Raw genomic sequence first — 57,671 nt, 5'->3', positions numbered from 1 at the left:
ATTAGGATCATATCCGCAATTTTTCAACTTTGAGCAACATCATTACTTAGGATCACAGACGATGAGAGATCACCGTCCCCAAACTACCGGGGATCTTTTAGAGCAAACTGGGCTTAATAATATTCAACAACGAGCTATCGCATTAAGCCAGTTAAATACCGCGGTAAAGCAGCATATCAATTGTGCTGAACATTGCCGTGTGAGTAATTATCGTCAAGGTATTTTAATTGTAGAAACTGAATCTGCAGCTTGGTCGATGCGTCTTAATTACGAACGCCACACTTTGATGATGAAGTTACGAGAAACGCTATTGCCTAAGTTGCAAGATATTGAAATAAAAGTGAACCCTTCTCTTGCTGCAGTACAGAAGCAGCAACAAGAAAAAATACCCGATATTATACAAAAGCCCATCACAGAAGTTGCTGCTCAGCACCTCTTAGCAACGGCCGCAACCGCGCCAGAAAAAGTAAAAAAACGCTTAGAACGCCTTGCTTTATTAGCACAAAAACAAAAACGTTAGTGTAAATAAAACCAGATACAAAAACGCCGAGCAACTGCTCGGCGTTTTTTAATTCTTTTCGCATTTGGTATTAAGCAAGAACCATTCCTGGTTGAGCAAAAGTAACCGGTACCTGCTGCTCATCTTCAAAAGTGGACCATTCATAGGCTTCTTGATCAGCAAGTACTGCACGTAATAACTGGTTGTTTAATGCATGTCCTGATTTATAAGCACGCATTTCACCAATAATGTTATGACCACACATGTAGAGATCACCAATGGCATCCAATACTTTATGAGTCACTAACTCATTGTCAAAACGCAAACCATCATCATTAAGAATACGATAATCATCCAGTACAATAGCGTTATCGAAACTACCACCTAAACATAAGTTTTGTGATTGTAAGTATTCGATATCACGCATGAAACCAAAGGTTCGAGCGCGACTGATATTTTTAACAAAAGACTTACTTGAAAAATCTAACACTAGACGCTGCTGATCTGATTCAATCGCAGGGTGGTTAAACTCGATAGCAAAATCCAGACGGAAACCGTTATAAGGAACGAGCTCCGCCCATTTGTCGCCATCTTCAATGCGAACAGGTTTTTTGATACGTAAAAAACGCTTAGGCGCATTCAACGTTTCAATGCCTGCAGATTGAAGCAGGTAGATAAATGGGCTCGCGCTACCATCCATAATAGGAATTTCAGGTGCGTTAACTTCGATAATCACGTTATCGATACCCATACCTGCTAGTGCTGCATTCAAGTGCTCAACCGTTGAAATACGCACGCCCTCTTCATTTACAAGAGCTGTACATAACATGGTATCACGCACAGAATCTGCATTTGCAGGAAAATCCACAGGAGGATTTAAATCTGTACGACGATAAATCACGCCTGTATTAGCGGCTGCAGGACGCAGAATAAGCGTCACTTTACGTCCAGAGTGGAGACCCACACCAGTCGTTTGCACAATGCTTTTAAGTGTACGTTGTCTGATCATCTGCTCATATCTCAACTGTTAAACAAACTTTTGTCACAAGCAACAAGGCTAAATAACACCCATTATCAGGCACAATTACGCGAAATGGGCATAAATAATACCATAAGCTACTAAATATCCAAAATAATTTGACATAGGCTAAGTGAGTGCCTTTAAACTAATCGTTAAAGGCACTAATAAGTTACTGATTATGTTGCGATAAAACCAAATATTTCAATACCGATATATTTAGTCTCATTGAGTTTTTATATACTCAATCAGCATCACCTATTAACTATAGATATTAGTCAGCTTGTTTACGCAAAAATGCAGGAATATCTAAGTAATCATGATCAGCTTGTGGCTTAGCTGCCGTCGCTTGACCATCATTATTAGTTACTGTCTTTTCTTCAGCAACAACTGTTTTTTCTTGTGCTACTGTCGCTTGAACAGGCTTAGATGAAGTCACTAGCGTAATATCCGCTTTCACTTCTTTACCAATACCTGTAGCAACAACTGTTACACGTAGTTCATCAGTCATATCTGGATCTAAAGATGTACCGATAACAACCGTTGCGTTATCAGAAGCGAATGCTTTCACTGTGTTACCCACAGTTTCGAATTCGTCTAGACGCATGTCCATACCTGCAGTGATGTTAACAAGAACACCACGTGCACCAGCTAGATCGATATCTTCTAGTAATGGACTAGAAATTGCCATTTCAGCCGCTTCTTCAGCACGGTCGTCGCCAGAAGCAACACCGCTACCCATCATCGCATGACCCATTTCAGACATTACTGTACGTACGTCAGCAAAGTCGACGTTGATCATACCAGGGCGTGTGATTAGCTCAGCAATACCTTGAACAGCGTTCTTAAGCACGTCGTTTGCTTTAGCAAAAGCGTCAAGCAATGTGATTCCACGACCAAGTACTTTTAGTAGCTTTTCGTTTGGAATCGTAATCAATGAATCAACATGCTTAGAAAGCTCATCGATACCTTGCTCAGCAAAAGCCATACGCTTCTTACCTTCGAAGCTAAATGGTTTAGTCACCACCGCAACAGTAAGAATACCTAGCTCTTTTGCCACTTCAGCAATGATTGGAGCAGCACCTGTACCAGTACCACCACCCATACCAGCAGCAATGAAGATCATATCAGAGCCTTCTAGCTCTTTTTTGATTGCTTCACGGTCTTCTAGTGCAGAATCACGACCTACTTGTGGGTTAGCACCCGCACCCAAACCTTTAGTGATATCACCACCGATTTGAATAACTGTACTTACGCTTGTTTTACGTAGTGCTTGTGCATCAGTGTTAACACTAATGAACTGCACGCCTTCGATAGATTCACGTACCATGTGATCGACAGCATTACCGCCGCCGCCGCCAACGCCAATGACCTTAATTACCGCTTCATCAGACATTTCCATCATCGGTTCAAACATGTGTTCTCTCCGTTATCCTGTTCGCATCAGGTTTAAAATTCTTTTTTTAACCAACCACTAATTCGTGAAAATAAACCAGTAACTGAACGTTTCGGTTCTAATTCATTTTCATCAAATGATTGACTGTCCTTTCCGTAATGCAGTAAGCCTACTGCAGTTGCATAAGTTGGGGCCTGAACATAGTCAGTTAAACCACTTAACTCTAAAGGTTGGCCAATACGCACTTGGTGACGGAACACCCGTTCTGCACATTCTGTCAAACCTTCCATTTGTGCAGCGCCCCCGGTTAGGACGATGCCCGCAGCTAAGTGGTGTTTAACACCCGCTTCACGCAACTGTTCTTGTACTGTTAACAGCTTTTGATTAACCAGCCCCAGCAATTCGCTGTAACGAGGCTCTATCACTTCTGCTAGTGTTTGGCTTTGTAAGCTACGAGATGGTCGACCTCCAACACTTGGGACATCAACCTTAGCATCTTTACTCACCAATTCACTCAGCGCACAGCCGTATTTCACTTTAATATCTTCAGCGTCACCCGGCGGTGTACCAAATGCATAAGCAATATCACTGGTTACTACATTACCCGCATACGGAATTACTGCCGCATGTCGTAATGCACCACCAGACCAAATAGCAAGATCCATCGTACCGCCGCCGATATCGACAACACATACGCCGAGCTCTCGCTCATCCGGTGTCAGTACAGCATAGCTTGATGCTAATCCTGAAAAAATCAGATGATCAACTTTCAAGTCACAACGCTCTACTGCTTTAACGATGTTTTTCGCCATGTCATTGTGACACGTGATCAAATGAACACTGGCTTCCATACGAACTCCTGATAAACCAACAGGGTTTTTAATCCCCTCTTGATAATCAATAGCAAACTCCTGAGGAATTACATGTAAAGTTCGTTGTTCATCGCTTAATTTTACTGACTTCGCCGTATGAATAACATTATCGACGTCGTCTTGTGTCACTTCTTTTTCAGAAATTGGCACCATGCCTTTTTCTGTTTGGCAACTAATATGTTTACCTGATAACGACAAGTACACGGAACTGATTTGGCATTCAGCCATTAATTCAGCTTTATCAACGGCTCGTTGTACTGATTTAACAACAGATTCAAGGTCATTGACCCCGCCTTTGTCCATTCCGCGTGACGGACTGCTTCCCATTCCGATAACATTCACCGTGTTATCGGGCAGCACTTCCCCAACCAAAGCCGTAACTTCGGATGTGCCGATATCAAGACCTACGATAAGTTTTTGATCTGCAGCCTTAGTCATTAACACACGCTCTTATTTGGTATCCGATACATGAGCATCATGTTCCGGTATTGTTTTCCAACCCACAGCTGCGCCAGTATCATAACGCAAATCCACATATTTTATCGGTTTATTCAGTTTTACTAATTCTGGATAAATTTCGATAAAACGCTTAAGACGCTCCATTCGAGCCTCTCGGCCCAAGTCAAGCGTAATGCCATTGGCTAATAAGATTCGCCAAGCTCGACGTTCATTTAATGATAACGACGCGATACTTAAGCCAGCGTTCTTCAGTAAGGGACGCATTTCTCGCAATGCAGCTAATACTTCTTCACTGCTAGCCTCAGGGCCAGAGAGGTTAGTAAGGTTTAAATCTGCAACTTGCTCAGCAGGCGCTTTAAATACTTGGCCCTCTTTATTAACCAAATATTTATGATCCCATTGCGCTACTGGTTGGTTTTCTACAATGAAAACTTTGATCGTATCAGGCCATTGTTTTCGTACTGCAGCATGAGCAACCCACGGCAGTGCCTCTACATGAGCCTGAATAGTATTAACATCTTGGGTCATGAAAGTACCAAGATGATCAATTGTTAATATCGTCTGGCGTACATTGTCTTTGGTTAGATAATGCAATTGTCCTTGAATCACTAATTGTGACAAGGGCAGTCGGTTAGTATCTGTCATCCAGCTTTTTGTTGCACTGAATAACCAAACCGTAAAACCAATGACAAAGAGGAAAAACGCCAATCCACCCCAGCGCGACCACTTTTTTGGCGATGGGTGTATATACTCTTGGTCTACGACTTCTTCAGTCATTGTTTACTCTTCGCTTTACTCATTCAGCTTCACCTTACCATATAGGTATAAATTAGCTGACAGCTATCTCAGATGTTATAAGCAAAGTTAAACGATTATACCGAGCAACTCGACCCACTCCAACACTCATGAGGCGTTTTATGTACACAACCTGAGAATAATTTTGTATATATCTACCAAAATATCGAAAAAAACAAAATAACTGGCTATTGTCTACACAATCTATAGCCAGCTATTATCATTTTCGACGTATACATGTTGCCATATACTAATTTATACGTCTTTTTTCATCGTCTCGATATTCAACTTCATTTCTGCTAGCTGACGCGCTATTTTGCCGACATCACCTGCACCTTGTGTCAAAACTAAATCATCATTTTGAATAATATTTGCAAGAATGGCTGGCAACTCTTCGGCTTCAGGTACGAAAATAGGATCAATTTTGCCACGAGAGCGAATAGTACGACATAACGCTCGACCATCAGCTCCAGCAATAGGTGCTTCACCAGCAGAATAAACATCAAGCATCACTAATACATCCACTTGATCGAGGACGTTTGCAAAATCATCATAGAGATCACGAGTACGACTATAACGGTGAGGCTGGAAAATCATCACTAAGCGTTTATCCGCCCACCCAGCACGTGCAGCTTGAATCGTTACATCCACTTCGCTTGGGTGATGACCATAATCATCCACCAGCATTACGTTACCATTGCCCGTTTCAAACTCCCCTAAATGATCAAAACGTCGACCCGTCCCCTCAAACTCAATTAACGCGCGCATGATAGCATCATCATCAACGCCTTCTTCTGTAGCAACAGCAATCGCTGCCGTTGCATTTAAAGCATTATGCTTACCGGGTATATTTAAGGTGATATTAAGCGCTGGTTTATCTTTGCGTAATACAGTGAAATGACCTTGCTGTCCTGTTTGCGTATAATTTGTAATGCGAACACCTGCGTCTTCTGCAAAACCATAAGTTAGCATTGGACGACCCACACGCGGCAGTAATTCACGTACCACAGGATCATCAATACACATTACCGCCAACCCGTAAAATGGTAGGTTATGTAGGAAATCAATGAAGGTTTGCTTTAATACTTCAAAATCGCCGCCATAAGTATCCATATGATCAGCTTCAATGTTAGTGACCACACACACCATAGGTTGAAGATGCAAGAAAGAGGCATCACTTTCATCTGCTTCTGCGATTAAATAACGACTGCAACCTAAACGTGCATTAGTACCTGCACTTTTTACTAAGCCACCATTAACAAACGTTGGATCTAAGCCAGCTTCAGAATAAATCTGTGTCGTTAATGCTGTCGTTGTTGTCTTACCGTGCGTACCAGCAATAGCGATACCATGACGATAGCGCATTAGTTCTGCTAACATTTCAGCACGGCGTACAACAGGAATTCGCAATTCAGTCGCCGCCATCAGCTCAGGGTTTTCTTTGCTAATTGCCGTAGAAGCAACAACAACGCTAGCACCTTGAATATTTTCAGCTGAATGACCAAAAAAGATCTCTGCACCTTTCGCTGTCAAACGGTTTGTTACAGCATTCGGCGCAATGTCAGAACCACTAATACGGTAGCCTTCGTTTACAAGTACTTCAGCAATACCGCTCATACCTGCACCACCAATGCCAACAAAGTGAATTCGCTCAACACGGCGCATCTCTGGCACCATTGTACGAATTTTTGCTAATTGCTGGTTATCCAGTTTATTCATCACTTTGTTCCCGTATTAATTTTTTACTAGTGATTTAATCACGTTAGCTACTCGTTCATCGGCATCGATAATAGCAGCTTCTCGTGCAGCACACGCCATTGTTTCAAGCGTATGACGATCTAATTGTTGAATTTCATTCGCTAAACTTGACGCCGTCAAATCCATTTGCTCAATCATTTTTGCAGCGCCACATTGCACCAAATGATCGGCATTGAGTGCTTGTTGACGATCTTTGTGCATAAATGGAATAAAGATGGCACCAACACCGGCAGCAGACAATTCAGAAACTGTTAGCGCCCCAGAGCGACAAACCACTAAATCAGCCCAACTATAAGCGGCAGCAACATCATCAATAAACTCAGTAACTTTGTGAGGTGTGGTGGTTTGTTCGTTATAAGCTTGTTCTGTTGATTGCTGGCTACCTTTACCTGCTTGGTGCCAAATGGTAACGCTATCGCCTAACACCTTTGCCACTTCAGGCATGGTTTGGTTCAAAATACGTGCACCCTGACTGCCGCCCATCACCAAAATACGAATCGGCCCTGTACGCTCTGAAAATCGTTCTGCAGGAGCTGGTAGAACTGTCACATCATGGCGAACAGGATTGCCCACAACGTCTTTATTTGGAAATGCTCCTGGAAATGCTTGTAGTACTTTAGCGGCAATTTTTGACAGCCACTGATTCGTTAAACCTGCTACGGCATTTTGCTCATGCAATACAACAGGAACACCTGATAACCAAGCCGCAACACCGCCAGGACCGCTAACATAACCTCCCATGCCAAGTACAACATCAGGCTGCCATGCTTTAATATATTTACGGGCTTGTAAAATAGCCCCCACAATCTTAAATGGTGCAGTCAGTAAACGCAGTACACCTTGACCACGTAACCCTTTCACTTTGATGAAATCGATTTCAATGCCATGCTTAGGCACTAAATCGGCTTCCATACGATCTGCGGTACCTAACCAGCGGATCTCCCACCCCTGTTGTTGCAATTTTTGTGCAACAGCAAGACCAGGAAAAACATGACCGCCAGTACCACCCGCCATTACTAATAAACGTTTATTCTTTGCCATGAGCGTCTTTTTTATCATTATTTAATTGAGTAGGCTCACTAAGTAAAGCCTCAGGATCGATAGCAACTTGCTGCACCGCTCCGTCCATATTATCAAGCGCTTCATCATCAATTTCAGCCGGCTCTGCTGACTCAAATTTCTCCGCGACGCGCTGCTCAAAATCAATACGAATCAGAATGGCAACCGCAGCTGCCATAATAAATAAACTGGAACCACCGTAACTGATAAGTGGTAGCGTTAGACCTTTAGTTGGAACAATACCTGCAGCAGCACCAACGTTAACAAGGGTTTGGAATGCAAACCAAAAGCCAAAGCCAAATGCCAGAAATCCACCAAACAGCAAACCACTTTCAAGACATTTACGACCAATCATTAAGGCCTTGTAAACCAGCGCAAACAGTAAACACAGTACAACAATAACGCCAGCTAAGCCTAACTCTTCAGCTAATACCGCAAATACAAAGTCTGTGTGCGCTTCAGGAAGATAAGCCAACTTTTGAATTGAATTACCTAAGCCTTGTCCAAACCATTCACCACGACCAAATGCCATTAATGACTGAGTGAGCTGATAACCACTACCGTAAGGATCTTGCCATGGGTTAAGAAATGACGTTACGCGGCGCATACGATAGGGTTCTAAAACGATCAGAAAGGCAATACCCACAAGAGCGGTACCTAGCATCATCAAAAATTGCCAAAGTTTTGCACCAGCGATAAATAGCATACCGATAGTGGTAACGAACATTACTACCGATGAACCTAAATCGGGCTGCATCAGCAATAGCACACAAAGAATCCCCAAGACGGCAAGCGGTTTTAAGAAGCCAATGAAGCTACCGCGCACTTGGTTATATTGTCTGACGAGGTAACCTGCAAGAAATATGAATAAAGAGAGCTTGGCAACCTCGGCAGGCTGAAGGTTAAATATGCCTAATGGGATCCAACGTGCAGCACCATTAACTGAACGACCAATGATTAACACAACTGCAAGTAAAATTATGGATACCAACAACATCGGGAAACTATATTGCTTCCATTTAGCTAATGGTATTTGCAATACAATGGCAGCAATAAAAATTGCACCACAAAGAAAAAACGCATGACGATAGGCAAAATAAAATGGAATACCTGTAAGGCGTGTCGCAACAGGAATAGAAGCCGATGTCACCATCACCAGGCCTGTGATCATCAATGCAATAGCGATCCAAACCAATTGGCGGTCATACAAACAGGGCTTACTAGGCTTAATAAACCAGCCCCCCACAGCGGCAAATCCATTACGGATCATTTTTAACATCAAATATTTCCTGAAACCGAATCTTGTAACTGAATCGCTTGTTCAACAAAAGCATCACCACGTGCCATGAAGTTGGCAAATTGATCCCAACTAGCACAAGCAGGCGATAATAAAACCATATCTCCAGATTGAACGGTGCGGCTAATACAGACCATAGCTTCACTCATGGTTTCAACACTGATGGCGTTATCAACAACATCGTTAAATAAGTGTCGATCACGACCAAAGCTATACAACTGTACGTTTAAGTCAGCTAAAACCGGTTTTAGTTCACTGAACTCGGCTCCTTTACTATCGCCGCCCATCAATAGATGCAATTTGCCCTCAAGTTGCAAACCATTCAGCGCAGCTAACGTGCTTGCAAGATTCGTGGCTTTTGAATCATTAACCCATCGAACACCATGACGATTAACCGCAAGTTGGCAACGATGCGCAAGGCCGGTATAACGTTGCATTGCACGACATGCTGCATCACGCGGGATCCCTGCCGCATCAGCAAGTGCAAGTGCTGCTAAACAGTTGGCAACATTGTGGCGGCCAACTAAAGCAATATCAGCCACAGCCATTACAGCTTCACCGTTCACCGCTAGCCACTCTTTGCCATTCACGAAGACAATGCCATAGTCTTGATCATCAAAACCAAAGCTTGTCATTGCACCACTAAATTGAGTCGGTTTGGTTGCTAAATCATCACGATTGAAAACAGTCAGCTTTGCGTGATCAAAAATACGCATCTTTGCTTGGCTATATTGTGCTAAACCGCCAGGGTAGCGATCCATGTGATCTTCTGAAAGATTTAAGTAAACAGCGGCTGTTAACTCAAGAGAAGTCGTCGTTTCTAACTGGAAGCTCGAAAGCTCTAATACATAAAGTGCATGTTGTTGCGCCAGCATATCAAGGGCTGCAAAGCCAATATTACCGCCAACACCGACATCAATACCGGCTTCTTTCGCCATTTCACCGACTAAGCTCGTTACGGTACTCTTACCATTTGAGCCAGTAATTGCCACAACAGGTTTATCAACTTCACGCGCAAACAGCTCAATGTCACCAACAATTTCAACACCGGCTTCAGCTGCAACGACAAGCTCTGGCGTTGCTAGTGCAATACCAGGGCTTGTAACGATCAAATCCGCAGACAATAACCATTCACTATTCCATTGACCGCTACATAGCTCAACAGAATCTGGCAATTGATCTTGGCCGGGCGGATTGTCACGAGTATCAATGACTTTAATGGTCAGTGACTGTGGTAGACGCATTAAATGATTGACAACAGATAACCCTGTCATACCTAGACCGATAACAACGATCGTATTCACACCAGCCAAGCCTTTCATTTTTAACGAACCTTAAGCGTTGCTAACGCAATCAATACCAACATCAGTGTAATAATCCAAAAGCGCACAATAACACGTGGCTCTGGCCAGCCTTTTAATTCGTAATGGTGATGGATAGGCGCCATACGGAAGATACGTTGGCCACGTAGTTTGTATGATCCTACTTGTAGAATTACCGATACGGTTTCCATTACAAACACACCACCCATGATCACAAGTAGTAGCTCTTGGCGAACAAGCACAGCAATCGTACCCAGTGCGCCACCCAGTGCTAATGAGCCCACATCGCCCATAAAGACTTGGGCTGGGTAAGTGTTAAACCATAAGAAACCAAGACCGGCACCAACGATAGCAGTACATACAATCACTAGCTCGCCAGCATCTTTGATATACGGAATATGAAGATATTCGGCGTAGTTAAAGTTACCTGTTGCCCATGCAATAAAAGCCAGGCCTGCCGATACCATGACGGTCGGCATGATCGCCAAGCCATCAAGACCATCAGTTAAGTTAACGGCGTTACTGGTACCGACAATCACAAAGTAAGTCATAACGATGTAGAACAAACCAAGCTGTGGCATGACATCTTTAAAGAAAGGCACCACAAGCTGAGTCGCAGCCGTGTCTTTACCGTATGCATATAGTGCAAATGCGACAACAAGTGCAATCGCCGATTGCCAGAAGTACTTCCAGCGCGCAATCAAACCGTCCGTGTTTTTACGAACAACTTTACGGTAATCATCAACAAAACCGACTGCACCATAACCCAACATGACAACCAATACAGCCCAGACATAAGGGTTAGTTAAGTCACACCAAAGCAATACAGTAAACGTTATTGCTGCTAGAATCATGATGCCGCCCATCGTTGGAGTACCACGCTTGCTAAAGTGTGATTCAGGCCCTTCATTACGTACGACTTGACCAATTTGCAACATTTGCAAACGGGCAATCATCCGAGGCCCCATCCATAACGAAAACAGCAATGCTGTTAGAATACTCATGATCGCTCGGAATGTTAGGTATTCGAACAATCGGAAAAAAGGGAGTGTTGACTGAAATTGTTCAGCTAACCAGTAAATCATTATTTATCTTCCTGCAAGGCTGCAATTACGTCTTCCATCTTTGAACTTCTTGCACCTTTTACTAGCACAGTGACAGTCTCAACATCAGGTTGACGAGAATATTGTTGTAATTGTTGTTTCAGTGACATGATTAGCGAATCTTTATCACTGAAGTGTTGTCCTTGATTGAGCTCACTAACCACAGCGCTTGAGTGACCAAACGTCATCACACAATCAAGCTGTTTTTCTAGAGCATATTCGCCCACTTCTCGGTGTAGATTATCACTTTCTTCACCCAGTTCAGCCATATCGCCAAAAATGAAGTAGCGCTTACCTTCAAAGCTTGCTAACACATCAATCGCAGCTTTTACCGCAGCAACACTGGCGTTATAGGTATCATCAATCAGACGTAACCCTGCATGAGGCTCTGTAATATCAAGACGACCTTTTACATTCGCCATGGTTTCTAGCCCAGCTTTAACATCAGCTAATGTCGCCCCTAAGGAGACGGTTAACGCCGCAGCAGCTAATGCATTTGACACATTATGCATGCCCGCAAGTGCTAAATTAATCTCGATCTTGCCGATTGGGGTGCACATTGTAAAACAGGCTAACCCTTGAGTGGTAATCTTTATCTTCTCGGCAAAATAATCCGCTTGATGCGAGTCTGTCGAGAATGTTAATACTTGATGATCTGCTAATAGTGGCTGCCATAACGCTAAATCATTCGATTCGAGATTAATAATCGCAGTACCGTTTTCTAACAACCCTTCGAAGATTTCACCTTTGGCTTTTGCTACACCTTGTAACGAGCCGAAGCCTTCTAAATGCGCAGCTGCAATATTATTAATCAACGCTACATTAGGCTTAACTAAATTTGTGGTATACGAGATTTCATTTTGATGATTAGCACCAAGCTCAATCACTGCATATTGATATTCAGGCGTTAAACGCAATAACGTCAGTGGCGCACCAATGTCATTATTAAAATTACCAGCGGTTGCTAAGACTTGACCTTTATTAGCCAAAATCGCAGCAGACATTTCTTTTACCGTTGTTTTACCGCAACTTCCAGTTAATGCTAATGTCTTTAAGCCATACTTTTCAGTCATTTGTGCTTTAAGCCATGCACCCATCATTCCTAAAGCAATGCGTGTATCACTAACCACTAACTGTGGTAATTCAACCGGTAAGGGCTTACTTACCAACAGCGCTTTTGCACCATTATCCTTCGCTGTTTGACAAAAATCATGAGCATCAAAACGCTCACCTTTTAACGCGATAAATAACGTTTCTGATGGGATATTACGTGTATCTGTCGATACTGCAGCAATTGCAACATCAGCGCCAATTAACTCGGCATTTAATGCCGATGCAAGCTGACTTAGTTGAACGTCAATCATGCCAACTCCTTTAATAATGCAGCTACCGTTTCGCGGTCAGAATAATGAATAGTGCGATCAGCGAGAATTTGATAATCCTCATGCCCTTTACCTGCCACTAAGATAATATCTTGGCAAGAAGCGTGAGTAAGTGCATGACGACAAGCCGTTTCACGATCATGAATAATAGTCGCGGATTCTGGAGAAATAAGACCAGCAAGCATATCGTCAACAATATCTTTAGGATCTTCACTGCGAGGATTATCGTCAGTCAGAATAATTTGATCTGCAAGGCGCTCGGCAACTTCAGCCATCATAGGGCGTTTACCGCTATCACGATCACCACCACAACCAAAAATACACCATAACTTACCGTCACAATGCACACGTAGTGCTTGCAATGCTTTCTCTAACGCATCCGGCGTATGAGCATAATCGACCACCATCATAGCTTTGTCAGTGTCTTGAAAAACTTCCATGCGTCCAATTACTGCTTGTAATTGGGGGGCTTTTTCAAGTAAATCCGCCATTGAATGGTTTGTCGCGAGTAATGTGGCTAATGCTAACAACAAGTTGGTGGCATTAAATGAACCAACCAAAGGCGCAGTAAACTTACCTTGTCCCCAACTCGAGTCAAACTCAATGGTCACACCTTGGGTGCTGAACTGCACTCCTGTTGCCCACAGCTTTAGCCCTGCATGGTTGACAACCGCTTGTGGATCAATCGCTACCGCCACCGCATTCGGTATATCTTTAAGCCATGACGCCCCGACAGCATCATCTGCATTGATGATCGCAATGCCACTTTGGTGTTCAGTGAACAATGACTTTTTAGCGTCAGCATAATTTTGCATGTTGCCATGATAATCTAAGTGATCACGACTTAAATTGGTAAAGATGCTCGCTTTGAAATGAAGATCACGGATACGACCTTGAACCAATCCATGCGATGAAACCTCCATCGCAGCAAAGTCGGCCCCTTGCTCTACCAGTTGAGCTAAGGTTTGTTGAATTTCAATCGCGCTACCTGTGGTATTAGCAGCAGGTTTTAAATCAACCAACAAACCATTTCCGGTCGTCCCCATCACACCCGCTTTGTAGCCAACAAGGTTCGCCCATTGGGCTAATAATTGACTGATGGTGGTTTTACCATTGGTTCCCGTGACGGCATACAGTGCCAGCTTTTGATCGGGATGATCAAAGAAACGTCCAGCAATTGCGGAAAGCTTATGATTAAGATCCTGAAGGTAAACAATATACACGCCATCTTTAAGTGCTATATCGCCTTCATTAGCGATCCCATCAGCCTCTGCAATAATCGCGCTTGCACCCGCCTTTATCGCCATATCAATAAATCGACGACCGTCAACAGTATGTCCATTCACCGCTGTAAATAAACTTCCTGCGGTGACTTCTCTACTGTCTAATGTTATCGCGTCAATCTGGCTTTCTGTAAGTTCAAGAGGCAACTTATCAATTGCAAGCCATGGTGATAACAGCGCCCCTAATTTCATCACACTCTTCGACGATGCCATTATTTAGACTCCCTTATCCAGATCAACTTTATGTAACGTATCGGCATCTGGCGGCACATTTAAAATCTGTAAAGCGCTGCCTAATACTTTAGATAGAATTGGCGCAGCAACAGCACCGCCATAGAAAACTTTACCTTTCGGCTCATTAACCATAACGACGATCGCTAAACGTGGTTTACTGATCGGTGCAACACCGACAGTATAGGAGAAATAATCATCACCATAACCACCAGCAATCGCTTTTTTCGCGGTACCCGTCTTCACACCAACACGGTAACCAGGAACTGCTGCACGCCAACCACCGCCACCACCTTTTTTATCGGTGACTGACTCAATCATTAACAAGACTTTTTTAACAATCGCTGGATCGAGCACTTGCTCACCCGGTACGACTCTTTCAGTCTTTAGTATTGATAGTGGTCGCTTAATGCCATACGCACCCAACGTTGTGTAAGCATGCAGCAACTGAATCGGTGTTAACGATAAACCATAACCGTACGCTAACGTCGCACGTTCAATATCAGACCAACGGTAACGGTTAGGGAAGTGGCCTGTTGTTTCACCAATCAAGTTAATACCAGATGGCTCATCAAAACCGACTTTACGATACGTATCAAGGATGTAGTCAACAGGCATTGCGAGTGACAACTTGGTCACCCCGATGTTACTCGATTTTTGTAGAATGCGCTGTACCGTCGCTAACGGTTCAACACGTGAAACATCGGTTATAACCTTACTACCAACACGGAAATGCTTACTTTGAGGGATCGCAATTAAGGTATGTTCATTCGCAATACCGTGTTTCATCGCGGTATACACGACAAATGGCTTAACCGTAGAGCCCGGTTCAAAAGTATCGGTAATGACGCGGTTACGCATCTTATAGGGTTGACGATCATTGCGATTATTTGGGTTAAACGACGGCGCATTAACCATCGCCAAAATTTCCCCCGTACGCACATCAGATATAGCGATGCTAACTGACGTTGCAGGAATATCCATCACGCCTTCTTTTGCCGCTCGATACGCGACAGCCTGAATTCTCTGATCAATACTGAGCTGTAATGGCTTACCCGGTTGACGCTTTTGTTGAGATATATTTTCAACCACGCGGCCGTAACGGTCTTTACGTACGGTACGTCGACCCGGCTCACCCGTTAACCAACCATCATAGGTTTTCTCCACACCATCAAGACCATGGCCATCAATACCGGTAAAACCTAATAAGTGTGCACTAACTTCACCTGAAGGGTAAAAACGACGAGATTCATCTTTTAAGCCAATACCGGGAAGTTTTAATTTATGGACGTAATTTGCCATTGCAGGACTAACTTGACGAGCAAGATAAATAAAGCGGCGATTTTTCTTTGTTTCTAATTCATGTAATAGCCAAGTGCGATCGAGATCCAGTACATCAGCTAATGCATGCCATCGCTCTACATCACTTAAGCCACCATGCTTAAATATTTCTGCAGGGTTTGCGAATACAGCTTGAACAGGCACACTAACAGCCAGCTGTTCACCGTTACGATCAGAGATAATACCGCGCGCAGAAGGCATCAACTTAGTACGTAAAGAACGCGCATCACCTTCTTGAATAAGGCGACCCGGTTCCAGTACCTGAATATAAGCGGCACGAGCAATTAAGCCGAAAAATCCTAACAGGATAAAAATACAAACAACAGTAAAGCGCCATTTAATAAATGGTTTCGCTTTCTTGGTTACGCTATTTTTCGACGTCGAACGATTGAATAATTTCATGTTTATTGGATAACAATTTCACTATCAGCGGATGGTCGTTGCATTTTGAGTTCAGTCTCAGCTAATCGTTCAATACGACTGTGCTCTGCAAGCGAATTTTCTTCGAGGATCTGATTTCGCCATTCCACATCATATCCTTCACGTTCAGTTAACAATTGTTCTTGTTTCACAATTTGCTGGCGTGTGTCATGGGTGATGTACACCACTGACAATGCTGATGCGAGAATAATAAAAGAAAGAATGAGAGGAACAAGCCCGACAGTGACGAGATCACGTCCAATCAGGCGAGCCAGATTCAATGATGATTCTGTAGGTTGCTTCATAGACGCTCAGCCAACCTTAGTACAGAGCTACGCGCTCGTGTGTTGTACCCTAATTCATCTTGAGAAGGTTTGATGGCTTTGCCTACCGTTTTAAGTGCAGCGCTACCTAAAGCTTTAATTTGTTCTTCAGTAAGCGGTAAACCTGCTGGAACTTCAGGTCCTTTGCTCTGTTTACGAATAAAGCGTTTTACCATACGATCTTCCAATGAGTGGAAACTGATCACTGATAAACGACCTTCAGGAGCTAAAATATTCACCGCACCGTTTAGCGCTGTTTCAATTTCATCTAACTCACTGTTAATGTAAATACGAATCGCTTGAAAACTACGTGTTGCTGGGTGTTTGTGCTTATCTTTAAACGGCGATACCGCCGCAATTAAGCTCGCTAATTCACGGGTACGTGTTAGTGGCTCTTTTTCTGGGTTTTCACGGTGCTCAACAATACCGCGAGCAATACGCTTGGCAAAGCGCTCTTCACCAAACTCTTTTAGTACCCATGCAATATCATCCGCTTCCGCTTCAGCCAACCATTCAGCAGCTGACTGACCCGATGTCGGATCCATACGCATATCAAGCGGGCCATCTCGCATAAAGCTAAAGCCGCGTTCTGCATCATCTAATTGCGGTGATGACACACCTAAATCCAGTAACACACCATCAACACGACCAATTAAATCACGCTCTTCCATGTATTTTTCCATGCCAGAGAATGGGCCATGGATAATTTCGAAGCGAGGATCATCAATCTTCTGAGCTTCAGCAATCGCTTGAGGATCTCGGTCAATGCTGTATAGACGACCATTCTCACCTAAGTGAGAGAGAATAAGGCGACTGTGTCCCCCACGGCCAAAGGTACCATCGATATAAATACCGTCGGGTTTAATTGCTAATCCGTCTACAGATTCATTCAGTAAAACGGAAACGTGCTCAAATTGTTCAGACATAAATATAAGTTCAGCTAAAGTGAAAGCTCACTAAGGCGCGATGACTGTGCTATCGCATCCTCAGCCTGAAGGTTGATATCGTGTTCAATTTGCTGTTGCCACAAAGATTCAGACCAAATTTCAAATTTATTGAATTGGCCTACAAGCATGATCTTATCTTGTAAGTGCGCGTATTGTCGTAAGGTAGCAGGAAGTAGAATTCGTCCCTGCCCATCCATATCACATTCACTAGCGTGGCCGAGTAACAAACGTTGAATTCGACGCTCCGCAGGATGAAGGCTTGATAATGTCGCTAACTTCGCTTCAATGTGTACCCATTCATTCATGGGATAGAGCAACAAGCAAGAAAACTGGTGATCAATAGTGCATACGAATAAGCCGTCACAATGATTTGTTACCTCTGCACGATAACGCTTAGGGATCGCAATGCGTCCTTTGTTATCGAGCGATATAACCGTTGCGCCTCTTAACATTCACATGCCCATTCAATGATACTAAAAATCAGCCGTAGTAACCGACTTTAGCAGAATTAAAAACAAAGAGAATGCGACTGCACCACTTTTCCCCACAAATTCCCACCATAAAGTGTACGTATGAGACAAAAACGATGTCAAGCGTCTGACAGTAATTCAAACAGAGTTCTAACATACTCTGTAGTCATCAAGCGAAAGTTATGTTTATGCGGGAATAAGACGAAAAAAAGGTGGTGTTTGTTATCCAAACACCACCTTCTCTAAATGTAGGGAGTCGGTCGATAAGCCGGGTTTTGTTCCGCTTGCGCGGCGGCAATCATTCGTCTAGGTCTGCAATCGCTCACAGACTCAAGCAACCTACCCGTCCCCAACGCGGGCCGCGCCATTAGGGACCTATTTGGTCTTGCTCCGGGTGGAGTTTACCCTGCCACAAACTATTACTAGCTGCGCGGTGCGCTCTTACCGCACCCTTTCACCCTTACCTGTGCACTATTGCAAGCAATAGGCCATCGGCGGTTTGCTCTCTGCTGCACTTGTCGTGGGCTTGCGCCCCCCAGACGTTATCTGGCACCCTGCCCTGTGGAGCCCGGACTTTCCTCCCCTTCATCAGTCTCCCAAAGGACATCAATGAAGCAGCGATTACCTGACCAACTCCGGCACGGATTGTATAAGACAACGATCACAGTTGCTAGCGAAAAACGAAACAAAATTACAGCCTGACTAAAAAAACAGCAAAAAAAGCTAATTCCCACCAAATCTAGTCATACAGCCCACAAAAAAATTAGCAGCCGTTAATTTTATTTTTAGCCTAGGTTTTCTAACCCCCACTTATACAGCGCATTCTTTTTCGCACCGTGAATTTCCGCTGTTAGTGCAGCCGCTTTTTTCAATGGTAATTCTTTGACTAACAAGCCCAGTGTACGTAATGATTCTGCTGATAGTTCTTCTTTTTGCGCGCGATGACCGGCGACTAAAACCACCATCTCACCACGAACACGATTACTGTCTTCAGCAAGCCACTCAATTAACTCTCCTAATGGCGCACCATGGATTGTTTCATAAGTTTTTGTTAACTCACGCGCTAATACTACTTGGCGTTCAGCACCAAGCACGGCTAACATATCACTCAGGGAATCATTAATACGATGTGGCGATTCGTAAAAAATTAACGTACGCTCATCGTTTGCTAACGCTTGAAAACAGTCACGGCGACCTTTACTTTTGGGTGGCAAAAAGCCCTCAAAGCTAAATCGGTCAGACGGTAAGCCTGCACCACTCAAGGCAGTGATCACTGCACATGGGCCTGGTAATGGCACAACTTTTACCCCCGCTTGACGACAGCGATTAACAAGATGATACCCTGGATCACTGATCAGCGGCGTACCAGCATCTGATACCAACGCAATACTGGTACCTGACTGAAGCTTTTCAATCAAGAAGTCAGCTTTTTGCTGCTCGTTATGATCATGAAGCGCAAAGGTGCGGGTTGAGATAGAGAAATGGGATAACAAGCGTGATGTATGGCGAGTATCTTCAGCAGCAATCAAATCTACATTTGCTAACACGTCTAATGCTCGTTGTGTTATATCAGCCAAATTACCGATGGGTGTAGGTACGATGTATAACGTAGCAACATCAACCATGCTTGAATTGGTTTCACTCATTTGTCTTAGATCTCATCTGCAATTAATATCAAGAGTAATTTGTCACAGTTGAATGAATTCAATGCCCAATTTTACCCATAAGCGTAAAAGTGTATCACGACTAATGGCGCCTGTAGCCCTTGCTGTTATTTTAGCAGGCTGTAGCACGCCAAACCTGTACAATCAGCAGGCTCCATTAACGGATATCACTGCGGCAGCCGCTCAAAGCTCAGCCGCCTACCTCAGTAAAGCTCAAGCCAGTAAGGGTGCAGAGCGTATTAACTGGGAAATATTAGCCCTTAAAGCAATGATAGAAGAAGGTAAATGGCAGCAAGCTGACCAACAAGTTACCAAACTATCACAACAATCTATGAGCCCTTTGCAAATTGCTGAATGGCAACTTGCTCGTGCAGCGATCCGCTATCATCAAGGGCAATATCAAGAAGCACTTAATAGTCTAAATTTCCAACCGTCTTGGCAGTTAACGAAAAGTCAGTATCAACGTTATTACACTTTCCGTGCTGAATTATTAGATCAACTTAACCATAAATTTCAAGCCGCGCGTGAACGCAGTAAACTTGATTTTTACTTAAATCGGGATCAAAAAGCAGCCAACTGGAATAACCTGTGGAATGATTTATCTGGCTACTCCAACGCACAGCTGAGTAACGCCAAAATTGGTAGTGATGAAGGCGTATTAAAAGGTTGGGTTGAGCTTGCCATGTTAAAAAATAGCGCTAGCCGTCAACCAGGCAAATTAAAAAGCGCAGTTGAGCAATGGTTAAGCCAACATCCGTACCATCCAGCTAATCAATACTTACCCAAAGAACTTGAAGCGGTAATGAACCTTAAAGCCATTAAGCTAGATCGTGTCGCTTTGCTTTTACCATTATCTGGTCGCTTTGCCGCACAAGGTAAAAATGTACGTGATGGCTTTATAGATGCAATGATGGATGATGCTAACAGAAGCGCTGATACCAATCTTAATATCTATGATACAGAAGCAGAACCAATGGCTTCTATCGTGGCAAAATTACAGCAAAATGGCACTCAATTTGTTGTCGGTCCACTGCGTAAGAATAAGATTTCAGAGTTTCAACAAGATAACACCACTCATATCAATACGTTGGCGTTAAATATGCCACCTGAAATTACCAGCAACCACCCTAATGCGTGTTATTTTGCTCTTTCGCCAGAGCAAAGTGCCGAGCAAGCTGCAGAGCATATTTTCAATGAAGGTCATCGTGATCCTGTCGTACTTGTACCATCAAACAGTTATGGTCAGCGAGTAAGTTCTGCTTTTAATCAAGAGTGGACAAGCTTAAATAGTCAACCAGCACAAGTGGCTACATTTGGTGCAAGCGATGAGATACCACAGCAAATCCGTCAGGTATTTGGGCGTGCACCAGGTAGTAAGACAGATGCGATATATATCGTTGCTAGCAAAAATGAATTGATGACTATAAAGCCATTTATTGAAGCATCATTACCACCAAGTGGTAACCCACCACAAATTTATGTTAGCTCTCGAAGTAATCCAGATCGCAAAGGATACTCTCCAGAAATACAAGGCGTAGAAATCGGTGATATTCCACTTCTAATCAATCCACCGGCAAGTTATATGGAGCGTTTCAACCAATTGTGGCCAAATGAAGGTAATACCAGTGTTCGCCTTCATGCTTTTGGTATGGATGCTTACCTTTTAAGTAACGAATTACCACAATTACGTGCGATGAGTGATTACACAACACAAGGTGTTACAGGCAAATTAAGTGCCGATAGCCAATGTGTGATCCATCGTCACATTGACTGGGGTAAATTCACTGCAGACGGTATTCAACCTGAATAAACGACAACAAGGTCAAACTTATGAACGGATGGCGGAACAGTTTCTGTCTCGCCACCGTCTTAAGCTTATCGAACGAAATTTTAGCTGTCGCGGTGGTGAAATTGATTTAATCATGCGACAAGGTAAATGTTTTGTCTTTATTGAAGTAAAATACCGGACACATCGCCATTTCGGTTCGGCTTCAGAAGCGGTGAATTGGCATAAACAACAAAAAATAAAACGCACCGCCCTTTTTTGGTTACAGAAAAATGGCTTTTCAATCGATCAAACCGAATGTCGGTTTGATGTCGTGACAATTGAAGGTCAAGAACACCATATTGAGTGGCATACCAACATCTTAGTTGAAGGTTAATCATGCTAGATAGCATTCGCGAAAGTTTTACCGAAAGTATTCAAACTCAAATTGCAGCAGCAGAAGCACTTCCCGATTCCATCTCAAAAGCTGCCCAAGTCATGGTTCAGAGCCTATTAAACGGCAATAAGATTTTATGTTGCGGTAATGGTGGCTCAGCAGCTAATTCACAACACTTTGCTTCATGTCTTATTAATCGTTTTGAAACTGAGCGCCCAAGCCTTCCCGCTTTAGCATTAACGGCTGACACAACAATTTTGACAGCAATTGCTAATGATTATCACCACGACGAAGTGTTTTCAAAACAAGTGCGCGCACTCGGTCAAGCCGGTGATATTCTGTTTGTATTATCAACCAGCGGTAATAGCAAGAACATTATCAAAGCAATGGAAGCTGCACTTACACGTGATATGACTATCATCGCCTTAACCGGTAAAGATGGCGGCGAAATGGCAGGGTTACTTGGTATACAAGATGTTGAAATTCGTATCCCATCTCAACGTACCGCACGTATTCAAGAAGTCCACTTACTAACAGTACATTGCTTGTGCGATCTTATTGACCAAGTACTCTTCCCGCACCACGAAGGATAATCAATGAACTGGGTATGCCGCCTATTGCTAATTTTTAGCATTGTATTACAAGGATGTTCGAGTTTTTCCACGCAAGATCCACGAGATATAGAGCAACATTGGCAAGATCAAAAAGTAGAAATGGATATTGCGGGTCTGGCAAATAGCCGCCAATTTACCCGCTCAATCAGTGCCAACAGTATCTCGCTTAACGGTAAAGTACTACTGATTGGTCAAGCCACTTCTGCCGCTGCAAAAGCACAATTTGCTCAGCAAGTTAAGCATATTGCTAATGTAAAAGATCTGTATAACCAACTTGAAGTGAGACCTTTACTTAGCGTAGGTGACATTAGTTATGATGCCTGGCTAACCACCAAGGTAAAATCTCAACTCATCGCGAGCAAGCAGTTAACAGGAGCGGTGATCCAAGTGATCAGCGAAGGGGGGCGAGTCTACCTTTTAGGCTATGTGACGCCACGCCAAAAAGAAATTGCGATCAATATTGCACGGAATATCAATGGCGTTAAAAAAGTTGTGACATTATTCGAACCGAGTCAAAATCGCTAATCACCCTTTATCGATATAAAAAAAACGCAGCCTATTGGCTGCGTTTTTTTATTAAAGAGAAACTATCTATTTCACAACACGTAAGCTTGGACGACCGCGAGGACGTGGCGGCTCATCGTCAGGATCATCACCGGCAGTTTCAGTTTCACTAACCACGGCAAATGGAGAGCTAGGCTCTGATGCTTCATCAATCATATCTTCGATATCATCAACATCATCAAAGACTGGCATATCTGATTCATAGCTAGGCTCTGGCTCAAACATTGTTCCTGCTCCGTTTTCACGCGCATAAACAGCAAGCACAGCGTACATAGGTACAATAACAGAATGTGGACGACCACTAAAACGCGCATTAAAGCTAACCGCTTCATTACCCAGTTCTAAATTCCCCACAGCACGAGGAGCAACGTTTAGGATGATTTGACCATCACTAACGAACTCCATTGGTACTTGTACACCTGGTAATGTTGCATCAACAACCAAGTGTGGTGTGAGATCGTTGTCCACTAACCAATCATAAAATGCCCGCAACAAATAAGGACGACGCGGTGTCATTTTTTCCATATCCATATTACTGGCCAGCTAAACGCATTTCACGTTCAGCTTCAGTCAATGAAGCTAGGAAAGAGTCACGTTCAAATACACGTGTCATGTAAGTTTTCACTTCTTTTGCGCCAGCACCACTTAGTTCAATACCCATTTCAGGTAGACGCCATAGTAGTGGAGCAAGGTAACAGTCAACCAAGCTGAACTCATCACTCATGAAGAATGGGAATTCTGCAAATACTGGTGCTAATGCAAGTAACTCTTCACGTAATTGCTTACGTGCTTTGTCAGCTTCATCGGCAGTGCCAGTATTAATCTTCTCTGCAAGTGAGTACCAGTTACGCTCAACACGGTACATCATTAGACGGCTGTTACCACGAGCAACAGGGTAAACCGGCATTAGAGGTGGGTGAGGAAAACGCTCATCCAAGTACTCCATAATGATGTTCGCTTGGTATAGTGCTAATTCACGATCAACCAATGTAGGAACTGACTGGTATGGATTCAGCTCTAACAGATCTTCAGGTAGATTCAATGGATCAACCAGCTCGATTTCAACACTAACACCTTTCTCGGCTAGTACGATACGCACCTGATGGCTGTAGATGTCTGAAGCATCAGAATACAGAGTCATCACAGAGCGTTTATTGGCAGCAACAGCCATCAACCCCTCCAGTATATTTAATACACAAAAAGCAATGGAGGCTTAAGCCCCCATTGCGAGATTCTTAACCCACTAGATTACCTTATCAGTGGACATCACGCCAATATTCTTTCTTCAACAATACAGTTAAAACAAAGAATACCGCAATAAAGCCCATCACCCACAAGCCCATTTGCTGTCGTTCCAGCTTCATTGGCTCAGCAGAGTAATCAAGGAAGTTAACTAAATCACGCACCATATCGTCATATTCTTCAGCGCTCAGCTCTCCAGTACCATCAGATTCGATCCCGATAAACTCTTGAACTTTCTCACCGTCAATCATTTTGGTCTCAAATGCTTTATGTGGTGCACCTTGTAACTCTTCGAGAGCATGCGGCATACCGACACTTGGGAACACTAAATTATTAACACCAAATGGACGACTAGGATCGGCATAGAAGGATCGTAAGTAAGTATAGATCCAATCAGTACCTCGAACACGCGCAACCAAAGTTAAGTCAGGAGCAGGGGCGCCAAATGAGGCTGCCGCATACTCTGTTGAAATCGCATTTGTCATCAAATCACCAATTTTAGCATTTTGATCAAAAATCAAATTCTCTTTCATTAACGTTGGTGGAATACCAAGATCTTCTGCCACTCGCTCGTAGCGTTGGTATTGGGTTGAATGACATCCAGAACAATAATTCATAAATGTCTTTGCGCCACGTTGAAGTGATGCTTTGTCTGTTAAGTCATTATTCGCCGCATCTAAAGGTACATTGCTACCTGCCGCAAAAGCAAAAGTAGGAAGCATTGCCAGCAGCGTTACAATCAATTTTCTCATTTGAATGTCACCCTCTCTGGCAGCGGTTTCGTTGCCTCATTTTTACTGTAAAAGAACAATAAAATGAAGAACATAAAGTAAGCAAAGCTAAATATCTGTGCAAGCAATGTATAAGTAGGAGTTGCAGGTAACGTACCTAAAACACCTAGTGCAATAAAGCTAACTGTGAACTGACAAATATTGATAAAGTGCACTTTGCTACGATAACGGAAAGAGCGAACTTTACAGCGATCGAACCACGGTAACAGGAATAAAAAGACAATCGATGCTCCCATTGCCGCCACACCTAATAACTTATCGGGTACCGCACGCAAAATCGCATAGAACGGCGTGAAATACCAAACTGGCGCAATGTGCTCAGGTGTTTTTAGTGGATTTGCAGCTTCAAAGTTTGGCGGCTCAAGGAAGTACCCTCCCATTTCTGGGTTAAAAAAGATCACATAGCTAAAGAAAAAGGCGAAAACAGCAACACCAATCAGATCTTTAACTGTTCCATAAGGATGAAATGGGATTGAATCAATGATGTCATACTTGTTGCTGTAGTATTCATGAAAACGAAATTGTGTTTTATACCCTTCACCTTTAGAGCCCTTCGGCAGTTTTGTCTCAATACCATCAGGGTTATTTGAACCCACTTCATGAAGTGCTAATACGTGTAACACAATGAGCAACAACAATACGATTGGCAGCGCAATAACATGTAATGCAAAGAAACGGTTTAGCGTTGCCCCTGAGACAACATAATCCCCTCGGATCCAAAGAGTTAGATCGTCACCGATTACAGGTATTGCGCCAAATAGCGAAATAATGACCTGTGCGCCCCAGAATGACATTTGTCCCCATGGCAACAAATATCCCATGAACGCTTCAGCCATAAGAATGAGAAAAATCAACATACCGAATAACCACAGTAGCTCACGAGGCTTTTGGTAAGATCCGTAGATCAAGCCGCGGAACATATGCAGATAAATCACGACAAAAAACGCGGAAGCACCTGTCGAGTGCATATAACGTAGCAGCCAACCATACTCTACATCTCGCATGATATATTCAATGGAAGCAAATGCCCCTTCACCTGATGGTACATAGTTCATGGTTAACCAGATCCCTGTTACGATCTGATTAACAAGCACCAACATGGCAAGAGAACCAAAGATGTACCAAAAGTTGAAATTTTTCGGCATCGGATATTCAGATAAATGCTTTCTATAAGCATTCGTGACGGGCAAACGTTTTTCAATCCAACCTAGTAGCGCATTCATTATACGGCCTCCCCATCAACACCAACGATAATCGTGTTGTCATCTAAGAATTGATATGGAGGTATCACCAGATTCAATGGTGCAGGCACGCCTGCAAACACACGACCGGCCATATCAAAGGTAGAGCCGTGGCATGGACAGAAGAACCCTGACGATATACCACTTACTTGTTCATTAAAGCTATCGGGTAAATAAGTTGGAGAACAGCCAAGATGAGTACAAATACCCAAGGCTAAAAAGATTTCAGGCTTCACTGAACGGAATTCATTTTGTGCATAAGATGGCTGCTGAGGTTCTTCTGATGAAGGATCCCGCAATTCGCCATCATGGGTACTTAACTCTTGTAAAACAGCCTTGCTGCGACGAACAACCCACACAGGTTTTCCTCGCCATTCAACGCGAACCATTTGTCCATCTTCTAACTTACTGATATCAACTTCGACAGGAGCACCGGCGGCTTTTGCTTTCGCACTCGGATTCCATGATTTGATAAAAGGAACGGCAACAGCTGCAGCTCCTAACCCACCAACAACCGAGGTTGTTACGGTCAGAAAGCGACGTCGTCCTTTGCTTACTGGCACATTGCTCATCCAATATTCTCCCTTACTCCCGCCTTGGATTATTATGTCCTTATGCGTCCTTGGAGCCACGGCTAACTTCCAACGAAAAGGTAACAGTAAAATTACACATTCAAACTGTTTCCAACATAAAAAGGATATGTAACAGACGATATTTTGACAAGTTAAAGCGACTCTTTTGCACTAAATCTGAGCAAAGCGTTCTTTTTACCTTCCAACGATAACATCGTTACTTAAACTTAATTTTTGGCCGTGTTGAGAGCGGTAAAAATGGAGAAAATAAGGCAGGAAGCTGATTGTTTAGCTATTAATAAATAAAAAAAAGCCCAACCCGAGGGTTGAGCTTTCTGTACACAGTAACCAGATAAAATCTGGAAGCGAAAATTAACGCTTAGAGAACTGTGGACGACGACGTGCTTTACGTAGACCAACTTTCTTACGCTCAACGCAACGAGCGTCGCGAGTAACGTAGCCAGCTGCACGTAGAGCAGGACGTAGAGTTTCATCGTACTCCATAAGAGCGCGAGTGATACCGTGACGGATTGCACCAGATTGACCAGTGATACCACCACCTTTAACAGTGATGTATAGGTCTAGGTTCTCTGTCATTTCAACAAGCTCTAGAGGTTGACGAACAACCATACGCGCTGTTGGGCGACCGAAGTACTCTTCGATGCTACGCTTGTTGATAACGATGTTGCCAGTACCCGGTTTGATGAAAACGCGAGCTGCTGAGCTTTTACGGCGACCAGTGCCGTAGTATTGATTCTCTGCCATTGTCATAATTCCCAATTAGATGTCTAGTACTTTAGGCTGTTGTGCAGCATGGTTGTGCTCAGTACCTGCGTAAACTTTTAGCTTACGGTACATAGCACGGCCTAGAGGACCTTTAGGAAGCATGCCTTTAACAGCAGTTTCAATAACCATTTCTGGTTTCTTGTCGATTAGCTTATCAAAGCTGATTGACTTAAGGCCGCCGATGTAGCCAGTGTGGTGGTGGTACATTTTATCTGTACGCTTGTTACCAGTTACTGCTACTTTCTCAGCATTGATAACTACAATGTAGTCACCAGTGTCAACGTGTGGAGTGTACTCCGGCTTGTGCTTACCACGTAGACGAGAAGCGATTTCAGTTGCAAGACGACCTAGAGTTTTACCTTCAGCGTCAACAACATACCAGTCACGTTTTACAGTTTCTGGTTTAGCAACGAAAGTTTTCATGCTAATTAATACCCAATAATTTAAATAGTTTCACTTACTAGAACCATCAAATGATGGTCCCTCTGTATAAGAGCCCAGTCATCACCCCTTCGAGTGGTTGGCACTCCAGGCTTTCGCCTTCACAGGTACGGTGGGTCGCAAGATTATAGGGAAGGGTGAGGAAAAAATCACCTCTTTTCCTAAAAAAAATGTCTTTTTTTCTTATTAACGACAATTTAAGGCAAAAGCAGTCGATAAATCCTGATTATCGTTAAATACGATAACCGTTAACAACGCGATTTCTATGCTAGATGCGGCTTTGCTAAGTATTCATGGCTTTGCATTTCGATTAAACGTGAGCAACATCGCTTAAATTCAAAGGTTAATCGTCCTTGTTGATAAAGTTGCTCAAGAGGTACTGCCGCAGAAATAATCAAAGTGACATTACGCTCATAAAACTCATCAACCATGGCAATAAAGCGCCGTGCAGCATCGTCTTCCTGCTCTGTAATTTGCGGTACTTCAGATAAAATAACCGTATGATAGATTTGTGCTATTTCCATGTAATCATTTTGACTACGTGACGTTTGGCATAATTGGTTAAAACTGAACTGCACGACACCATCCGCCTCTCGCTGTACCATCAATTGCCGCGCATTAATTGTGATCATTGTTTGCTGATTACGAGGCTCTGAGGTTAATTGTTCGAAATAACGTTTTAAATTCACTGTTGCACATTCATCTAATGGGTAATGATAAATCTCAGCTTGTTCTAACGTTCGCAAGCGATAATCAATCCCAGCATCAACATTCACTATCTCACAATGCTGTTCTATCAATGCGATAGCTGGTAAAAATCTCGCACGTTGCAAACCATTTCGATATAACTCTGATGGTGGAATATTCGATGTTGCGACTAAACTAATTCCTCGCTTAAATAACGCTTCAAGCAAGGTACCTAAAATCATTGCATCGGTAATATCAGAAACAAAAAACTCATCAAAACAAATAATATCTGTTTCTTGTTTAAATTTATCAGCAACGTGTTCCAGTGGATTTTCAACACCATCTAATGTTTTTAATTCTTGATGCACGCGATGCATAAAGCGATGAAAGTGCATCCGCGTTTTACGTTCCAATGGTAAACAGTCATAAAAAGTATCAACAAGATAAGTTTTCCCTCGTCCTACCCCGCCCCAAAAATATAATCCTTTCACTGGCACAATATCTGCTTGAGTTGAATTAGATTTAAAATAACGTTGGATGAAAGACAGTTTAGGCTCAGGTTTAGGCGCTATTATACGATGATATAAATTATCAAGATGGGAAACGGCATTGGCTTGTGCTGGATCTGCAAAAAAATCCGTTTTCTGTAAATCTTGTTGATATTTTTCTAGTGGCGTCATTCTAACCTTACCTGTTACATCCGTGAGTTATCTCTAATTATGAGAGGCAGAGCCACTTCATGACTCTTACATCATATTTATTGAGTATCATGTCGCTTAACCTCACGGTATAGTAACGTGACAGCCATCGTTGATAAACATTGATACACGAATATTCGTATAAGTCACAAGGAGTTTATTCATGACCATGACTTGGGCCATTATTATATTTTTAGCAGGGATCTTAGTTGGTGCTCTTGCCGTTCGTCTAACAAACAAAAGTGTAAAACAGCAAAAAACACTCAAAAAAGAGCTTGATAAGTCAAAGTACGAGCTCGAACAGTTCCGCCAAGAACTCGTTGATCATTTTGCTCGCAGTGCTGATTTACTCGACAATGTTGCTAAAGATTACAGCAAACTTTATGAGCATATGGCGAAGACTTCTACCGAGTTAATGCCAAACCTTCCAGCACAAGATAATCCTTTTGCAAAACGCATCACGAGTTTAGAAACGGTGAAAGACGGGCCAAAAGAAGATGAGAGTGTTGAGCAAGCACCGCGCGATTATGCCAATGGCGCGACGGGATTATTTAACGGTGAAAACACCGCAGTAACAGAAGAAGAAAAAGCTCAACTACATGCCGAGCCAAAAGCGAGTTAACTGTCACATTTATTCACTTTCACTTGTTGTTTATTCGTAATAAGAGTGAGTGAAAGTGAACTTTGACTTCTTTTTATAGGTCTTAATTTTACTTGTAAATTGGAGCTCAATAATGATTAAAAAGCCTTTTCTTGTTCTTACTGCGTTAGCATTAGGTATCAGTTCTGCTCTTACCCCAGTAACTGCAACTGCAGCATTACCCACCTCTGTTAATAACCAACCTATACCAAGCCTTGCACCAATGTTGGAGCAAGTCACCCCCGCGGTTGTGAGTATTGCTGTTGAAGGTAAGCATGTTTCTAAGCAGCGTTTACCTGAATCTTTCCGTTATTTTTTTGGTCCAGACTTTCCTTCAGAGCAAGTCCAAGAGCGTCCATTTAGAGGTTTAGGCTCTGGGGTTATTGTTGATGCAAAGAAAGGCTATATCGTCACTAACCATCATGTTATTGATGGCGCAGATGAAATCAGTGTCCAACTTTCTGATGGACGCGAAATCGATGCCAAACTTATTGGTAGTGATGGCATGTCCGATATTGCATTACTACAGATAGACAAACCTGAAAACTTAACGGAAGTAAAACTGGCGAACTCCGATAAGTTACGTGTCGGTGATTTTGCTATCGCAATTGGTAACCCATTTGGTTTAGGTCAAACGGTAACATCAGGAATTGTCTCGGCACTGGGCCGTAGTGGCTTAAATGTCGAAAACTTTGAAAACTTTATTCAAACCGATGCTGCTATCAACAGTGGTAACTCAGGCGGTGCATTAGTTAATCTCAATGGTGAGTTAATTGGTATTAACACCGCAATTTTAGGCCCTAACGGTGGTAATGTCGGTATTGGCTTTGCTATTCCCTCCAATATGGTGAAAAGCTTAACTGATCAACTCTTAGAATTTGGTCAAGTAAAACGCGGGATTTTGGGGATTCAAGGTGGAGAATTAACCGCAGAGCTTGCTAAAACCTTCGGGTATTCAACGAACCACGGTGCATTTGTTAACCAAGTCATGCCAGACTCTTCTGCTGAAAAAGCAGGGCTGAAAGCGGGGGATATCATTACCGAAGTGAACGGCAACCCAATCCGTACCTTTGGTGAGTTACGAGCGAAAATAGCGACAATGGGCGCAGGCAAGGCACTCACTTTAGGTATTATTCGCGACGGTAAAAAGCAAACCGTTAATGTGACCTTAAAAGCGGCGAGTGAAAACAAAGTGAAGGCTGATAATCTCCACCCTAGCCTAGCCGGTGCTGAATTTACCAATACGGTTGCTGGCGATAAAGTCAAAGGGGTTAAGGTATCAAAGCTTGATGAGCGATCTATCGCTGCACGTTATGGGCTAAAAAAAGGTGACATTATTATTGGCCTTAACCGTAATAAGATAAATAACCTCGGTGAACTTCGTAAAGCACTTGAAGCAAAACCTGATGTGCTTGCGATGGAAGTCAAGCGTGGAAACAACGTCCTGTACCTGATCATTAGGTAATAATACGTTTATCATTAACCTTCAAGTAAAGTCAGGGTGAAACCGCGCTCTGACTTTATTATTGGTCTCTCTAAGTATGAATGGTATTCTTCTTGCCACTCACTCTCTTTATTACTTTAAGGACTCTTGATGTTGGCTTTTCTTGGTCGTTCTATTTTGCTCGGCCTTATCACAGCATGTGTTGTACTTGTTGCTGTACCAAGTTTGCGCCCATCATCACCGGTGTCTTTACCCCAATTAGACGATGCGCCCGCCCCTTTATCATTTAACTACGCCGTTAAACGCGCTTCGCCTGCGGTGGTGAATATTTATAACCGTCGCTATGAAAATAATGAATCACGACCAGAGCCAGAGTTAATCACCCAAGGATTAGGTTCGGGGGTGATCATGAGTGATAAAGGCTATATCGTGACGAACTATCACGTTGTCGCCAATGCGGATCAAGTCATTGTCGCACTGCAAGATGGCCGCATTTTAAACGCACAACTGATCGGCTTAGATCAATTAACCGATCTCGCGGTTTTGAAAATTAATGCTGATAATTTACCCGTGATCCCAGTTAATCCAGACTACAAAGCGACAGTCGGTGATGTCGTTCTTGCCATAGGTAATCCCTATAATCTAGGTCAAACAACAACCTTTGGTATTATTTCAGCAACAGGGCGTTCAGGCATGAGCTTTTATGGCCCACAAGATTTTCTCCAAACAGATGCCGCGATTAACCGTGGTAACTCAGGTGGGGCATTAGTCAATACCCGTGGAGAGCTCGTTGGTATTAATACCGCTTCTTTCCAACAAGCAACGAATATTGAAACCTACGGTATTTCATTTGCTATCCCTTACCAACTAACCATCAAAATTATGAATAAGCTGATCGCTGATGGGCGTGTTATCCGTGGTTGGATTGGTATTCAAGGGCGTGAGATTAACCCTGTTATGGCAAGACTGTATGATGCCAATCAGGTAAATGGCATTATCGTAGAAGGTATGGATCCTAACGGCCCTGCGTCAAAAGCTGGCTTTCAAAAAAATGATATCGTGGTCGAGATTGCAGGTAAACAAGTCACGAATGTACAAAGCGTTAGAGATATTGTTACTGATATCCGCCCAGGTACGCATGTGAATGTAAAAATTCTACGTGATGGTAAACCCATGATCATTCCAGTAACGGTGGCTAATCGCCCGGCCTCTGAGAATAAACCGATGCGATAATTACACATAACAAATATAAAAAAACGCCTCACATGTGAGGCGTTTTTTTGTTTAGACATTTCTTATTTAAAAATAAGACATCTTAGATACGTTCGATGTTCATACCTAATGCGCTAAACTTCTGCTCGATAAACTCGTAACCACGGTCGATATGGTAAATACGATCAACAATCGTCTCACCTTTCGCAATGCTACCTGCAATCACAAGGCTTGCTGATGCACGTAAATCTGTTGCCATCACTTGAGCACCGCTTAAGCCTGCAGTATCACCACAAATAACAGTGTTACCTTCAATCTCAGCATGAGCCCCCATACGAATTAACTCAGGAATATGCATGAAACGGTTTTCAAAAATCGTTTCAGTAATAATACCTGTGCCTTTGGCAATGAGGTTCAGTAGTGAGAATTGCGCTTGCATGTCTGTTGGGAAACCTGGATGTGGCGCGGTACGGATATTGACCGCTTTAAGCTCACGTCCTGTCATGTCAAGGCTGATCCAGTCTTCACCCGTTTCAACCAAAGCGCCTGCTTCTTCAAGCTTTGCTAATACCGCTTCCATTAATTCAGGCTTGGTATTACGACACATAATCTTGCCACCAGAAACAGCAGCAGCAACAAGGAAAGTTCCCGTTTCAATACGGTCAGCAACCACTTCGTGGTAACCACCACCAAGACGCTCAACGCCTTCAATGGTAATGGTTGCAGTACCTGCACCTGAAATTTTTGCGCCAAGTGCATTTAGAAATGCAGCTGTATCTTCAATTTCAGGCTCACGGGCTGCATTTTCAATAACCGTTGTGCCTTCAGCCAATGTTGCTGCTGACATAATCGTTACTGTTGCACCAACACTGACTTTATCCATCACGATATGTGCGCCCTTCAGGCGACCATCAACACTCGCTTTCACGTAGCCTTCATCAAGCGTGATTGTTGCGCCTAATTGCTCTAAACCTACAATATGAAGATCAACAGGGCGCGCGCCTATCGCACAACCGCCAGGTAGTGAAACCTGACCTTGACCAAAACGAGCAACCAATGGGCCAAGTGCCCAGATAGAAGCACGCATCGTTTTCACTAAATCGTAAGGAGCACAAAACTCATTCACATCACTTGCATCGATATGAACTGAGCCATTACGTGATACTTTTACGCCTAAACGAGAAAGTAGTTCCATTGTCGTATCGATATCACGTAATTTTGGAACATTTGCAATTTCTACAGGCTCTTCAGCAAGCAAAGCGGCGAATAAAATCGGCAATGCTGCATTCTTAGCGCCAGAAATTGACACTTCACCGCTTAGTGGACCACCGCCCTGAATACGAAACTTCTGCATCGTTTACCTCGTTATAACGACATTAGCTTTTTATCACGCATCCATTCTTCAGGTGTATACGTTTTGATACTTAATGCGTGAATGTCGTTTGCTGCAATTCGATCCATTAACGGACCATAAATAGTTTGTTGTTTTTTCACTCGGCTCATGCCGTCAAAAATCGTACTCACTGCAATAACTTCGTAGTGACTACCTTCACCTTTAACAATCACTTCATCAAGATCTAAGGCGTTTTCTAAAATTTGTTTAATCTCGGAGATTTCCACAAGCTATCCTCTCTAAAGCTCACTGCATGCTAGCGGCTAAAATGGGTTCAACATGGCTCAAGCGTAACAATGTTTTTAGCTGCTCGGGCACATTAAGCAGGGTGAAGTCACATCCTGCGCTGCTTAATTGCTGGTGAAGATGCAATAACATCACCATGCCAGCTGAGTCGACTCGACTCAAACCACCTAGATCGAGCAAGACCTTGTTTGAATCAGGTACCCACTCGTTTCTACGTCGCCAAAAAGCTGGCACTGTGTCACGTTCTAAACAACCTGACAAGCAATATTGGTCATTACCGAGAGCTTGCCATTTGATCCTATCCTCAGACATGATCATTTTTTCTCGATCTGAATTGGCTTAGCAGCAAGATCGCGTAGGTTTTGCGTTACCGCATCGATTCCCTTCGTGCGAAGCTCACCACTCCACTCACTTTGCTTAGTCGAAATCATACTGACTCCTTCAGCAACCATGTCAAATCCTTGCCATTCTTTTGTCTTTTTATTTAAACGAAGCTTAAAATCAAGACGAATAGGTGGGCGTTGATTATCGACAATATCAACGCGTACTGACACGATACTACGATCTGCGGGAACCGCTTTGGCAGGCTCAATCTGAATTTTCTGATCAGTATACTGCGTTAACACCTGAGCATAAGATGCGACTAAATATTCAGTGAACGCTTCCGTGAATGCATCACGCTGCTCTGCGGTAGTTTTCTTTAAATTTGAACCCAACACTTTATAAGCGGCATAACGTGTATTGATATAAGGCAATAGCTCTTTTTTAACAATAATACGTAACTCTTCTGGATTGGCTTGGATCTTCGGCTGCTCTGCTTTTAAGGTTTTAAATAACTGAACAGAAACTTTATCCATCATCGTGTATGGATTGGTCTGATCGATTGTTGCAGCCTGCACCAACATCGGTAGGGCAAGAAAAGCCAGCATTAGGCATCGTAAAAATTTCATTGGTGCTCCTAGTCTTTTTTGTCACCGCCAATGCTATATAGCACTTGGCCTATCATATCTTCTAATACTAACGCAGATTTCGTGTCTTCAATAAGATCGCCGTTATGTAGCATCTCGACATCGTCATCAACGAACCCAGGGGAAATACCTAAATACTGCTCACCTAAAAGGCCAGATGTTAAAATTGAAGCCGAGCTCGTTTCAGGGAAATAACCAAATTTTTTGTTAATCGATAACGTAACCATCGGAATATAGGTTTCTTTATCAAGGTTAATAGCTGTCACTTCACCAACGGTTACACCACCGACCTTCACGGGAGAGCGGACTTTTAAACCACCGATATTATCGAAATGGGCTTTTAATGTGTAACTTTCATTACTACCAAAGCTTTGTAGGTTAGCAACTTTGAAAGCTAATACTAATAATGCTGCAATTCCGGCTAACATAAAAATGCCAACCCACAGTTCTAAACGTTTATTTTGTTGCATGCTTTTATCCATTTAATTTGTTTTGTCACACTAAGACCATGTTGGTTTCTTTACGAATTAGCTACCAAACATCAGTGCAGTCAAAATAAAATCTAAGCCCAATACCGCCAGTGATGAATTCACCACTGTTCGTGTCGTTGCTCGGCTGATCCCTTCAGAAGTAGGAACGGCATCATAACCATTAAATACCGCAATCCAGGTTACCGTTATAGCAAAAGCAACAGCCTTAATAATGCTGTTCCCTATGTCATAACTAAAGTTCACTGACGATTGCATGACCGACCAGAAACTACCGTAATCAATCCCTTTCCAATCAACGCCAACAATTTGCGCCCCCCATAAACCTACAACACTAAACATCAGTGCTAATAATGGCATTGAGATAACACCAGCCCAAAAACGTGGTGCAATCACTCGACGCAGCGGATCAACCGCCATCATTTCCATACTTGAAAGCTGTTCAGTGGCTTTCATTAAACCTATTTCAGCGGTAAGTGCAGATCCTGCTCGCCCAGCAAACAACAGTGCTGTCACTACCGGACCTAATTCGCGTAGTAAAGACAATGCAACCATTTGTCCTAAGCTCGTTTCGGCACCAAAGTCAGCCAGTACAAGGTAACCTTGTAAACTCAGCACCATGCCGATAAACAAACCTGAAACAAGAATAATCGCTATTGATAAAACACCAACTGAATACAGTTGCTTTATTAATAACGGAAACATTTTTCTTGGCTGAGGCTTACTCACCAATGCGCCAAACAACATTAACGTTGCTCGGCCCATTGTTTGGCATTTTTCAATACCACTTCGCCCTAAATCAGCTATCGCATCAACAATCATTTTTTGCTCGTAATCCATCGAATAACAGATGCGCATGACACGCATCGTGAATAACGCTTAACCAAATAAATCTTGCTCTAATGGCTGCGCTGGAAACTTAAAAGGAACGGGGCCATCAGCATCACCGTCTAAGAACTGACGTACGCGAGGATCTGGATTTTCTCGTAATTCTTGAGGGCTACCACTGCCAATAATTTTACCACCTGATAGTAAGTAAACATGATCAGCGATACTCATCACTTCGGGTACATCATGAGAAACAACCACAGATGTCATACCTAATGCTTTATTGAGACTACTGATTAATTGCACTAACACACCCATCGTAATGGGATCTTGTCCGACAAAAGGTTCGTCATACATCATTAATTCAGGATCAAGAGCAATGGCACGAGCTAAGGCCGCTCGACGTGCCATACCGCCAGATAACTCATTCGGCATCAATTGCGCCGCACCACGTAACCCTACTGCTTCTAATTTCAGTAACACTAAACTACGCAATAAATCGTCAGGTAAATCGGTATGTTCCCGCAACGGAAATGCAATATTGTCGAAAACGTTCATATCAGTAAAAAGCGCGCCCGATTGAAACAACATACTCATTCGTTTACGAGCTTGATATAAATCACTGCGTTTTAAGGTTGGGATATTCCACTCATCAAACCATACTTCGCCGTTATCTGGCACAATTTGACCACCAATTAAACGGAGTAATGTTGTTTTACCTATGCCCGAAGGTCCCATAATTGCGGTTACTTTTCCTCGTGGCACATCAAGGGAAATATCATCAAAAATGAATCGTTCTCCACGAGAAAATGTTAGGTTTTTAATCGAAATCAGTATATCGCTTTTAGCCATTGCTTCGTATTCGCCTCTAATTACTGGTAATTTCTCATGAAAAACACTAATTATTATTAAAAATCAGTAAATTATGACTTAGCCACAGGAAAAATCATATTTATCGCGTGAAAGCCATTATAGCTAAGGATAATAAGGAGAATAAAACATCAACTCAAGTTAGTCGGTTCATATCTCATCTATTGTTACAGTGTTAAGGCGTATTGCTGTTATTTTAAACGCCAATTACTTGGATAACGATTCTTATTAACCTTTTCTTGTATTATTTTAACTTAACAATTGAACGCTATTCAAATACTTGTATCATCCCTAAAAATAGCAAGGCTTTACAATCCATCATGATAAATTCATCGTGATTGTTATTTTCCCTCATAAATGTTCACAATAGAGAGAATTAGTCATTTGTTATACTTCCCTTTTGCTTTGCTAACCGTCAAAATTACGGCCTAATATCAAAAGCGATTCAACGCTAGATTTACTGTACTCGTTTTTAACGTGCCATTTTTAAAAGGGATTAGAATGCTCGAAGCCATTGTATTGCTCTGTGTAGGGTTAGTGTTATTAGTATGGAGTGCCGATCGATTAGTATATGGCGCTGCAGCACTGGCTAAAAATTTTGGTGTTGCGCCACTTGTTATCGGTATGACAATACTGGCAATGGGCTCTTCGGCACCCGAAATGATGGTTTCAGCGACCGCAGCACTTGCAGGTAAAACCGATACAGCAGTAGGTAATGTGCTTGGCTCTAATATCGCCAATATTGCTCTGATTTTAGGTATAACGGCAATGTTGAAGCCACTATCAATCAGTTCAACCATTATTCGCCGTGAATTACCGCTAATGTTAGGCGTGACCGTTATTGCTGGCCTCTTACTGTGGGATAATTATTTAGGCCGAATGGAAGGCGCTTTTCTTGCCGTGCTTTTTGTCCTGTTTTTACTTGCGATGTTAAAAATCAGCAAGTCGAGCAAAAACGATCCTCTTGCTGAAGAGCAAGAAGCTGAGATCCCAACCGGCGTTAAAAACTCATCCGCTATTATCTGGGTCTTTATTGGTTTAGGTTTACTGCTTTACTCATCTGATATGGTAGTAGAGTCAGCCGTAGTTATTGCTAAACACTACGGCATGAGTGACTTAGTGATTGGTTTAACGATCATTGCTGTTGGTACCAGTTTGCCTGAGCTTGCCGCTTCTATCGCGAGTATTTACAAGGGTGAAGATGATATGGCGGTAGGTAATATCATCGGCTCCAATGTCTTTAATATTTTAGCAGTAATGGGTATACCTGGGCTGCTGAACCCATCAGTATTAAGTCCTCTTGCGATGGGGCGTGATTTTTATGTCATGCTCGGACTGTCTGTATTGTTATTATTAATGGCATTAGGTAAACGCCGTCGAATCAATCGTGTTGAAGGCGGTCTTTTGGTACTGTGCTTTATTGCTTACCAAGCTTACCTATTCTTAAATATTTCCGCATAATGGAGAATAATCAGATGTCTCGCTCCTTTGACTTTTCTAGTCATGGCAAAAAAGTGCTGGATATTGAAATTCAAGCATTACAAAACATCAGCCGATATATTAATGATAGCTTTAATAAAGCCTGTCAGCTGGTACTCGATTGCCAAGGCAAAGTCATTGTGATGGGAATGGGTAAATCGGGTCATATTGGTAGAAAACTAGCAGCAACACTGGCGAGTACCGGTACACCTGCCTTTTTCGTACATCCTGGTGAAGCAAGCCATGGTGATTTAGGCATGATCAAACAAGAAGATGTTGTGATCGCAATTTCTAACTCTGGCGAAGCAGCTGAAATATTAGCGTTACTGCCTGTTATTAAACGATTGGGAATTCCCATGATCAGCATGACAGGCAAGCCAACATCCAGTATGGCAAAAATGGCAGTTATCAACTTACAGATCACTGTAGATAAAGAAGCTTGCCCATTAAATCTAGCACCAACCTCAAGTACGACAGCAACACTTGTGATGGGTGATGCATTAGCAATTTCAGTTATGGAAGCACGTGGGTTTACTGCTGATGATTTTGCTTTGTCTCATCCAGGAGGAGCACTTGGACGAAAATTATTAATGCGTATCGCGGATGTCATGCATACCGGTAAAATGCTGCCTATTATTGAAGAAACAGCCAGCATTAAAGATGCCTTGCTAGAAATCTCAAAAAAAGGCTTAGGCATGACGGCTATCGTTAATAATAAGCAACAACTTAGCGGGATATTTACCGATGGCGATTTACGCCGTTTACTCGATAACCATATTGATATCCACAATACGAGTATCGGTGATGTGATGTCTTGTAACCCGCAAACCATTTCTCCTCAACTGCTCGCAGCTGAAGGGTTAAAAATAATGGAAGATCGTAAAATCAATGGGTTGCTTGTGACTGAAAACGCTCAACTGGTTGGTGCATTAAACATGCATGATTTATTAAAAGCAGGCGTGATGTAGTAGCATACTCAGTATAACGCGTAACGAATTAGAACAATGAAACATGATAAAGGCTTAAGTCTATGACTTTAAAAAGGCTACTCTATGTACTTCTGGTAATATTTTGTGCATGGTTAGGCTACAACCAACTTGAACAACAGTGGCAACAAGATCATCAAGTAAAACCTGATGACGAAAAGCCGATGTTCATTGGTAACGATATCAGTAATACAACCTTTGACCCCACAGGTATTCGTAGTTATCAAATCGATTCAGATCATCTTGAATACTTTGAAAAAAGTGGTGAGACCGATTTTGTAAAACCTGTATTGTGGGTATTTAAGGAAGGTAAGAATGCAGAATGGCGGATCAGCTCCAATACCGCTATCTTAGATAAAAATAAGGTACTGAATCTTCATGGCAATGTTCGTATGTTTAACTTATTACCCGATTCAGATATCCAAGTGATCAAAACAGATAACTTGCAATTGAATATTGAAACTCAAGATTTTAATACTCAAGACCATGTCATGATTATAGGCCCCGCCTTCCAAAACCAGGGTGAAGGTATGACGGGTAATATGAAACGTAAAGTCGCTAAACTCTTAAAAAATGTGAAAAGTAGATATGAACCGACTGAAAACTAGTGCTCTACTATGCTTATTGTGTGTTAGCACATCGTCTTGGGCATTAAAAAGTGATACTAAACAACCGATTAATATCAGCTCGAATAGCCAAGAACTTGATGTAAAAAATAACATTGCAACCTTTACTGGCAATGTAAGATTACGTCAGGGCACAATTGATATTCATGCTGATAAAGTTGTTGTAACACGCCCAAATAGCAACGCCAAAGAGCAAACTATTGTTGCTTATGGTAACCCTGCCACCTTCCATCAAATTATGGATGATGGTAAGCCTATTGATGGCGAAGCATTAAAAATGCGCTATGACACAAAAACAGAATTTTTGAAAATGACGGATCACGCAGTCTTGATACAAGATGGCAGTGAAATCAAAGGTAATGTCATCACTTATAAGATCGATGAACAACGTTTGGTTGCAAAAAGTGGCGACAAAGAGCGCGTAACTACCGTCATCCAACCAAATCAATTGAACAATAACAAGAAATAAACAGTATCTATGGCTATTCTAAAAGCAGAACACCTCGCAAAAAGCTATAACGGACGTAAAGTTGTTTCTGATGTTAGCCTTGAGGTTGAATCTGGAAAAATCGTCGGTCTATTAGGACCTAACGGGGCAGGTAAAACGACATCGTTTTATATGATTGTAGGTTTAGTTGCACGAGATGAAGGTGTGATCACCATTGATGGTGACGATATTAGCCTACAGCCCATGCATAACCGTTCACGTATGGGTATCGGTTATTTACCTCAAGAAGCATCGATTTTCCGCCGCTTAAGCGTTTATGATAACTTGATGGCGGTACTCCAGACGCGCAAAGAATTAACGAAAGAAGAGCGCCAAGACAAAGCAGAAGATTTATTGGATGAGTTTAACATCCAGCATATCCGTAACAGTCTTGGCCAATCATTATCAGGTGGTGAGCGACGCCGTGTTGAAATTGCACGAGCATTAGCCGCAAACCCTAAATTTATTTTACTTGATGAGCCATTTGCTGGTGTTGACCCCATCTCTGTGATCGACATCAAAAAGATCATTGAACATTTACGTGATCGTGGGCTTGGCGTCTTAATAACAGACCATAATGTAAGGGAAACACTTGATGTCTGTGAGCATGCGTATATCGTAAGTCAAGGACAGTTAATCGCTAACGGTACACCTGAACATGTTCTCAACGATGAGCATGTTAAGCGCGTGTACTTAGGTGACCAATTCCGCTTATAACACATTACATAGGTCTGCTATTGAAGAAAAAGCCACAGCATAAAAATAATAACGACAAGGTATATCTACGTTAATGAAAACTTCGCTCCAGCTTAAGCTAGGCCAACAACTGGCCATGACGCCGCAGCTACAGCAAGCTATTCGCCTGCTGCAGTTATCTACTTTGGATCTCCAACAGGAAATTCAAGAAGCCCTAGATGGAAATCCATTGCTAGAGCTGGAAGAAAATGAAGATCTTTCGACAAACGATGATAAAGCTGCGACAGAATCTTCAACAGACGATGCCTCTGACAATATTGATGATATTGAAAGCTTTGACACCGCCGATGTTATCGATACCAATGAAATGCCAGAAGAACTCCCCGTCGATACGACTTGGGATGATGTTTATAGCGCAGGAACAGGCAGTACGGGCATTGCACTTGACGATGATATTCCTGCCTATCAAGGGGAAACCACGGAATCGTTGCAAGACTACCTAATGTGGCAAGTTCAGCTAACCCCATTTAGTGAAACTGATCTTGCCATTGCAACAGCTATCATTGATGCTGTTGATGAAAAAGGATATTTATCCTGCTCTGCAGAAGATATTCTAGAGAGTTTTGATGATGATGAACTTGAGCTAGATGAAGTTGAAGCGGTATTAAAACGCGTACAACAATTTGACCCTCTCGGTGTCGCTTCTCGTAATTTGCAAGAATGCTTGTTATTGCAACTGGCTACCTACCCAAAAGAGACCCAGTGGCTCACTGAAGCCAAAATGCTACTGTCTGATCATATTGCTCTTTTAGGCAATCGTGATTATCGACAACTGATGCGTGAAACCAAACTAAAAGAAGCCGATTTAAAAGCCGTAATGGCGTTGATCCATTCGCTCGATCCGCGTCCAGGCAATCGTGTTATTCATTCAGACACCGAATATGTGGTACCAGATGTCTCTGTGTTTAAAGATCACGGCAAATGGGTAGTCACTATCAACCCTGACAGCGTGCCACGTATTAAAGTCAATGAACAATATGCAGCATTAAGCAAAAATACCCGTAATAGTGCAGATAGCCAATTTATTCGTACTCATCTGCAAGATGCTAAATGGCTGATCAAAAGTTTAGAAAGTCGAAATGAAACATTACTCAAAGTTGCTCGCTGCATTGTCGAACATCAGCAAGACTTCTTTGAATATGGCGAAGAAGCGATGAAACCCATGGTATTAAATGACATCGCCCTTGCCGTAGAAATGCATGAATCCACCATATCTCGAGTCACAACGCAAAAATATATGCATACACCTCGAGGTATTTTTGAATTGAAATACTTCTTCTCAAGTCATGTCAGTACGGATAATGGTGGCGAATGTTCGTCTACTGCCATCCGCGCACTGGTGAAGAAACTTGTTGCAGCAGAAAACCAAGCGAAGCCATTAAGTGACAGCAAAATTGCGACACTACTAGCCGAGCAAGGCATTATGGTAGCAAGGCGGACTATCGCTAAGTACCGTGAATCCTTAGGTATTCCGCCGTCGAACCAGCGAAAACGTCTGATCTAGATTAACAGGTCAGATCCAACAAAAGGAAGATGTCTATGCAAATCAATATTACAGGGCACCATGTTGATGTAACCGATTCTCTTCGTGAATATGTCACGACCAAGTTTGAAAAACTTGAGCGCTTCTTCGATAAAATAAACAATGTCCAAGTAATACTTAATGTTGAAAAGCTTCAACAGATCGCTGAAGCTACACTACATATTAACGCAGGGGAAATCCACGCAAAAGCGGATTCTGAAAATATGTATGCTGCGATTGATGAATTGACTGATAAACTCGTCCGTCAATTAAACAAACACAAAGATAAGCTCAACAGCCACTAACTATGCAACTTAGTCATGTATTGAGCCTGGACTGCACTAAAAGTGCAGTCCCTTGCTCCAGCAAAAAACGCGCGCTAGAACTCATTAGTGAGATAGCTGCCGCTCATCTCGATCAAAACCCACAGCCACTATTCGAATGTATGCTCAATCGTGAAAAGATGGGGACTACAGGTATTGGTAATGGTATTGCGATCCCTCATGGACGTATCAGTAATAGCGATCAAGCCATTGCCGTATTGATTCAATGCCAAGAACCGATTGATTTTGACGCAATTGATAATCAGCCCGTTGATCTTCTGTTTGCGCTGTTTGTACCAGAAGAGCAATGTAAAGAGCATTTAAAAACGCTTGCAAGCATGGCTGAAAAGCTAGGTAACAAGCAAGTATGTAAACAACTGCGTCATGCAACTAGCGATCAAGAGCTGTATCATATCCTTACCGATGAATCGTGAGCTTTTACTCCATATCCCAATTACCGAGGTAAATAAACCATGATGTTAATGGTTGTAAGTGGCCGTTCTGGTTCAGGAAAATCTGTCGCCTTACGTGTGCTTGAAGATCTCGGCTATTACTGTGTCGATAATCTACCTGTTACTCTACTGCCGCAATTTGTCAAAGACATTGCCCATACTGAGCAAGATATAGCAGTCAGTATTGATGTACGTAACATGCCTCAGCAGCCAGGTGAAATACAGCGTATTCTCAAATCACTTGAGAACGATGTTGATGTTAACGTTGTTTTTCTCGATGCTGATGATAAAGAGTTAGTTAAACGTTATAGCGAAACTCGTCGCTTACATCCTTTATCTCGGCAAAATATGACTCTAGAGCAAGCGATTACCTCTGAAAGTGCCATATTAGGTGATTTAAAAGAGCACGCTGATTTAGTTATCGATACCACAAATAAATCCATTCATGATTTAAGTGAAACCGTTCGTGCTCGCGTATTAGGTCGAGAAGCAAAAGAGCTGATTCTTGTTTTTGAATCATTTGGCTTTAAGCATGGTTTACCTTCAGATGCCGATTATGTATTTGATGTTCGCTTTTTACCCAACCCTCATTGGGTACCTGAACTCAAACCTCAAACAGGGCTAGATCAAGAGGTAAAAGATTTTCTTTCCAGCCAAAGTGAAGTGAATCAACTTAATTACCAAATTCGTAATTTCATCGAAACTTGGCTCCCAATGCTTGAAAAAAACAACCGCAGCTATGTCACGGTAGCCATTGGTTGTACTGGCGGCCAACATCGTTCTGTCTATATTGCACAATCTCTTGCTGACTACTTTGAACACCACGGTCAACAAGTCCAAGTTCGTCACCGCACATTAGAAGAAAAACAATGACTGTCCAACGCGAATTATTTATTAAAAACCGACTCGGCTTACACGCACGCGCGGCAATTAAACTGGTTGAACTAGCACAAAGCTTTACCGCAGTGATCACCGTGAGTAATGCTGATGTATCAGCCACTGCTGACAGTGTCATGGGGCTTTTAATGCTTGATTCTGCACAAGGACAAAAAATCATGGTAAGTGCTGAAGGTTTAGACGAAGTCTCAGCACTTAACGCTATTTCCGCTTTAATTGAAGCCGGATTTGATGAAGAAAATTAAACATTACGTTTAAGACTCAATGCCACTCACTTTTCAATTACACTTTAAATGATTTTCTCATGTGTCATTGACAACTAAATCTGAAATTCTGCTTTAATTATCGCTATTATTAATAACTCTGTAGGCAACTGGTGATAACTTTCCGTTAAATAACCGAGTAATTGTGTATGTGATATATGTGAGAAGGATAAATCTGCTCATTATACGTAAAACATGTGAGACAAAAGCTAGGTGATTACGTTAAAATTCAACTTATTGCGCCATCAAAATATAAGTGGGCCTAATACCTATGGCGGATGTATTAGAACAAGATCAAACCCATCAACGACTCCAAGAAGTTAATACTGCATTAGAAAATGGCATGTTTGTCCATGTTCGCCGACTCCTTCAAGAAATGGAGCCGGAAGATATTGCACATCTGTTGGAAGCCTCTCCTCCGAAAGAACGTCAAGTACTATGGCAACTGACCGATCCTGAAGAGCAAGGTGAAATCCTTGATGAACTATCTGAAGATGTAAAAGATGGTATCGTCTCGCAAATGGAGCCAGAGAAACTGGCTGCTGTGACCGAGGGGATGGAAAGCGATGATGTCGCTTATGTACTGCGTAGTCTTCCTGATGAACGTTATCAAGAAGTACTGGCGCAAATGGATAGCACTGACCGTCATCGTATCGAGAAAGCGCTCGCGTACCCTGAAGATACTGCTGGCGGTATGATGAGTACCGACTTCATCACCATTCGTGGTGATGTTACCGCTGATGTTGTCTTACGTTATTTGCGTATGCGAGGCGAGTTACCTGAAGCGACAGATGCTTTATATGTCGTTGATAGCAACGAAACCTTAATAGGCCATTTATCTCTTGCTACACTAATTACGACACAGCCTGATATTGAAATCAAAGATGTGATGGAAGATGCAGATGAAGCCATTCCTGTCGATATGCCTGACAGTGAAATCGCCAATTTGTTTGAACGTCGTAACTGGGTTTCAGCACCTGTTGTCGATCAAAATAATCTATTACTTGGTCGTATTACTATCGATGACGTGGTCGATCTCATTCGTGAAGAAGCCGAACACTCAATGATGAGTATGGCGGGTATGGACGATGACGAAGATACCTTTGCGCCAGTTTTAAAATCAGCCAAAAGTCGTAGTATTTGGTTAGGTGTTAACGTATTAACAGCACTCGCTGCAGCCTCTGTTTCCAACATGTTTGAAAACACTTTACAACAGATGGCTACTGTTGCTGTATTGATGACTATCGTTCCCTCAATGGGTGGCGTTGCTGGTAACCAAACCGTTGCTCTGGTTATTCGTGGTTTAGCTGTCGGTCACATCGGTGATACCAACACCCGCTGGCTACTAAGTAAAGAGGCCCGTGTTGGTTTAATCAATGGCTTTATATGGGCGTTAATTATCGGTGCGGTTGTCGTTGTTTGGAAAGGCAGTTTAATGCTAGGTGCTATTATGGCCGGCGCAATGCTTGCTAACTTATTTGTTGCCGGTGTTGCGGGTGTATTGATCCCGATTGGATTGAAAAAACTCAAGATCGATCCAGCATTAGCTGGCGGTATGGCATTAACGACATGTACTGATATTGTCGGTTTAATGGTATTCCTTGGTCTTGCGACTATCTTCATTACCCCCTAAAAATAGCCCTTTCCTGTAATATGAATAAATAAAAAAAGCCCGAATCATGTTGATTCGGGCTTTTCGTTTTAATCAATTTAGCAAAAATTACTCACCAGCAATCTTCATTGAATCTAATAACATCGAGCCAGTTAAGATCTGACTGCGAGTTTCAGTATCATTACCAATAGCAACGATATTCTGCATCATATCTTTTAAATTACCGGCAATCGTAATTTCAGACACTGGATATTGAATTTGACCATTCTCAACCCAGAAACCCGCTGCACCACGCGAGTAATCACCCGTTACGATATTCACGCCTTGACCCATTAGCTCTGTGACCAATAAACCTCGATCCATCTTCTTCAGCATTTGCTCAAAAGACTCACCGGTCGATTTCACCATCCAGTTATGGATACCACCCGCATGACCTGTTGGCTGCATATTCATTTTACGGGCAGCGTAGCTGGTCAATAAGTAAGTTTGTAGCACACCGTCGGTAATGATTTCACGGTCATAAGTGGCTAAACCTTCGCTATCAAACGGGGTACTCGCCATACCACGTAAAATATGTGGACGCTCGCTAATACCTAACCACTCAGGGAAAATTTGCTCACCTAACTTATCAACCAAGAAAGAAGATTTACGGTACAGATTAGCACCACTGATCCCCATCACTAAGTGACCAAACAAGCCTGTGGCAATATCCGCTGCAAACATCACAGGCGCTTCACGGGTTGTCAGTTTCTGCGCATCAACACGCCCCACTGTACGCTCAGCTGCATGGCGACCCACACGCTCTGGTGTCCACATCTCAGAGGCTAAACGTGAAGTGGTGTAGCTGTAATCTCGCTCCATCTCACCATTTTTACCTTCCGCTATCACACAACAACTGATGCTGTGACGACTTGAGGCATAACTTGCCAACATGCCGTGGCTGTTTCCATAAACACGGACACCGTAATGGCTATCATAGCTTGCGCCATCACTTTGTTTAATTCGAGGATCATAAGCTAATGCGGCTTCTTCTGCAGCAATAGCAATCGCGGCTGCGCGATCGGGCTCTGGCTCATCTGGATGGAATAAATCCAAATCAGGAATATCACGTGCCATTAATTCTTTCGGACCTGGCCCTGCAAAAGGATCTTCTGAAGTGTAATTAGCAATATCCAGTGCGGCTGCTACTGTCTGAGCAATTGCTGATTCACTTAAATCAGAAGTTGATGCGCTGCCTTTGCGATTTCCGCGATAAACAGTGATCCCTAATGCGCCATCACTATTAAATTCAACATTCTCAACATCACACATACGTGTAGAGACACTGATCCCTGTTGTTTTGTTAATGGCTACTTCGGCGGCATCCGCTTGTTTACCGGCGACTTCCAGTGCTTTCGCAACCGCAGCTTCCAGTTCAACACGCTGCTGGGCTACCTGTTCTCTTACGTCCATACAATCACTTAAGGTTAGAGTTTTGCTTATTGGTTATAGAATAATGTAATTTACGCCCAAAATCGTTATTAAACTGATAAAATAGAGCTATTGATAGTGTTAGTGAGCCCATTATGAGCCGTAAAAACAAGAAAGCCCCTTGGGATGAAGAAGAAGAAATCATCTGGGTAAGTAAATCCGAGATGAAACGCGACATGGATGCGCTACAAAAAATTGGTGAAGAGTTAGTTGAATTAACACCTAATGCACTCGCTAAGATGCCTCTTGATGACGAAATGATGAATGCAATTAAAGACGCTCAGCGCTTTAATAAAGAAGCACGTCGTCGTCAACTTCAATATATCGGTAAGCAAATGCGCTTTATCGACATTGAACCAATCCAAGCGGCACTCGATAAATTACGTAATAAGCACTCTCAGCATACTGTTGCGCTGAAAAAGCTTGAGCTAAAACGGGATAAGTTAATCGAAAATGGCGATAGCATGATCAATGCTATCTTGGTCGATCACCCAGATGCTGATCGCCAACATTTACGCCAGCTTGTTCGCCAAGCAACAAAAGAAAAATCACAAGAGAAGCCAGGTAAGGCTTACCGTGAAATTTTCCAATACTTAAAATCTTTATACCTAGCAGACTAAGTGATCACTCACCTCTTTTCGTTGTGATAAAGTAAAAATAAAAAAAGCCAGCAGGAATTATTCATGCTGGCTTTTTCTTTATCAAATAGACGTGCGAGAAGATTTACTCAGTGCCGCCTACTGTCATTGAATCAATTTTCAGGGTTGGCTGACCAACACCCACAGGTACACTTTGTCCCGCTTTACCACACACACCCACACCACGGTCGATATCTAAGTCATTACCAACCATAGAAACTTGCTGCATCGCTTCAATACCGCTACCAATTAAAGTTGCGCCTTTAATTGGACGAGTGATCTTACCGTTTTCAATTAAGTAAGCTTCTGATGCAGAGAATACAAATTTCCCCGATGTGATATCAACCTGACCACCACCGAAGTTAGGGGCATAGATGCCTTTCTTCACGCTGGAAATAATTTCTTCTGGTGTATGTTCACCAGGCAGCATGTAAGTGTTTGTCATGCGAGGCATAGGTAAATGCGCATATGACTCACGACGACCATTACCAGTAGGCGCTACGCCCATTAGACGTGCGTTAAGCTTATCTTGCATGTAGCCTTTTAGCTTACCGCCTTCCACCAGCACATTGTATTGTGAAGGTGTACCTTCATCATCAATGTTAATAGAGCCTCGACGATCAACCAGTGTACCGTCATCGACAATGGTACATAACGGTGATGTGACTTGCTCACCTAACTGACCAGAGAACATCGATGAACCTTTACGGTTAAAGTCGCCTTCAAGGCCATGGCCGACAGCTTCGTGTAACAACACGCCAGGCCAACCCGCTCCTAAAACCACCGGCATGGTACCTGCAGGGGCTGCCTCTGCTTCTAGGTTAATCAATGCTTGGCGGATAGCTTCATCAGCAAAATACAATGCTTGGCTTTTACCATCGGTTTCAGTTAAGAACATTTCATAACCGTAACGACCACCGCCACCCGCACTACCACGCTCACGTTTATCGCCTTTTTCAACCAGAACACTGATTGATAAACGAACAAGCGGGCGAATATCTGCCGCATAAGTGCCATCAAGCGCGGCAACTAACACCTCTTCATAGACACCATTGATGCTAACCGACACTTCCGTGACTAATGGCTCTTTAGTACGAATATAACGATCAATTTCTTCCAGTAATGCAATTTTTTGGAATTTATCAAGACTACCTAATGGATTAATAGGGGCATAAATACCTGATGGTGTTAGTGGGCTGAAAGTTTGTACTTTGCCACTTCCCCCTTGGCGCACAATACCACGTGCCGCTTTGGCACTTTGCGTTAGTGCCAATAGGTTTATTTGATCAGAATATGCAAAACCTGTTTTCTCGCCAGCAACCGCACGTACACCTACACCACGATCGATATTAAACGAACCATCTTTAATAATACTGTCTTCCAGTACTAACGACTCATGCCAGCAAGATTGGAAATAAATATCGGCATAATCCACATCTCTTGCTGCAATTAGCCCAAGGATATTATGCAGTTCATCACGGCCAAGACCTGATTGGTCTAGCATGGTATTTTCTACGGTGTTAAGGGTCATTAATTTGCTCTTAAATTATTTAGCGCGGTTGAACATAAAATTTAGTATGTTCAGCAACAGGCATGTTGGCGCGGATCTTCTCAGATAATTGTAAATCAATATTGGCAGTCAGAACACCGGTGCCTTGCTGCTGACAGGCAACAATTTGCCCCCAAGGATCAATAATCATTGAGTGGCCCCATGTTTCTCGCCCTTCATTATGCTCGCCCCATTGTGCAGCGGCAATCACCCAACACTGAGTTTCAATAGCACGAGCTCGTAATAATACTTCCCAATGCGCTTTACCTGTTAACTTAGTAAACGCTGCGGGCACAACAATAATATCAGCACCTTGTGCGCGTAATGCACTATATTGCAATGGAAATCTTACATCATAGCAAATCGACATCCCGATATTGCCATACGGTGTTTTTACGACTTTAAGCTCATCACCCGCTTTAAAAGTATCAGACTCTCGATAGCTACGGTGTTTATCGGCAACATCGACATCGAACATATGCAGCTTATTATAATGTTCTTGGAGTTGGCCTTTATCGTTATATAACAAGCTGGTTGATGTGATTGAACCATCGGGTTGTAAGATAGGCATTGAGCCCAGTAAAAGCCAAATGCCTAACTTTTCAGTTAATGCTGATAATTCTTTTTGAAATGGGCCGTCATTGAGAGGTTCAGCCCATTTCTGGTAATCTGCTTTACTACCAAAAACTAAGGTATTTTCAGGAGTAACAACCAATTTAGCCCCTTGTAGCTGAAGCCCTTTCACTTTCTTTTTTAATTTAGTGAGATTATGTTCAGGATCGGCTCCCGAATTCATTTGTACTAAACCAATCTTCGCCATGACCTTCTCCCTGGGCCTATACACTTGTTATACTCAACATATAACGTATTTATTACTATCTCTTTGTTGTACCACTGATAAAAATTAACGCAACCCATTCATTTAGCTTACTCATCAGGCACAGTATACTCACCAGATAAGCGTGAGCGCTCTACAACGTTCGGAGCTTCAATCGAACCCGTTACTTGATAATTAACCTGAGTGATCACATCTAACACGGGTGATAACACCGTTGAAATAGCTAACACATATAACGCTGTTTGTGGCGCAACAGCAAAAGCGGTTAAAACAGGTAAGCCCGAGGTAAAGTCAGGAATAAACTTCACATTTGCATCGACCTTTTCATCCACCAGATCAACCTTACCTTTAATGTACATATCACCGGCTAATGCTTGCATCTTGATATCGTTACTATAAAAGGTGCCTTGCTTAATTGTTCCTGTTCCTTTGATATAGTTAAACGCTAAGCCATTATCAAATACCCCCGAGAAATCGAGCTGCATTTTTCGAATAATAGAATCTAAACTAAACAGGCCAAGCAATCGTCCTGCGCCAAATGCGCCACTGACTAGCCCTTTGCCAATATCTGTTTTCACCTTGCCATTTAATGTTCGGCGATCCATCGCCCAAGGTGATCCTTGCCATGCGGCTGAAATACTCGTATCAAACGATGCATCTTGCACGCCACCTTCAATACCAAAGCGACCTAATAAATCGGAGCTATTGTCACCTTTCACCATGAAACTTAACGCCGAATGATTACGGTTATCTTTAAAATACCAACGTCCATTAGCATCTAATTTGATATTACCAGCATTAATATTGAACGTTTTCAACGTTAATTGATTTGAGGACTTCTCAAGTACAGCATTGACTTGCCCTAATCGATAACCCTGTAGCCATGCATCCGATATCGTAAGTTTAATAGCAGGGATCGCAGCCATTACCTTACGATCTAGCGCTGTGACTATCGGAGATAATAGAAAAGGCGCTTTTTTAGTAATATCAGCTTGCTGCTGAGTAACTGACTTTTTATCTAATTGTGGAAAGTTAAGATGAAGGGATTTAAAGATCGCATTCACTGTATTTTTCTGATCCCAAGTAATATAGCCTTCAGCTTGTCGGCTCTCTAATTTCGCGGACCACTGATGACCATGTTTGACATGCAAATTAACATCATTCCACACTAACCCGCCCAAGGTTAACTGCTTAACTTTTGCCTCTATCTTGCTTGGAATCGGCCATACAATCCCCTCATTACCATGGCTTTTATTGGTGTTTGATTGTTGCCACTTATTCGCAAAAGCGATCCACGAATCAACATTGAATGCCTTAGTATCGATATTCACCACATGTCCAATACCTAATGATGACTGAATCTCTTTTTTACCAATCATCAAATCACTGGCTGCTAATTGTGGTTTTCCATCAATAAGGTTCACACGTGCTTGATAAGCCGCATCAGGCATCTGAAGTTGCCCATTAAAGCTTTGTGCATTGCCATCAACATTCACCGTCATAAACTGCGATTGATTGAGCTTAGGTTGATAAGATAACGGATAGGGTAAATCACTCTTAATGTGGGTAAGAGGTAATAGACTTTTTACTTTGTAAGTAAAATAATCACCTTCTAAATCTACCTGGACATTTGTTTTCCAATCACTGGTTCCTGAAAGATAATGCAATAACTGTTTAGGAATATAAGGCTGCAATCGAGCGACTTGCCAATCACCAGCCACATCAACATTTACTCGATAATGATTGTTTGCAACATTATTACCCGTAAATCCAAGCCTAATCGGTTGATCAAATAATTTACCGCTTAAGTCTTCAGCCCTAATTTTGGCATTATCAAAGGTTAAACTACCGTAAGTATTATCAACAGTCAGAGCTGGTGTTCGTAAATCGATACGATTATTTTTAAAAAACACCTGACCTTTCGCATCCACATCACTGCCGTCAAAAGGTATATCAAGGGTTAATTTAGCTGTAACAGGCCCATTCACCCTCACTGTTTGTAATGCGCTCCCTACAGAATCGGCTAATGGCGTTTTCAGCATGTACTCTGTAACATCTTTTCCACTAGCGGCAAGATCAAATGCTAGTTTCAAATGCCCATCAGGGGCTAATTTTGCCCCACCAACCACATTAGAGCCAACGGCTGATAACGTTTTTACATGACTGGCATCAATCGTCATACGATCATTTTTAAAGCCTAAATTAAGATTGAGATCTGTTAATAATGGCCAATCAGGATCAAACTGAAATTTTGCTTTTTTCAGTGGGACTTTAACTTCAAAGACACCATCATGATTAGGATAAGGAAATGTGTTTAAAGGACCAAACCAGAGCAGTTCAGCGTCTTTCACCGTACCGCCTTTTATCGCGGTAGCTAGATAATGGGTTAATTTATTACCAAGCGCTGGTCGAGGTAAATAACGCCATGTTTGCCCAGCATCTTTAACCGACGCTTCACCATAAAAAGCCAACCATGCAGGCGATTTTTGATAAAAATCGAGTCTAAATTGCCCTTTTGCATTGAGATCTGGGGTGGCCACACTCAGTTTATCACTCCATAAACTGGTGCCTTGATTATCATGTTTCCAATATGCATCAATCGTCGCGTCATTGATGTTTAATGGTTTCGGAAAAACCTTACCATAAGGCAGAGCATCATCATCGACTCGAATTTTCACTGCACCTTGTGTTGTATCACCAGCAATATGCGCATTTAGCTTATTAATACCAGGTAGTAACTGCCACTGTTTAAATGCTAAATCATCAAGATTTAATGAAAAATGGATCGGCTTATCTTGCTCGCCAGCAACCCGAATTTTTGTCACCAGCCCTGTCGGTTGTAACGCAGTGATCGCTTCCGTAATACTATTCGACTTGGGTAAAAAAGATCGCAATGGTAGTAATCGATCTAATTTGATATTGGTCAGTGCGGCTTTCCAATTTACAGGCTGCCATTGCTTATTAAGTGAAAATTGCGCTGCGATATCAAATTTAGGCCACGATATCTTATCGGTAGCTATATCAAATTGCTCGGTATCAATACGCCATACGCGTTGCTGTTTATCGAAGGTGGGCTTTAGCGCAACAACGCCACCGTTAATAACAATTTGGTGTGATTTATGTTGGGTCGTCCAATCAATATGACTTTTGGCAAGTTGGATCATCGCTGAACTTATCGTGCCTTGATCTAACGATAACCACGCTTGCATACTCAATTTACTGTCTGAAATATCAGCGACACCGGTAAATTTTTTATTTAACCATGGTGTGACCGAAATGTTTTTTCCTTTGAGATATAGCGTTCCATTCACACTAGACAAACCACCTTGTTCGGTAATGTCTGCTTTTACTTCAACTTGGCCTAATGGACTATTAATCAATCCAACGGAACCTTGAGCAAAATGATGCCCTCCCTCATTGCGCCAGTTAAGTTGTGTAACCGCTAGATGTAATGCTTTACCTGAAGGAGAAGGAACGGTAACCGTCGCGTTTTTTAATGTCACATTATCAATACGCGTGAAAAAAAATTGCTCTAACCGTTTAACAAAAGAAATATCAGAAGAGGGTTTCGAAGCACGACGTGGAAGTTGTGTAATATCTAAATCGAATTGCTCAATTTGGACATGTTTAAAGATGGGTCTAAATGTCAGCACTGACTGCCAGAAATCTAAATAGATCTCGGCTTGCCCAACCTTCACTAATGGTGCTGAATGATTATTTTCAGCCACCGATAATTGGTTAAATTTTATTTCGGGCCCCGATTGTAGCCAGCGCCCATCAATATTTTCTACCGATATTTGGGTATGTGTTTGCTGAGAAAGCCACTGCGCTATTGGCTGACGATAATGGTCAAGGTGAGGAAGAGAAAAGCGGAGAGTACTGATCAAAATAGCCAATGTTACTGCAACAATAACCACTAACCACAATACACCACGTAAGGTTTTTGCCACCATACGGTTCACTGACTCTTCCCCATTGGTATCATTACATCATTACCACATCGAACTGCTCTTGGTTATACAGCGGCTCAGGCTTTATTTTTACTTGTTTACCAATAAAGACCTCAAGCTCAGCTAATGCATGCGATTCATCTCCCATAAGGGCCTCACCCACCGCGGATGAAACATACACGATAAATCGATCAGCATCGTAAGCACGATTGACTCGGGTTATTTCTCGCAATACCTCATAGCAAACACTTTCAACTGTTTTCACCGTACCACGACCATCACAAGATGGACACGTGCCACACAACACATGTTCAATACTTTCACGCGTACGTTTACGCGTCATTTCAACCAAGCCTAATTGCGTAAAGCCATTAATATTGGTTTTCACTCGATCATAAGAAAGTGCTTGCTCAAGCGCTTGTAAAACGCGTTGTTGGTGTTCTTCTGAAATCATATCGATAAAATCAATAATGATAATGCCGCCTAAATTACGTAACCGTAATTGGCGTGCGATAGCTTTCGTTGCTTCAATGTTGGTATTAAAAATAGTCTCGTCGAGATTTCTTCGCCCAACAAACGCACCAGTATTAATATCAACCGTGGTCATCGCTTCTGTTTGATCGATGATCAAATACCCGCCAGACTTCATTTCAACTTTACGATCTAAGGAACGTTGAATTTCAGACTCGGTATCATAGAGATCAAAGATAGGCTGCTGACCTGAATAATATTCAATATTATCTGTCACTTCAGGTACGAACTCATCTGTAAACTCTTTTAATTTATCAAATGCTTGGCGTGAGTCGACTTTGATATTATCAATTTCAGTACCAACAAAATCACGTAAGATACGTTGTGCAAGTCCTAGCTCACCATACAACATCGAACGTGGCTTATACTTAGCACGACGCTCTAATACTTTACGCCACAAGTGCTTTAAAAAAGCAGCATCTTGAGCGACTTCATCAGTATTCGCCCCTTCTGCAGCCGTTCGAATAATAAAGCCGCCTAAATCATCACAATGCTGTAAAACCGCTTTTTTCAAACGATCACGCTCTTTCTCACTTTCAATCCGCTGAGATACACCAACATGGCTTGCTCCCGGCATGAAAACAAGGTAACGAGACGGTAAGGTAATATCAGTCGTTAACCGCGCACCTTTAGTTCCCAGAGGATCTTTCACCACCTGTACGACAATGTCTTGCCCTTGACGAACCAGCTCTGAAATGTCGCGCACCTGAAATTGTTTTTTCTCATTTTCAGCCACACATTCCGTGTGGGGAACAATATCTGAAGCATGTAAAAATGCAGCTTTATCTAACCCAATATCGACAAATGCCGCCTGCATACCAGGAAGTACGCGACTTACTCGCCCTTTGTAAATATTTCCGACGATACCGCGTTTCGATTCACGTTCAATGTGGATCTCTTGCAATACGCCATGTTCAATCATTGCGACACGGGTTTCACTCGGCGTCACATTGATCAGCAGCTCAGTGCTCATGGTTGCCTCTACTTATAACTTTAAAAAATCTTGTAACAGGATGTCGGTTTCCACTAGCGGTAACCCCATCACTGCATAAAAACTGCCATCGATACGTTCAACGAATTTGCCACCTAAGCCTTGGATGCCATAACTGCCCGCTTTATCTTGTGGCTCTCCACTTTGCCAATATTTTTTGATTTCGTTATCTGACAAAGGCTTAAACCACACTTGCGTGATCACTAGCTTAGTTTCAATCCTTTCTTTCGTTGCGACTGTCACTGCGGTCATCACTTGATGTTGACGACCAGACAGCATTTTCAGCATACGCGCTGCATCATTAAAATCGACAGGTTTTTCTAATATTTGCTGATCAGCCACAACAATTGTGTCCGATCCTAAAACAGGTAAATCAGCCGGCGCTGCTTTTAGTCCAGCTAAGGCTTTATCGCGCGATAAACGCTGAACATAATTTTCAGGGCTTTCGCCTACTTGGTGGCATTCTTCGACATCTACCACAACACGTTCAAACTGATAGCCTAACTGATTTAATAACTCCATTCGACGAGGCGAACCTGAAGCAAGATATAATTGAATAGCAGCCATGATACACCTCAAACTTACATTTATACTTTAAAAACATTTAATTATAAATAAGGGGAAGACCAATTGGCTTCCCCTTTATGCTATTGCGATTAACGAATCGAAAATTTACGACGTATACGCCGTAATAATAAGAACAACCATGGCCATAATATAAAGTTTAATACGACAGCCCATAATTGTTGTGGCTCAAAAGTTACATTTGAGACTA

58 protein-coding genes and 1 other RNA gene (1 of these 59 only partly in view) are annotated in these 57,671 nt (G+C 42.5%); 20 read left to right on the top strand and 39 right to left on the bottom strand.

All coding sequences use genetic code 11. From position 1 onward, the window contains the following. Nucleotides 1-61: 61 nt before the first annotated feature. The gene (locus tag C9J38_RS07560; protein WP_199188055.1) at nt 62-520 is read left to right on the top strand and encodes a DUF721 domain-containing protein; all 459 of its coding nucleotides are present in this window, start codon (nt 62-64) and stop codon (nt 518-520) included. A 70-nt stretch (nt 521-590) separates the two neighbouring features. Here C9J38_RS07560 and lpxC read toward each other — a convergent pair whose 3' ends face one another. The 17 genes from lpxC to rsmI all read right to left on the bottom strand — a co-directional run bounded on the left by lpxC (nt 591) and on the right by rsmI (nt 19,621). Next, nucleotides 591-1,508, bottom strand: coding sequence for a UDP-3-O-acyl-N-acetylglucosamine deacetylase (lpxC, locus tag C9J38_RS07555; protein WP_005371241.1), 918 nt, complete (start codon nt 1,506-1,508; stop codon nt 591-593). A 283-nt stretch (nt 1,509-1,791) separates the two neighbouring features. Then, nucleotides 1,792-2,934, bottom strand: a complete 1,143-nt coding sequence (ftsZ, locus tag C9J38_RS07550; RefSeq protein WP_005371240.1) for a cell division protein FtsZ — start codon at nt 2,932-2,934, stop codon at nt 1,792-1,794. Nucleotides 2,935-2,966: 32 nt separating this feature from the next. Further along, nucleotides 2,967-4,223 (bottom strand): cell division protein FtsA, encoded by a 1,257-nt coding sequence (gene ftsA / locus C9J38_RS07545; RefSeq protein WP_005371239.1) that lies wholly within the window; start codon nt 4,221-4,223, stop codon nt 2,967-2,969. Nucleotides 4,224-4,235: 12 nt separating this feature from the next. Further along, nucleotides 4,236-5,021, bottom strand: a complete 786-nt coding sequence (locus C9J38_RS07540) for a cell division protein FtsQ/DivIB (protein ID WP_107206555.1) — start codon at nt 5,019-5,021, stop codon at nt 4,236-4,238. Between the two features lie 273 nt (nt 5,022-5,294). Beyond that, nucleotides 5,295-6,758 (bottom strand): UDP-N-acetylmuramate--L-alanine ligase, encoded by a 1,464-nt coding sequence (murC, locus tag C9J38_RS07535; RefSeq protein ID WP_107206554.1) that lies wholly within the window; start codon nt 6,756-6,758, stop codon nt 5,295-5,297. A gap of 15 nt (nt 6,759-6,773) precedes the next feature. After that, nucleotides 6,774-7,838, bottom strand: a complete 1,065-nt coding sequence (murG, locus tag C9J38_RS07530; protein WP_107206553.1) for an undecaprenyldiphospho-muramoylpentapeptide beta-N-acetylglucosaminyltransferase — start codon at nt 7,836-7,838, stop codon at nt 6,774-6,776. Beyond that, nucleotides 7,825-9,135 carry a cell division protein FtsW gene (gene ftsW, locus C9J38_RS07525; protein ID WP_107206552.1) on the bottom strand — a complete coding sequence of 437 codons (1,311 nt, stop codon included), beginning with the start codon at nt 9,133-9,135 and terminating at the stop codon, nt 7,825-7,827. Before ftsW ends, murG begins: the two co-directional genes overlap by 14 nt. Further along, nucleotides 9,135-10,475: a UDP-N-acetylmuramoyl-L-alanine--D-glutamate ligase gene (murD, locus tag C9J38_RS07520; RefSeq protein ID WP_107206551.1), complete on the bottom strand. Its 1,341-nt coding sequence runs from the start codon at nt 10,473-10,475 to the stop codon at nt 9,135-9,137. The genes ftsW and murD overlap by 1 nt, the downstream gene beginning before the upstream one ends. Nucleotides 10,476-10,477: 2 nt before the next feature. Further along, nucleotides 10,478-11,560 carry a phospho-N-acetylmuramoyl-pentapeptide-transferase gene (gene mraY, locus C9J38_RS07515; RefSeq protein WP_107206550.1) on the bottom strand — a complete coding sequence of 361 codons (1,083 nt, stop codon included), beginning with the start codon at nt 11,558-11,560 and terminating at the stop codon, nt 10,478-10,480. After that, entirely contained in the window at nt 11,560-12,942 is a 1,383-nt protein-coding gene (murF, locus tag C9J38_RS07510; RefSeq protein ID WP_107206549.1) for a UDP-N-acetylmuramoyl-tripeptide--D-alanyl-D-alanine ligase, read from the bottom strand. The genes mraY and murF overlap by 1 nt, the downstream gene beginning before the upstream one ends. After that, entirely contained in the window at nt 12,939-14,456 is a 1,518-nt protein-coding gene (gene murE, locus C9J38_RS07505) for a UDP-N-acetylmuramoyl-L-alanyl-D-glutamate--2,6-diaminopimelate ligase (RefSeq protein WP_107206548.1), read from the bottom strand. Before murE ends, murF begins: the two co-directional genes overlap by 4 nt. A 3-nt stretch (nt 14,457-14,459) precedes the next feature. Further along, a complete protein-coding gene (locus C9J38_RS07500; RefSeq protein ID WP_107206547.1) occupies nt 14,460-16,217 on the bottom strand; it encodes a penicillin-binding transpeptidase domain-containing protein in 1,758 nt (585 codons plus the stop codon). A 2-nt stretch (nt 16,218-16,219) separates the two neighbouring features. Beyond that, nucleotides 16,220-16,540, bottom strand: a complete 321-nt coding sequence (gene ftsL, locus C9J38_RS07495) for a cell division protein FtsL (RefSeq protein WP_045083944.1) — start codon at nt 16,538-16,540, stop codon at nt 16,220-16,222. Next, nucleotides 16,537-17,484 (bottom strand): 16S rRNA (cytosine(1402)-N(4))-methyltransferase RsmH, encoded by a 948-nt coding sequence (rsmH, locus tag C9J38_RS07490; RefSeq protein ID WP_045083943.1) that lies wholly within the window; start codon nt 17,482-17,484, stop codon nt 16,537-16,539. The genes ftsL and rsmH overlap by 4 nt, the downstream gene beginning before the upstream one ends. Before the next feature lie 14 nt (nt 17,485-17,498). After that, a complete protein-coding gene (gene mraZ / locus C9J38_RS07485) occupies nt 17,499-17,957 on the bottom strand; it encodes a division/cell wall cluster transcriptional repressor MraZ (RefSeq protein WP_107206546.1) in 459 nt (152 codons plus the stop codon). Nucleotides 17,958-18,223: 266 nt separating this feature from the next. Then, an RNA gene (gene rnpB, locus C9J38_RS07480) (RNase P RNA component class A) lies at nt 18,224-18,612 on the bottom strand. 148 nt (nt 18,613-18,760) lie between these two features. Beyond that, nucleotides 18,761-19,621 carry a 16S rRNA (cytidine(1402)-2'-O)-methyltransferase gene (gene rsmI, locus C9J38_RS07475; protein WP_005371210.1) on the bottom strand — a complete coding sequence of 287 codons (861 nt, stop codon included), beginning with the start codon at nt 19,619-19,621 and terminating at the stop codon, nt 18,761-18,763. A 103-nt stretch (nt 19,622-19,724) separates the two neighbouring features. On the opposite strand from rsmI, the gene C9J38_RS07470 reads away from it, so the two are divergent. The 4 genes from C9J38_RS07470 to C9J38_RS07455 are packed head-to-tail and all read left to right on the top strand — an operon-like array spanning nt 19,725 to nt 22,940. Beyond that, nucleotides 19,725-21,449: a penicillin-binding protein activator gene (locus C9J38_RS07470; protein WP_233218481.1), complete on the top strand. Its 1,725-nt coding sequence runs from the start codon at nt 19,725-19,727 to the stop codon at nt 21,447-21,449. After that, complete coding sequence (locus C9J38_RS07465; protein ID WP_039872778.1) at nt 21,442-21,801, top strand: YraN family protein; 360 nt, start codon at nt 21,442-21,444, stop codon at nt 21,799-21,801. Before C9J38_RS07470 ends, C9J38_RS07465 begins: the two co-directional genes overlap by 8 nt. Before the next feature lie 2 nt (nt 21,802-21,803). Continuing rightward, nucleotides 21,804-22,394, top strand: coding sequence for a DnaA initiator-associating protein DiaA (gene diaA / locus C9J38_RS07460; RefSeq protein WP_105061009.1), 591 nt, complete (start codon nt 21,804-21,806; stop codon nt 22,392-22,394). Nucleotides 22,395-22,397: 3 nt separating this feature from the next. Next, complete coding sequence (locus C9J38_RS07455; protein WP_107206544.1) at nt 22,398-22,940, top strand: BON domain-containing protein; 543 nt, start codon at nt 22,398-22,400, stop codon at nt 22,938-22,940. 66 nt (nt 22,941-23,006) lie between these two features. Here the strand turns inward: C9J38_RS07455 and sspB are convergent, their stop codons facing one another. The 8 genes from sspB to zapE all read right to left on the bottom strand — a co-directional run bounded on the left by sspB (nt 23,007) and on the right by zapE (nt 29,419). Beyond that, nucleotides 23,007-23,510, bottom strand: a complete 504-nt coding sequence (gene sspB / locus C9J38_RS07450) for a ClpXP protease specificity-enhancing factor (protein WP_107206543.1) — start codon at nt 23,508-23,510, stop codon at nt 23,007-23,009. Nucleotide 23,511: 1 nt separating this feature from the next. Then, nucleotides 23,512-24,150: a stringent starvation protein SspA gene (gene sspA, locus C9J38_RS07445; protein ID WP_005371197.1), complete on the bottom strand. Its 639-nt coding sequence runs from the start codon at nt 24,148-24,150 to the stop codon at nt 23,512-23,514. Between the two features lie 85 nt (nt 24,151-24,235). Next, a complete protein-coding gene (locus C9J38_RS07440) occupies nt 24,236-24,973 on the bottom strand; it encodes a cytochrome c1 (protein WP_107206542.1) in 738 nt (245 codons plus the stop codon). Then, nucleotides 24,970-26,235: a cytochrome bc complex cytochrome b subunit gene (locus tag C9J38_RS07435; protein WP_105061013.1), complete on the bottom strand. Its 1,266-nt coding sequence runs from the start codon at nt 26,233-26,235 to the stop codon at nt 24,970-24,972. The genes C9J38_RS07440 and C9J38_RS07435 overlap by 4 nt, the downstream gene beginning before the upstream one ends. Beyond that, the gene (gene petA, locus C9J38_RS07430; RefSeq protein ID WP_107206541.1) at nt 26,235-26,825 is read right to left on the bottom strand and encodes a ubiquinol-cytochrome c reductase iron-sulfur subunit; all 591 of its coding nucleotides are present in this window, start codon (nt 26,823-26,825) and stop codon (nt 26,235-26,237) included. Before petA ends, C9J38_RS07435 begins: the two co-directional genes overlap by 1 nt. Nucleotides 26,826-27,197: 372 nt before the next feature. Beyond that, a complete protein-coding gene (rpsI, locus tag C9J38_RS07425) occupies nt 27,198-27,590 on the bottom strand; it encodes a 30S ribosomal protein S9 (RefSeq protein ID WP_005371189.1) in 393 nt (130 codons plus the stop codon). A 15-nt stretch (nt 27,591-27,605) separates the two neighbouring features. After that, entirely contained in the window at nt 27,606-28,034 is a 429-nt protein-coding gene (gene rplM, locus C9J38_RS07420) for a 50S ribosomal protein L13 (RefSeq protein ID WP_005371187.1), read from the bottom strand. Nucleotides 28,035-28,315: 281 nt separating this feature from the next. Then, on the bottom strand, nt 28,316-29,419 hold the full coding sequence (zapE, locus tag C9J38_RS07415) for a cell division protein ZapE (protein ID WP_107206540.1): 1,104 nt from the start codon (nt 29,417-29,419) through the stop codon (nt 28,316-28,318). 181 nt (nt 29,420-29,600) lie between these two features. Here zapE and zapG point away from each other — a divergent pair, with 181 nt between their 5' ends. The 3 genes from zapG (at nt 29,601) to degS (ending at nt 32,754) form a co-directional block, all read left to right on the top strand. Further along, on the top strand, nt 29,601-30,059 hold the full coding sequence (zapG, locus tag C9J38_RS07410; protein WP_107206539.1) for a Z-ring associated protein ZapG: 459 nt from the start codon (nt 29,601-29,603) through the stop codon (nt 30,057-30,059). A gap of 112 nt (nt 30,060-30,171) precedes the next feature. After that, a complete protein-coding gene (locus C9J38_RS07405; RefSeq protein WP_107206538.1) occupies nt 30,172-31,542 on the top strand; it encodes a Do family serine endopeptidase in 1,371 nt (456 codons plus the stop codon). Nucleotides 31,543-31,671: 129 nt separating this feature from the next. Next, a complete protein-coding gene (gene degS / locus C9J38_RS07400) occupies nt 31,672-32,754 on the top strand; it encodes an outer membrane-stress sensor serine endopeptidase DegS (protein ID WP_107206537.1) in 1,083 nt (360 codons plus the stop codon). Nucleotides 32,755-32,836: 82 nt separating this feature from the next. Here degS and murA read toward each other — a convergent pair whose 3' ends face one another. Genes murA through mlaF form a run of 7 tightly spaced genes read right to left on the bottom strand, consistent with a single transcriptional unit; the run spans nt 32,837 to nt 37,508 of the window. After that, nucleotides 32,837-34,087: a UDP-N-acetylglucosamine 1-carboxyvinyltransferase gene (gene murA, locus C9J38_RS07395; RefSeq protein WP_105061019.1), complete on the bottom strand. Its 1,251-nt coding sequence runs from the start codon at nt 34,085-34,087 to the stop codon at nt 32,837-32,839. A gap of 11 nt (nt 34,088-34,098) precedes the next feature. Continuing rightward, nucleotides 34,099-34,353: a BolA family iron metabolism protein IbaG gene (gene ibaG, locus C9J38_RS07390; RefSeq protein ID WP_005371165.1), complete on the bottom strand. Its 255-nt coding sequence runs from the start codon at nt 34,351-34,353 to the stop codon at nt 34,099-34,101. Nucleotides 34,354-34,372: 19 nt separating this feature from the next. After that, nucleotides 34,373-34,690 carry a lipid asymmetry maintenance protein MlaB gene (locus C9J38_RS07385; protein WP_199187038.1) on the bottom strand — a complete coding sequence of 106 codons (318 nt, stop codon included), beginning with the start codon at nt 34,688-34,690 and terminating at the stop codon, nt 34,373-34,375. Then, the gene (mlaC, locus tag C9J38_RS07380) at nt 34,687-35,322 is read right to left on the bottom strand and encodes a phospholipid-binding protein MlaC (protein ID WP_107206536.1); all 636 of its coding nucleotides are present in this window, start codon (nt 35,320-35,322) and stop codon (nt 34,687-34,689) included. The genes C9J38_RS07385 and mlaC overlap by 4 nt, the downstream gene beginning before the upstream one ends. 8 nt (nt 35,323-35,330) lie before the next feature. After that, entirely contained in the window at nt 35,331-35,810 is a 480-nt protein-coding gene (gene mlaD / locus C9J38_RS07375; protein ID WP_005371156.1) for an outer membrane lipid asymmetry maintenance protein MlaD, read from the bottom strand. A 57-nt stretch (nt 35,811-35,867) separates the two neighbouring features. Continuing rightward, nucleotides 35,868-36,650: a lipid asymmetry maintenance ABC transporter permease subunit MlaE gene (gene mlaE, locus C9J38_RS07370; protein ID WP_107206646.1), complete on the bottom strand. Its 783-nt coding sequence runs from the start codon at nt 36,648-36,650 to the stop codon at nt 35,868-35,870. Nucleotides 36,651-36,707: 57 nt separating this feature from the next. After that, nucleotides 36,708-37,508, bottom strand: a complete 801-nt coding sequence (mlaF, locus tag C9J38_RS07365; protein ID WP_107206535.1) for a phospholipid ABC transporter ATP-binding protein MlaF — start codon at nt 37,506-37,508, stop codon at nt 36,708-36,710. Nucleotides 37,509-38,027: 519 nt separating this feature from the next. On the opposite strand from mlaF, the gene C9J38_RS07360 reads away from it, so the two are divergent. The 11 genes from C9J38_RS07360 (at nt 38,028) to mgtE (ending at nt 46,950) form a co-directional block, all read left to right on the top strand. Then, nucleotides 38,028-38,987: a calcium/sodium antiporter gene (locus C9J38_RS07360; protein ID WP_107206534.1), complete on the top strand. Its 960-nt coding sequence runs from the start codon at nt 38,028-38,030 to the stop codon at nt 38,985-38,987. Nucleotides 38,988-39,001: 14 nt separating this feature from the next. After that, nucleotides 39,002-39,973 carry a KpsF/GutQ family sugar-phosphate isomerase gene (locus C9J38_RS07355; protein WP_107206533.1) on the top strand — a complete coding sequence of 324 codons (972 nt, stop codon included), beginning with the start codon at nt 39,002-39,004 and terminating at the stop codon, nt 39,971-39,973. A gap of 62 nt (nt 39,974-40,035) precedes the next feature. After that, nucleotides 40,036-40,599 carry an LPS export ABC transporter periplasmic protein LptC gene (gene lptC / locus C9J38_RS07350; protein ID WP_107206532.1) on the top strand — a complete coding sequence of 188 codons (564 nt, stop codon included), beginning with the start codon at nt 40,036-40,038 and terminating at the stop codon, nt 40,597-40,599. Continuing rightward, nucleotides 40,580-41,086 (top strand): lipopolysaccharide transport periplasmic protein LptA, encoded by a 507-nt coding sequence (gene lptA / locus C9J38_RS07345; protein ID WP_107206531.1) that lies wholly within the window; start codon nt 40,580-40,582, stop codon nt 41,084-41,086. The genes lptC and lptA overlap by 20 nt, the downstream gene beginning before the upstream one ends. 9 nt (nt 41,087-41,095) lie before the next feature. Beyond that, entirely contained in the window at nt 41,096-41,821 is a 726-nt protein-coding gene (gene lptB / locus C9J38_RS07340; protein WP_005371141.1) for an LPS export ABC transporter ATP-binding protein, read from the top strand. Between the two features lie 73 nt (nt 41,822-41,894). Next, the gene (locus C9J38_RS07335; protein ID WP_107206530.1) at nt 41,895-43,364 is read left to right on the top strand and encodes an RNA polymerase factor sigma-54; all 1,470 of its coding nucleotides are present in this window, start codon (nt 41,895-41,897) and stop codon (nt 43,362-43,364) included. Between the two features lie 35 nt (nt 43,365-43,399). After that, nucleotides 43,400-43,687: a ribosome hibernation promoting factor gene (gene hpf, locus C9J38_RS07330; RefSeq protein ID WP_005371137.1), complete on the top strand. Its 288-nt coding sequence runs from the start codon at nt 43,400-43,402 to the stop codon at nt 43,685-43,687. 2 nt (nt 43,688-43,689) lie between these two features. Then, entirely contained in the window at nt 43,690-44,139 is a 450-nt protein-coding gene (gene ptsN, locus C9J38_RS07325) for a PTS IIA-like nitrogen regulatory protein PtsN (RefSeq protein ID WP_107206529.1), read from the top strand. A gap of 39 nt (nt 44,140-44,178) precedes the next feature. Beyond that, complete coding sequence (gene rapZ, locus C9J38_RS07320; RefSeq protein ID WP_107206528.1) at nt 44,179-45,030, top strand: RNase adapter RapZ; 852 nt, start codon at nt 44,179-44,181, stop codon at nt 45,028-45,030. Continuing rightward, nucleotides 45,027-45,299 carry an HPr family phosphocarrier protein gene (locus tag C9J38_RS07315; protein ID WP_107206527.1) on the top strand — a complete coding sequence of 91 codons (273 nt, stop codon included), beginning with the start codon at nt 45,027-45,029 and terminating at the stop codon, nt 45,297-45,299. The genes rapZ and C9J38_RS07315 overlap by 4 nt, the downstream gene beginning before the upstream one ends. Before the next feature lie 289 nt (nt 45,300-45,588). Further along, the gene (mgtE, locus tag C9J38_RS07310) at nt 45,589-46,950 is read left to right on the top strand and encodes a magnesium transporter (RefSeq protein ID WP_107206526.1); all 1,362 of its coding nucleotides are present in this window, start codon (nt 45,589-45,591) and stop codon (nt 46,948-46,950) included. Nucleotides 46,951-47,037: 87 nt separating this feature from the next. Here mgtE and pmbA read toward each other — a convergent pair whose 3' ends face one another. Next, entirely contained in the window at nt 47,038-48,381 is a 1,344-nt protein-coding gene (pmbA, locus tag C9J38_RS07305) for a metalloprotease PmbA (protein WP_105061026.1), read from the bottom strand. Nucleotides 48,382-48,494: 113 nt separating this feature from the next. Here pmbA and yjgA point away from each other — a divergent pair, with 113 nt between their 5' ends. Then, the gene (gene yjgA / locus C9J38_RS07300) at nt 48,495-49,019 is read left to right on the top strand and encodes a ribosome biogenesis factor YjgA (protein ID WP_107206525.1); all 525 of its coding nucleotides are present in this window, start codon (nt 48,495-48,497) and stop codon (nt 49,017-49,019) included. 103 nt (nt 49,020-49,122) lie between these two features. Here the strand turns inward: yjgA and tldD are convergent, their stop codons facing one another. From tldD to mreD, 6 genes are all read right to left on the bottom strand, one after another. Further along, complete coding sequence (gene tldD / locus C9J38_RS07295) at nt 49,123-50,568, bottom strand: metalloprotease TldD (RefSeq protein WP_107206524.1); 1,446 nt, start codon at nt 50,566-50,568, stop codon at nt 49,123-49,125. Between the two features lie 19 nt (nt 50,569-50,587). Next, nucleotides 50,588-51,406 (bottom strand): carbon-nitrogen hydrolase family protein, encoded by an 819-nt coding sequence (locus C9J38_RS07290; RefSeq protein WP_107206523.1) that lies wholly within the window; start codon nt 51,404-51,406, stop codon nt 50,588-50,590. A 107-nt stretch (nt 51,407-51,513) separates the two neighbouring features. Next, nucleotides 51,514-55,377, bottom strand: a complete 3,864-nt coding sequence (locus C9J38_RS07285; protein ID WP_233218482.1) for a YhdP family protein — start codon at nt 55,375-55,377, stop codon at nt 51,514-51,516. 31 nt (nt 55,378-55,408) lie between these two features. Then, the gene (rng, locus tag C9J38_RS07280; protein WP_005371112.1) at nt 55,409-56,878 is read right to left on the bottom strand and encodes a ribonuclease G; all 1,470 of its coding nucleotides are present in this window, start codon (nt 56,876-56,878) and stop codon (nt 55,409-55,411) included. Between the two features lie 12 nt (nt 56,879-56,890). Next, complete coding sequence (locus tag C9J38_RS07275) at nt 56,891-57,463, bottom strand: nucleoside triphosphate pyrophosphatase (protein WP_107206521.1); 573 nt, start codon at nt 57,461-57,463, stop codon at nt 56,891-56,893. Nucleotides 57,464-57,552: 89 nt separating this feature from the next. Beyond that, nucleotides 57,553-57,671, bottom strand: the 3' end of a protein-coding gene (gene mreD, locus C9J38_RS07270; RefSeq protein ID WP_107206520.1) for a rod shape-determining protein MreD. The gene runs 370 nt beyond the window's last position; only the last 119 of its 489 coding nucleotides appear in the window; its start codon lies beyond the right edge, outside the window; it ends in the stop codon at nt 57,553-57,555.

Source organism: Photobacterium sp. GB-210 (assembly GCF_003026075.1).
Taxonomy (GTDB): Bacteria; Pseudomonadota; Gammaproteobacteria; order Enterobacterales; family Vibrionaceae; genus Photobacterium.
The sequence above is the reverse complement of the archived record's forward strand: the minus strand, read 5'-3'. Positions and strand labels throughout refer to the sequence as shown.

Excerpts from the sequence above, each read along its gene's own strand:
- C9J38_RS07500 (WP_107206547.1), bottom strand. The coding sequence starts at position 16,217 with ATGAAATTATTCAATCGTTCGACGTCGAAAAATAGCGTAACCAAGAAA.
- degS (WP_107206537.1), top strand. The coding sequence starts at position 31,672 with ATGTTGGCTTTTCTTGGTCGTTCTATTTTGCTCGGCCTTATCACAGCA.
- mlaC (WP_107206536.1), bottom strand. The coding sequence starts at position 35,322 with ATGAAATTTTTACGATGCCTAATGCTGGCTTTTCTTGCCCTACCGATG.
- rapZ (WP_107206528.1), top strand. The coding sequence starts at position 44,179 with ATGATGTTAATGGTTGTAAGTGGCCGTTCTGGTTCAGGAAAATCTGTC.
- C9J38_RS07405 (WP_107206538.1), top strand. The coding sequence starts at position 30,172 with ATGATTAAAAAGCCTTTTCTTGTTCTTACTGCGTTAGCATTAGGTATC.
- tldD (WP_107206524.1), bottom strand. The coding sequence starts at position 50,568 with ATGACCCTTAACACCGTAGAAAATACCATGCTAGACCAATCAGGTCTT.
- rsmH (WP_045083943.1), bottom strand. The coding sequence starts at position 17,484 with ATGTCTGAACAATTTGAGCACGTTTCCGTTTTACTGAATGAATCTGTA.
- rng (WP_005371112.1), bottom strand. The coding sequence starts at position 56,878 with ATGAGCACTGAGCTGCTGATCAATGTGACGCCGAGTGAAACCCGTGTC.
- C9J38_RS07355 (WP_107206533.1), top strand. The coding sequence starts at position 39,002 with ATGTCTCGCTCCTTTGACTTTTCTAGTCATGGCAAAAAAGTGCTGGAT.
- lptB (WP_005371141.1), top strand. The coding sequence starts at position 41,096 with ATGGCTATTCTAAAAGCAGAACACCTCGCAAAAAGCTATAACGGACGT.
- ftsZ (WP_005371240.1), bottom strand. The coding sequence starts at position 2,934 with ATGTTTGAACCGATGATGGAAATGTCTGATGAAGCGGTAATTAAGGTC.
- pmbA (WP_105061026.1), bottom strand. The coding sequence starts at position 48,381 with ATGGACGTAAGAGAACAGGTAGCCCAGCAGCGTGTTGAACTGGAAGCT.
- mraY (WP_107206550.1), bottom strand. The coding sequence starts at position 11,560 with ATGATTTACTGGTTAGCTGAACAATTTCAGTCAACACTCCCTTTTTTC.
- C9J38_RS07540 (WP_107206555.1), bottom strand. The coding sequence starts at position 5,021 with ATGACTGAAGAAGTCGTAGACCAAGAGTATATACACCCATCGCCAAAA.
- rplM (WP_005371187.1), bottom strand. The coding sequence starts at position 28,034 with ATGAAAACTTTCGTTGCTAAACCAGAAACTGTAAAACGTGACTGGTAT.
- C9J38_RS07435 (WP_105061013.1), bottom strand. The coding sequence starts at position 26,235 with ATGAATGCGCTACTAGGTTGGATTGAAAAACGTTTGCCCGTCACGAAT.
- C9J38_RS07290 (WP_107206523.1), bottom strand. The coding sequence starts at position 51,406 with ATGGCGAAGATTGGTTTAGTACAAATGAATTCGGGAGCCGATCCTGAA.
- ftsW (WP_107206552.1), bottom strand. The coding sequence starts at position 9,135 with ATGTTAAAAATGATCCGTAATGGATTTGCCGCTGTGGGGGGCTGGTTT.
- hpf (WP_005371137.1), top strand. The coding sequence starts at position 43,400 with ATGCAAATCAATATTACAGGGCACCATGTTGATGTAACCGATTCTCTT.
- sspA (WP_005371197.1), bottom strand. The coding sequence starts at position 24,150 with ATGGCTGTTGCTGCCAATAAACGCTCTGTGATGACTCTGTATTCTGAT.
- C9J38_RS07385 (WP_199187038.1), bottom strand. The coding sequence starts at position 34,690 with ATGATCATGTCTGAGGATAGGATCAAATGGCAAGCTCTCGGTAATGAC.
- C9J38_RS07470 (WP_233218481.1), top strand. The coding sequence starts at position 19,725 with ATGGCGCCTGTAGCCCTTGCTGTTATTTTAGCAGGCTGTAGCACGCCA.
- C9J38_RS07440 (WP_107206542.1), bottom strand. The coding sequence starts at position 24,973 with ATGAGAAAATTGATTGTAACGCTGCTGGCAATGCTTCCTACTTTTGCT.
- lptC (WP_107206532.1), top strand. The coding sequence starts at position 40,036 with ATGACTTTAAAAAGGCTACTCTATGTACTTCTGGTAATATTTTGTGCA.
- C9J38_RS07285 (WP_233218482.1), bottom strand. The coding sequence starts at position 55,377 with ATGGTGGCAAAAACCTTACGTGGTGTATTGTGGTTAGTGGTTATTGTT.
- lpxC (WP_005371241.1), bottom strand. The coding sequence starts at position 1,508 with ATGATCAGACAACGTACACTTAAAAGCATTGTGCAAACGACTGGTGTG.
- C9J38_RS07560 (WP_199188055.1), top strand. The coding sequence starts at position 62 with ATGAGAGATCACCGTCCCCAAACTACCGGGGATCTTTTAGAGCAAACT.
- C9J38_RS07275 (WP_107206521.1), bottom strand. The coding sequence starts at position 57,463 with ATGGCTGCTATTCAATTATATCTTGCTTCAGGTTCGCCTCGTCGAATG.
- mraZ (WP_107206546.1), bottom strand. The coding sequence starts at position 17,957 with ATGTTAAGAGGCGCAACGGTTATATCGCTCGATAACAAAGGACGCATT.
- petA (WP_107206541.1), bottom strand. The coding sequence starts at position 26,825 with ATGAGCAATGTGCCAGTAAGCAAAGGACGACGTCGCTTTCTGACCGTA.
- rpsI (WP_005371189.1), bottom strand. The coding sequence starts at position 27,590 with ATGGCAGAGAATCAATACTACGGCACTGGTCGCCGTAAAAGCTCAGCA.
- C9J38_RS07455 (WP_107206544.1), top strand. The coding sequence starts at position 22,398 with ATGAACTGGGTATGCCGCCTATTGCTAATTTTTAGCATTGTATTACAA.
- zapE (WP_107206540.1), bottom strand. The coding sequence starts at position 29,419 with ATGACGCCACTAGAAAAATATCAACAAGATTTACAGAAAACGGATTTT.
- ptsN (WP_107206529.1), top strand. The coding sequence starts at position 43,690 with ATGCAACTTAGTCATGTATTGAGCCTGGACTGCACTAAAAGTGCAGTC.
- mlaD (WP_005371156.1), bottom strand. The coding sequence starts at position 35,810 with ATGCAACAAAATAAACGTTTAGAACTGTGGGTTGGCATTTTTATGTTA.
- ftsL (WP_045083944.1), bottom strand. The coding sequence starts at position 16,540 with ATGAAGCAACCTACAGAATCATCATTGAATCTGGCTCGCCTGATTGGA.
- ftsA (WP_005371239.1), bottom strand. The coding sequence starts at position 4,223 with ATGACTAAGGCTGCAGATCAAAAACTTATCGTAGGTCTTGATATCGGC.
- C9J38_RS07315 (WP_107206527.1), top strand. The coding sequence starts at position 45,027 with ATGACTGTCCAACGCGAATTATTTATTAAAAACCGACTCGGCTTACAC.
- murE (WP_107206548.1), bottom strand. The coding sequence starts at position 14,456 with ATGGCATCGTCGAAGAGTGTGATGAAATTAGGGGCGCTGTTATCACCA.
- rsmI (WP_005371210.1), bottom strand. The coding sequence starts at position 19,621 with ATGAGTGAAACCAATTCAAGCATGGTTGATGTTGCTACGTTATACATC.
- sspB (WP_107206543.1), bottom strand. The coding sequence starts at position 23,510 with ATGGATATGGAAAAAATGACACCGCGTCGTCCTTATTTGTTGCGGGCA.
- zapG (WP_107206539.1), top strand. The coding sequence starts at position 29,601 with ATGACCATGACTTGGGCCATTATTATATTTTTAGCAGGGATCTTAGTT.
- murC (WP_107206554.1), bottom strand. The coding sequence starts at position 6,758 with ATGAATAAACTGGATAACCAGCAATTAGCAAAAATTCGTACAATGGTG.
- murG (WP_107206553.1), bottom strand. The coding sequence starts at position 7,838 with ATGGCAAAGAATAAACGTTTATTAGTAATGGCGGGTGGTACTGGCGGT.
- mlaF (WP_107206535.1), bottom strand. The coding sequence starts at position 37,508 with ATGGCTAAAAGCGATATACTGATTTCGATTAAAAACCTAACATTTTCT.
- murF (WP_107206549.1), bottom strand. The coding sequence starts at position 12,942 with ATGATTGACGTTCAACTAAGTCAGCTTGCATCGGCATTAAATGCCGAG.
- C9J38_RS07360 (WP_107206534.1), top strand. The coding sequence starts at position 38,028 with ATGCTCGAAGCCATTGTATTGCTCTGTGTAGGGTTAGTGTTATTAGTA.
- lptA (WP_107206531.1), top strand. The coding sequence starts at position 40,580 with ATGAACCGACTGAAAACTAGTGCTCTACTATGCTTATTGTGTGTTAGC.
- diaA (WP_105061009.1), top strand. The coding sequence starts at position 21,804 with ATGCTAGATAGCATTCGCGAAAGTTTTACCGAAAGTATTCAAACTCAA.
- murD (WP_107206551.1), bottom strand. The coding sequence starts at position 10,475 with ATGAAAGGCTTGGCTGGTGTGAATACGATCGTTGTTATCGGTCTAGGT.
- mlaE (WP_107206646.1), bottom strand. The coding sequence starts at position 36,650 with ATGATTGTTGATGCGATAGCTGATTTAGGGCGAAGTGGTATTGAAAAA.
- murA (WP_105061019.1), bottom strand. The coding sequence starts at position 34,087 with ATGCAGAAGTTTCGTATTCAGGGCGGTGGTCCACTAAGCGGTGAAGTG.
- C9J38_RS07335 (WP_107206530.1), top strand. The coding sequence starts at position 41,895 with ATGAAAACTTCGCTCCAGCTTAAGCTAGGCCAACAACTGGCCATGACG.
- yjgA (WP_107206525.1), top strand. The coding sequence starts at position 48,495 with ATGAGCCGTAAAAACAAGAAAGCCCCTTGGGATGAAGAAGAAGAAATC.
- mgtE (WP_107206526.1), top strand. The coding sequence starts at position 45,589 with ATGGCGGATGTATTAGAACAAGATCAAACCCATCAACGACTCCAAGAA.